This is a genomic window from Streptococcus sp. HMSC074B11, from assembly GCF_001808705.1.
Taxonomy (GTDB): domain Bacteria; phylum Bacillota; class Bacilli; order Lactobacillales; family Streptococcaceae; genus Streptococcus.
The window spans coordinates 491-55529 of record NZ_KV794251.1 but is presented as its reverse complement, the minus strand read 5'-3'; the positions used below and the strand labels follow the sequence as shown (position 1 = coordinate 55529).

The following is a 55039-nucleotide window of genomic DNA, read 5'->3' as shown; positions in this document are numbered from 1 at the left end:
ACGTTATCCCCAACTGAGTTACGTCCGTAAGAACCACATCCGAGTGTCAATGATGGCAAGAAGGCATTATAAACATCCCCGATACCACCGAAAGTAGAAGGTGAGTTACAGATAACACGAATAGCTTTAACAGCTTTACCAAATTCTTTAGTCAATTCTTCATCAGCAGTATGGATGGCAGCTGAGTGTCCAAGACCGTTAAATTCAACCATTTGACGAGCTTTTGAAATGCCGTCTTCGCGGCTTTCAGATTTCAAAACTGCGATAACCGGTGATAATTTTTCACGAGTCAATGGCTCGTTTTCACCAACTTCTTTACATTCTGCAGCAAGAATGTTTGTTCCTTCTGGAACAGTAAATCCTGCTTGTTCTGCAATCCAAGTTGCTGGTTTACCAACGATGTCAGCGTTCAATTTTGCACCAGCACAGTTTTTGCTATTTGCTTTCACGCCGAAGCAGAACTCTTCAAGAAGAGCTTTTTCTTTTTTGTTTACAAAGTAAGTGTGATAAGATTTGAACTCTGCTACAAATTCATCGTAAATTTCTTTATCAATGATAACCGCTTGTTCAGATGCACAGACCATACCATTGTCAAATGATTTAGACATTACGATATCGTGAGCAGCTTGGCGGATGTTAGCTGATTTTTCAACATAAGCTGGAACGTTTCCGGCACCTACCCCAAGAGCTGGTTTACCACATGAGTATGCCGCTTTAACCATGGCATTACCACCTGTTGCAAGGATTGTTGCAATACCTTCGTGGTTCATCAATGCACTAGTTGCTTCCATAGATGGTTCAGTAATCCACTGTACACAGTTTTCAGGAGCACCTGCTTTAATCGCAGCATCACGAACGATTTGAGCTGCGTGAGCTGATGATTCTTGAGCTGATGGATGGAATGCAAAGACAATAGGATTACGAGTCTTCAATGAAATCAACGCTTTAAAGATTGCTGTTGAAGTTGGGTTAGTTGTTGGAGTGATACCACAAACAACACCAACTGGTTCAGCGATAAGAGTCAATCCTGTTACATCATCTTCTTCGATAACACCAACTGTTTTAGTGTGGCGCATGTTATTTACCACGTGCTCACAAGCAAATAGGTTCTTAGTTGCTTTATCTTCAAATACTCCACGTCTTGTTTCTTCAAAGGCATGTAAAGCCAAGTCTCCGTGAGCATCAAGTGCAGCAACTGAAGCTTTTGCTACGATATAATCGACTTGATCTTGGTCAAGTTTACGCATTTCTTCAAGGGCAACTAAAGCTTTTTGCACCAAACCATCGACATGCTTTTCAGCAGCGAGTTTCTTTTCTTCTGGTGTTACAGTTTTTTTATCAGCCATATTTTCCTCCATAGCTTTCAAGGATTGTAAGTCCTTTGTTAATTTTTTCACAAGATTATTATAACTCTTTTTTAAACATTTGTAAACAGTTTCATGAGCATTTCACAAACTTTTTTTGTTTGTTTGTGAAAATGATGTCAAACACCCTTTTGCAGATACTTTTGAGCTACTAGTTTGTGAATGTTTTTAAAAAAGTTTTATTTTTCACAAACTTAGTTGTAAAGAGGGGTTGGAAATGTCTTTTGTTTCCATGTAAGCGCTTTCTATAGTTCTGGAAGAATACCTCCTTCTAGGAGGAGGTTATTGTGCTTGTTGAAATAAACCTTGTTTGAAATCCCCTTCATAGACGACTTCTTGTTCGGTAGTCAGTTTTCCTTTTCCTTCAGCTTGGCCATTTACAAAGTCTCCCTCATATACCCAACCTGCTTTAGCTTGGTAGGTACCTTTACCATTGAAGGCACCATTGCTAAATTCTCCAGTATAGGTATCACCGTTTGAGAAGGTAACAGTGCCCTGACCATTCATCTTACCACGAACTAGGCTCCCGTCATAAATAATAGCATCGTTATCAAGCTTAAGAACGCCCTGTTTTGGAAGATTGGTCAGAAATACGAGACCTGCACAGATAACAATGACGATCACTGTCGCAATTTCTAAACGGGGACGTGTTAAATAGACACTATATTTTTCATAGAGTTTTTTTAAATTTTCCATGTTCACTCTCATTTTCTAAGCGACTTAACCAAGTCTGGCAACCAGTTAAAACTCGGTCATAAGTTTCTTCAAAATCACCTGTATACCAGGAATCTGGAACGCTTTCAGATGCAAAAGGCTGTATCTTATATTGTTGATCCTGTGGACACACCTGATGCAAATCAGCGAGATTAGACTCATCCATCCCAATGATATAGTCAAAATACTCAAAATCTTTTTTAGAAATTTGTTGGGAAGTTTTCGAAGTATCATAAGGAACGCCATGACTTCGAAAGATGCCTTGCGTCCCTTTGTGGATTGGATTACCGTGTTCCCAGGAAGAAGTCGCTCGACTTTGAATCTCATATTTATCGGTCAGGGATTTCATTACAAATTCCGCCATAGGACTACGACAAATATTGCCAAGACAGACAAAGACAACTTTTTTCATCATTGTTCCTCTCATTTATAGAAAAACGGGAATGCATTCCACCCCGTTTTATTCTTCAATAGCACTGCCTTCTTCGATAACTGCGCCTTCAGGTGTGACAGCTTCTTTGACTGGCAAAACTGTTCTAATTGCACCTAATTCGAAAGTCAAGTATACTCCGTCTACATCAAGTACAATCGTTTTGTTTTCAGTATCAACTTCATCGACTGTACCGTAGAGACCACCGATAGTGATTACTTCGTAGCCTTTTTGAAGTTTGTTAAGGCTCTCCATACGTTTTTCAGCTTGTTTCTTTTGAGAACGTTGCATGAAGAACATCAAGCCAAACATCAAAACAAGCATAATCAAGAATGTTAAATTCCCACCCATTATTTTTTCTCCTTTGTAATTCAGATAAAACTACTATATCAAATTTCACTTGTTTTTACAAGATTGCACCTTGATTTTAGGTCAATAAAAAACCAGAGCAAATGCCCTGATTTTTCTTATTTCAAGTTGTTTACAAGTTCTACTAAGTTTTCAACTGTAAATCCATATTCTGCTAAAACTTTTGGTGCTGGGGCAGACGCTCCAAAGGTATCAATACCGAGAACCGCTCCATCAAGACCAACGTATTTGTACCAGTTTTGAGTTGCTCCCATTTCAACTGCTACACGGCGACGAACTGCATTTGGTAAAATCTCTTCTTTATATGCTGCATCTTGTGCATCAAATACATCTGTAGATGGCATGCTAACTACGCGAACTTTTCCACCTTGACTTGCCAATTCTTTAGCAGCTGCAACAGCCAGATTAACCTCTGAACCAGTCGCAATCAAAATTGTATCAAAGTCTGCTGCATTTTCATAGACAACATAAGCACCTTTCGCAACCTTGTCAAAGTCTGTTCCTTCCTCAACAGTCAAGTTTTGACGAGTCAAGACAAGAACAGTCGGTGTTTTCTCGCTCTTCACTGCTTGATACCAAGCCGCTTGAGTTTCACGCGCATCTGCTGGGCGGAAAACATTAAGGTTTGGAATCGCACGAAGACCTGCCAAGTGCTCAATCGGTTCATGAGTTGGTCCATCTTCACCAACTGCGATTGAATCGTGAGTGAAGACATAAGTCACTGGAAGACCTTGTAAGGCTGACAAACGAACTGCTGCTTTAAGGTAGTCTGAGAATACGAAGAAAGTTCCACCATAAACTCGAAGTCCACCGTGAAGAGCCATTCCGTTCAAGACAGTACCCATTGCAAATTCACGAACACCAAACTGAATGTTACGATTTAAGCGATTTGCATCATCTTGAAGTCCGTCAGTTTTGATGTAAGTCATGTTTGAATGAGCAAGGTCAGCTGATCCACCAAGGAAGGTTGGCAATTTAGCAGCTACAACATTCAAAGCATCCTGGCTTGAGTTACGAGTTGCTTGAGAGAAGCCATTTTCTAAAGCTGGGAAGTCTTCTGGAGTCAATTCAACTGGATCACGACCTTCGATGATTGCTTCCACTTCTGCAGCAAGTTCTGGATGAGCTTCTTTATAATCTGCAACAAGTTTTGTCCATGCTTCGTATGCTGATGCACCACGGTCTGCAACATTTTCTTTGAAATCAGCATAAACTTCTGCTGGAATTTCAAACGGTTCGTAGTCCCAACCCAGTGCTTGGCGAGTTGCAGCAGTTTCGTCTGCACCAAGAGGAGCACCGTGTACAGCGTTAGTCCCTTGTTTGTTTGGAGAACCATAACCAATAACAGTTTTCACTTCGATCAAAGATGGTTTGCCTGAAGCCTTAGCTTCTTCAATAGCAGCATGAATAGCTTCTAAGTCTGTTCCATCTTCTACCAAGGCTGTATGCCAACCGTAGGCATTGTAACGATCGCGAACACTTTCTGTGAATGAATCTTTTGTCTCACCATCCAAGTTGATATCATTTGAATCATAAAGAACAACCAACTTGTCAAGCTTTTGCAAGCCTGCATAAGAAGCGGCTTCGCTTGAAACACCTTCCATCAAGTCACCATCACCACAGATAACGTAAGTATAGTGGTCAAAGATGTTATAACCTTCACGGTTATACTTAGCTGCAAGGAAACGTTCTGCTTGTGCAAAACCTGTCGCAGTCGCAATCCCTTGTCCTAGAGGGCCTGTTGTTGCATCAACCCCTGCTGTATGACCGAATTCTGGGTGACCTGGAGTTTTAGAGCCCCATTGACGGAAGTTCTTCACTTCATCCATGCTCACATCTTCAAATCCTGAAAGGTGAAGAAGGGCATAAAGAAGCATTGATCCGTGACCAGCTGAAAGAATGAAACGGTCCCGGTTAATCCAGTTTGGTTGGGCTGGATTGATACGAAGTTCTTTAGTGAATAGGCTGTATGCCATCGGTGCAGCTCCCATAACCACCCCTGGGTGACCTGAGTTCGCTTTATTGATAGCGTCAATACCTAGAAAACGAATCGCATTAACAGATAGATTTGACATAGAATTTCCTTTCTCTTTGAGGTGATAGGTCTATCACGCATCTTATTTTACTATTATATGAAAATTATCCGTATCGTGCAACATACGGATAACCTCCAGAAAAAATTTTTATATTAAAGCAAGGCTTTGAATTGGATATTTGAGTCTTGTTCGAAGCAGTCATCAAAACCACGTGGGTGATGATATTCTATTAAGTGTTGGTCTTGAGGATAAGTGTATTTACCACCAACTTCCCAGATAAATGGATGGAAATCGTATTGCAAGCGATCTTTTCTCATTTTCCAAAGTTCTAGGATTTCATTCGTAGAAGCCATGAAGTTAGACCAGATATCATAGTGAACTGGGATAATGACTTTAGCACGTAGATTTTCTGCCATGCGAAGAAGGTCGATAGATGTCATTTTATCTTGGATACCTACTGGGTTTTCACCATAGTTATTCAAAGCAACATCAATTTTGAAGTCTTTACCATGTTTCGCAAAGTAGTTTGAGAAGTGAGAATCCGCACCATGATAAATGGTTCCACCTGGTGTTTCAAAGACATAGTTAACAGCCTTTTGAGCCATTTCTTCATCTGTAACAGCTAAGCCAGCAAGTTCACCACCTGTCTCATCAGCACCGTTCACTGGTAGAGTTACCAAACAAGTACGGTCAAATGATTCTACTGCATGAATCTTCATGTCTTTTAGTTCGATAGTATCACCTGGTTTGACAACGATGATACGTTCTTTCGGAACACCCCAGCCTTCCCAGATTCGTCCACAATGGTAAGGTCCGATAAACTTAACATGCTCTAACTTAGGATTGTTGAGAATTGCTGCAGCTGTATATGGGTCGATATGGTCACTATGGAAGTGTGAAACCAAGTAGTAGTCGAGTTCATTGATAGCAAATGGATCGATAACCATTGGCTGAACACGCAAGTTTGGTTGCAACTTACGAACACCTGCCATATTTGCCATTTGGTGTCCACGAACCATATCTTTCACTTTTTTAGTTGATTTTCCACGGTTTGACCAAAGGTCCATGACAACGTTAGCACCACCTGGTGTTTTAATCCAAGTACCACAGTTGCCTAGCCACCACATGGCAAAGTTGCCTTCAGGAACGACTTCTTCTTCGATTTCTTCGTTCAACCAGGTTCCCCACTCTGGGAAAGTAGCTAAAATCCATGATTCTCTTGTAATTTCTTTTACGTTTGGCATTTGAAATCCTCCATATTTTGTTCAAGTATTCATTTCATACTTAGTATAACACCGACCGATATATTAAAAAAGACCAAGAAAAACACAGGCTTGTGTTCATCATTGGACTGTGATGTTTATGATTCATCTAAAAAAGCTTGGATGACTAATTCTTGGTTGATTAAAAGTTGAATTTCTTCTTGTAATTTTGCTGCAGCGTGTTTATCAGATATATAGGTAGCAATAATTGTTGAGAGATTATCCTTGAAGGTTCGACCATCTTTTCGAAGAACCTTATTTTTCATAAAGTCTGTTATGCGTAAAATATCTTCTGCCTCAAGTATAGGGTTTACCTTTAGCACTGGGAAGCGACTCTCAAGTTCATCGTTTGTTGTAAGTAGCAAATCAACCTGAGTAATATCCTCCACGCTTTTGAACTGCTCAGTGGTAAAGACTGCCCCTATCTGTTCATTTGGAAGATAGAAGCGGCATTGTTTAAGTAAGAGTTTAGAAACGCCCACTCCTTCATCACACACAATATAAATCTTCTTGGTATTGTTTTGAATCGATGGAGTATACTTTAAAAATCCTCCAACGTGAATGGTCAGATAGGCAATCTCATCATCCGTCAATCGAATCTGCCAGGCTTCTTCTAGCACTTCAGCACATTTTTTTGTAATTACGAAAAGCTCACTATACTTGGAACGAATCTGCCGAGTTAAAGGATTTTTTGAGAAGATCCCATAATTTTTTCTAAATAGTAGAGCCTTACAATGAATCACGAGATTCCTCAACAAGTCTTCTTTCTGTTCAATCTCCATTCTGGTTTGGGATTCAAAATACCAAATAAACTCTTCTAAAGCCATTCTCAAATGCTGAAAATCTTTACTTTCTGCATGGATGTCTCGATCTTTTCGATAGGATAACAAAAGAATAGCTAACAGAGATCTATCTAATTCCGAAAACGAGATGCTAAATGTTTCAAACAAGCGCTCTCCTAGTTTTTTTGATACCTGATATTCAATTCTCTTTCGAATCAGTGAAAATTCTTGCTCAATTTCTTTATGCTTATCCTGATTATGAGTAACGGTATCACATCCAAGTAGAAGATAAGGGAGAACCTGTAGCATAAAAGTGACTTCGTGATGGTTTATTTTTTTCCCCAAATCCTGCTCAACCAATGGAACCTGTTTTTCGAGGAATTGATTGACCTCATCAGAAAGAAGCATCTCACCTTCTAATCGCTCCTTGATTTTCTCCTCTAAAATAGCTACAAAGGCTGGATTTTCTTCCATAAAGACATGATAGAGAAGGGATTGAAGATACTGGATTTTATTAAGAGGGTGCGCATTTAGATAATAGCCTCGAGATTTGCTAACTTGAAGCGTTACTTGATACTGCTCCAAGGTTAGTTGGTAACGAATGCTATTTAAGTCATTAAGGACTGTATTTCGAGAGACTTCTGTTAATTCCATGAGTTTTTCAAGCGTGATTCTCTCTTTGGAAATACCAATCAGAAGGAGCATCAGCTGCATCCGCTCATTGGCGCTCATGATGTAATCATAAGAATCAACTTCGTCTAATAATTGACGACAAGCTTCTCTTTGTTCCTCGGTTAAGTGAATACCAATCCGAGGCAGACTGATGATATGCAAATTCTCATCATCCAAAGCATCATTGATTTTATCAATGTGATAGTAGATTTTTCTTCGAGATTGAGCTAGATCTTTTGAAATCGTCATAATCGTTTTGGACGTTTCTTGATCCATCAAATATTGAAGCAAGTCACAGCTCGCCTTATCTAAAACCATAATTCATACTCCTCTATTTGTCAATCGCTTCCAAAACAACTTTATAATGGTATCACATTCGTACAGACTTTGCAATTATGTGCTGTAAACTCTTAACAGTGGATACTTACAACTACAAAAGCGAGGCTTGGATCGTAAGGTCCTAGCCTCTTTTCAATTCAATTTCTTATTTCTTTTGACCGTAATAAGCATTTGGTCCATGTTTACGTTGGTAGTGCTTTTCTAGGATGTACTGGGGAGCAGGTTCAACTCTTGGATTGATTTGCTCTGTGAAACGATTCATCTTAGACACTTCCTCTAGTACAACAGAGTGATAGACAGCATTCTCTGGATTTTTGCCCCAGGTAAATGGACCGTGATTACGTACGACAATCCCTGGTACTTCAACAGGATTTAGACCACGACGTTCAAACTCTTCTACGATAACTAGGCCAGTATCTTTTTCATAAGCTACTTCTACTTCATCCTTGGTCAAACTACGGGCGCAAGGAATTGAACCGTAGAAATAATCCGCATGAGTTGTTCCATAGAAAGGAATATCACGACCTGCCTGAGCCCAACCAACAGCTTCTGTCGAATGGGTATGGACCACACTAGCAATCTCTGGCCAAGCCTTATATAACTGCACATGAGTTGGAAGGTCCGAAGATGGTCTTAAATCTCCTTCTAGAACCTTGCCATCCAGGTCAGTTACCACCATGTTTTCAGGGGTCAATTCGTCATAGTCTACACCTGATGGTTTGATAACAATGACACCGAGTTCGCGATTGACTTCCGATACATTGCCCCAGGTAAATTTAACAAGTCCATGTTTTGGCAATGATTGATTGGCATCACAGACTCGTTTACGCATAGCATTGATTACTTGATTCATCTTACATCAAACCTGCTTTCTTAATGAGTGGGTAGAGAAAGGCTTGGGCCTCTTGAATGGCTGCGCGTGTTTCTTCTACAGTTTCACAATTTTCAGACCACATTTCGATTAGGAAAGGACCATTATAATTGGTTTGCTTTAAAATATCGAAAGCTTCTTCCCATTTGACACAACCTTGCCCAAAAGGTACATCTCGGAATTGGCCCTTTGAACTTTCTGTCACTGCATAAGTATCCTTGAGATGGAGAGCTGCAATAGCATGATGGCCGAGATAAAACTCACTGTAGATATCATTATGCCATGCAGACACATTCCCAATATCTGGATAGACAAAGAGGTAGGGAGAGTCAATCTCTTTCTCTACAGCCAAGTATTTTTCGATGCTATTGATGAAAGGATCATCCATAATTTCGATGGCAAGTACCACCTGAGCTTCTTCTGCCCAGTCACAAGCTTTTCTCAAATTTTTGATAAAACGTTGGCGTGTCTGGGATGACTTTTCCTCATAGTAAACGTCGTAACCAGCTAATTGAATCGTACGAACTCCCAAATCCTGAGCTAATTCGATACATTTTTTCATGAGTTCCAGAGATTTTTCCTCTAGAACTGGATCATTTGATCCCAATGGGTAGCGACGATGACCTGAAAAACAGATAGAAGGAATACGAACTCCAGTTTCATAGATCGCTTTGACAACTTCCAAGCGCTCTTCCTTGCTCCAGTCAAGTCTTGCTAAACGCTCGTCACGTTCATCAATAGACATCTCGACAAAATCAAAGCCTAACTCCTTAGCAAAATTTAAACGTTCTATCCAAGTAAAGTGGGTCGGGGTTGCCTTTTCATAAATTCCAATTGGACGTGCCATGGTTTACCCCCAAATCCGTTTGATTTCATCCTTGAAGGCACGCGCTGCTCCTGCTGGATCCGCAGCCTCCGTAATTCCACGACCTGCGATAAAGGTAAAGACATCAACGCCTTCAAAGAGTTTGAGAGTATCTACATCTAGACCACCTGTTACAGAAACTCGGAAGCCCATGTCAATGAGTTTTTTAACCTTATTGAGGTCTTTTTCACCCCAAGTTTCACCAGCAAGAAGGGCATCACGAGATTGGTGATAGATAGCTTGTGAGATACCTGCATCTAGCCAAAGCTGAGCTTGTTCAAAAGTCCAATCACCATAAAGCTCGATCTGGATTTCGCCTCGGTCCCCACGTTCAGCCTTGATAGCCTTTAGAGCTGCTTCCATAGTAGGGATGGTTGCACAACAGATACAAGTCATCCAATCTGCTCCACGAACGGCATTATTTTTGGCAACTGTTCCACCAGCATCAGCACATTTTGTATCTGCCACAATAATCTTATCTGGGAAAAGGCTACGTAAGACTTCAACCAGTTCACTTCCAACTTGAAGCAAACAAACAGTTCCAGCTTCGATAATATCTACTTCGTGACCAACAGAGACAGCTGCTTTAATCGCTCCTTGCAAGTCTGAATGGTCTAATGCAACTTGTAAATTAGGTATTCTTTTTGTCATTTCTTTATTCCTCTTTCTAACTTTCCAAATCCAATCCTTCAAGATAAGGGCTATCCTTAGATTCTTCGATCATCGCCAAGACATCTTCTTTAGTCTGGCAAGCCTGTAAACGTGCAATAGAATCTTCTAATTCAAATAAGGCTATGATTTGTGGAATGGCTACACTTGTGTGAATTTTTGAGCTTGTTGCTGCTAGTGCCAACAAAACAGAGACCTCTTTCCCATCTGAAAATACAACAGGATTTTGCAAGGTAATCAATGAAAAGGCATCTCTTTGCACTCCAGCTTCAGGTCTAGCATGGGGCATAGCCATACCTGGCATCAAGATATAGTAAGGACCATACTCTTCAGTCGATTCGATGATAGCATCGTAATACTCTGGCAAAATCGCCCCACTTTCAATCAAGGGATCTACTGCTACCCTGACTGCTTCCTTCCAATCGTTAGCTTCTAGACCTAGTCGGATTGAGTCATTTTCAATTAAAGCTTGTTTTAAATTCATATCTGCCTCCTTTATTTAAAGAGGGAGAAGGACAGAAACGATGACTCTCAGTTTCTGTCCAGCCCCCTCCAACCTTTTACTGTAGTGCTTGACTGAGTTTTTCAGTGATTTCTTTATCATCCATCAAGTTGTCAAGCCCGATTAACTTCCCATTAGTCCGACCTTCCAATTCTTGGATCAAATGAAGAGAAGCGATTACGATGTCATAGCCTGCTGCTAAACCTTTTGCTTCACCAACACTGCATGAATTGACTGTAAAGTCTGTTTGATTAAGCTTACGGAGGGCATTTTCAACCTTCATCTTGATAACCATAGATGAACCCATTCCATTTCCGCACGCTGCTAATACTTTAACCATTTTATTTTCTCCTTTTCTAGATACTAAGCTTCTTCTTGAACTTCACCGTTGTAATATTTCTCTTTATCTTTTGCTTTGGCAAATTGAAGTTGAGGAATAACAAGCAAGAAGAGACACACAAGTACATAACCAACAATACCGAGGTATTTGAAGATATAGCCAAATCCAAGCCATGGGAATTCAAAGTCGATATTTCCATGGTAACCACCGTAAGATGCTAAGTCGAGAAGGGCTACACAGAGAGCTCCTAGAGCAACTTGTAGGACACCTGAAATGAAGGATAGGATAACGGCTGCTTTCCATCCGCCACGCTTATCAGCATAGACCGCGATGGCTGCATTATCAAAGAACACTGGTACAAATCCTGTAATAATAAGGATAGGGTTTTTAAAGACGATGAGCAAGACAATTGTAATCAATTGACCAATCAAACCAAAGGCAAATCCTGACAAGACCGCGTTTGGAGAACCAAATCCATAAGAAGCTGCAACGTCAACCGCTGGGAATGAACCAGGCAACAATTTGTTTGAAATACCTTGGAAGGCATTTGTCAACTCAGATACGAACATGCGGACACCTTGCATCAAAACGAACAAGTAAACAGAGAAGGTGAAAGCTGTTTGGATAATGTACATAAAGAAATCTTGTTTTGCAGGATTGAATAGAGTTCCTGAAGTGATGACTTCTTTATTAGACATAATGTCTGGACCCAAGATTAAAAGAATGGCTCCGAAGAATACGAGCATCAAGGTAGCAGATGCAACAACTGTATCGTGGAAGATAGAGAGGAATTTAGGCAATTTAAGATTGTCTAGACTTTCTTCTTTCTTACCAAAGCGTCCTGCTACTTTATCTACAAACCAGATTGCAAATTGTTGTTGGTGACCAATCGCAAATCCGCCACCACCAGTCAAGCGTTGAGTTGCCTCAACAGTCATATTTGAACTAACTGCCCAGTAAAGGCCACAGATGATACCGATTGCTGCTGTACCATAAGCATTGCGCAATTGTGGGACTAAGAATAGAACCATAAGAGATACAGTCGCAGCTTGTTGTACCATGATGTGACCAGTAATAAAGAGGGTTCTTACTTTCGTAATCTTGCGTAGAGCTACAAGCAAGATATTTACTCCAAAACCGATCAATAGAGCTGTAGTTGCAGTCCCAACGAAATCTGGAAACTCTGCTGCAATTTTGTTGTTTGCTGCAGCAAGTCCAAAGTAAGGGTCGATAACGGCCGCACCGATTTGGAATTTATAGTTAAGGGCTGCCAAGATTGGACGGAAGGTTGTAACCAAACCACCAGCACCCACGTTGAGCAACATATATCCTACTGTTGCTTTAACGAAACCTGAGAAAACGTCATGAGCAGGTTTTTTCAAAAGTGCGTATCCTATTAGCACCAATAAACCTACGAAAAATGCGGGATTCTGCAAAATATTGCTAGAAAACCAATTTAGAACACTTGAAATGACTTCCATAATTGTTCTCCTTCTGAATTGTTTTTGTAAGTTTATTATATAATTTGAAAACGGAAACAAAAAGACCAAGAATTACACAGCGGACTGTTCACTCTTGGACTGTATGATTTATGATATTTTAATGATTATCTTATTTTCTTGTAGCTAGATAAAATGGAAGAATTTTGTCATAAGATTTCAGTAGAGCTTTTACGATTTCTTCTTCAGATGAATTTTCTGTCACCGGAACATCTATCTTCACTAAAACTTTTCGGACTTCCTGATGGGATAGTTTTTCTCTTAAAACTTGGCGATTTTCCTCAGTAGCCTCCATCCTTTGACTTTCTCCCTCTGAGTATGCTAAATAATAAATCCCTTCTACCACTGGAACTTCTAGGGCCTTGGCCTGTTTATCTAAAGTTCGCTCATCCTTCTTACGTTCAATAAAACTCACTTCTAGTGAAATTCCAAAATCAGAAGGGCTTCCATACAAACGAAGGGCCAACATAGGTTCTGTCACTCTTCCCTCACGCTGCAAATAGGCCCAGAAATGGGGTCGCAAACGTTGGGCTTGATTCATCCACTGACTCGATCTTTGCAGTATCCATTCTGGATGCCTTGCTTGAAAAGCTTTAGCCAGTTCTGTAAAAGCCTTTCTAGCTTCCTGTCCCTTACTCCTCAAATATAGCATTTTCTCAGCATCTTGTCCTGCCTTCTCTGGTTTTTGATACTGTAAGCCAGAGTATGCAAGGTAGTCTCTCATTGTATTCAACATAGGCTCAATCTCCCTTAGCTAGCAAAAAATCAGGGATACCCTGATTTTGCTTTGACTATTCTGTATCCACGACAACGTAACGATTTGGCTCATCACCTTCTGAATAACTAGTGACACCTTCCATACGTGAGATGATACGATGGATAATTTTACGTTCGCTACTAGACATTGGATCAGTCACCTGGCTTCGTCCCTCTTCTAGGACACGTGTAGCTAACTTCTGTGCATAGCTCTGCAAGACTTCTGCACGGTGCTCTACATAGTCATTAACATTGATGGTAATATAGAAGGTTCTTGAATAGCGGTTATAAAGATAATTTTGTGCTAAGAGCTGAAGAGATTTCAAGACCTTCCCGTGGTAACCGATAATACGACCTGGTTCATTAGTATCAATTTGCATATTGATAGAACGGCGATTTGAAGTGCTTGAGATTGCTCCCTCAACATCCATATCATCAATAATACCTTGAACATAGTTGGTCACTTCTTCAACAACCTGGTCAATATCGTAGGTCGGCTCAATCTTCAAGCCTAGGTTTTCTAAATCATCATTCTGCTCGACTTCTTCCTGCTCTTTAGATTCTTCTGGCAGTAAATCTTTTAGAATGGCAATATGACCAGTCTCCTCTAAAATTGTACTAGCTTCTTTCTCATTTTTAAGAATTTCAGCCTTAACTTCTTCAGAGATCCCTTGTCCTTCTTCCTCGATTTTTTTGATTGCTTCAACAACATGGCCTAAGTCTACTGTTGCTTCACTAACAGTCTTAACGGGTTCGTTCTTAGCATTAACTTCCTTTGGAACTCCCTTAACTGCTTGCTGATTTGCCTTCACAACAGTTGTCTCACTAATTGCTTCGATATCAACTTGCGCTGGTTTCTTCCCAAAAAGGCCAAAGAAACCTTTTTTCTCCCTTGAGACAACCTTGATATGCGCCTTCATTCTAGGAATCCCCAATTCCTTCAATCCCGTTTGGATCGCTTCCTCAACAGTTGAACCTGTAAATAATACCATTACAAGATTCCTCCTTACTTTTTCTTTTTCTGTGCTTTCTTGAGAGCTTTTCTCTTCTTGATTTCTAAATCCTTCTTAGCCTGTACTCCTGCCTCACGCTCTGCAATAATCTTAAATGGATTGTTGAGCAGATAGGTTTGGAGCACCTGATAAGCATTGGATACCGCCCAGTATAAGGCGACCCCACTTGGTGAATACATGGCAAAGAAGAAAATCATGACTGGCATTGCATACATCATTCCTGTCATGGCGCCATTTTTCTCAACCATGGCCTTATTGGATAACCAGGTGCTAAGGAAAGTAAAGATAGCTGCCAAAATAGGCAAAACGAAAGTCGTATCAACACCACCAAGGTTAATCCATAAGAAATGACCCGTTTTTAGAAATTCTACCCTACTCAAAGCTTGGAACAAGGCCAACAAGACTGGCATTTGGATTAAGATTGGCCAAAGAGAAGCTGACTGTTTGACACCATGTTGCTTGAACAACTGACGCATTTCTTGGTCCAACTTGGTACGGCTCTCCATATCCCGTCCCGGATAACGTTCTCGCAACTCCTTAACCAGTGGTTGTACTTCTTGCATCTTTCTAGATGCCACCATTTGTATCTGAAAGACTGGTAGAAGAATCGTTCTAATCAGAAGGGTAAATAATATAATCCCCAGACCAATACTTGTATCAAATGATAAAAAGCGAATGATTTCAGCAAAAAAATAAACAAATTTACTCCAAAAATCTGTTGATTCAGCTGTAATCTCACTCGTCGTACCACTAGCCGTGCAGGCGCTCATCACAAATAAAGCAAGCACCATTAAGCTAGTCAACTGTAATTTCTTTTTCACTCCCATTTCCTTCCTGGTAAATCTTTGATAACTTTAATACGTGAAGTAGATTTTTTTCCATTTCCGCGTAGTCCAAGATTTCAACACCTTTTCGAGCAATCACAACAAAATCTACATTTTCAACCAACTGATTTTTATGTTCAATCAGAATATGTCGAATTCTTCTTTTGATCTGATTCCTCGTGACAGCGTTTCCTAATTTTTTACTGACAGATAGGCCAACTCGAAAATGCTGTACATTATTTTCTAATCGATAAATAACAAATTTACGATTAGCAAAACTCTCCCCTTTTTTAAATATTGCACTAAAATCTTTCTCTTTTTTTACACGAAAGCGTTTTTTCAAAATTCAACTCCATCTATTAAAACTACTACTATTATACCATAATTTTTCAAAAAGCCAATCATAGCAAGGTTTTAGCCCATTTTACAGAATAAAAAAACTAGTTTCATCCTTTAAATCATCTTATTTTTGAACAAATTTACAAATTTGAACATGCTACTTTCTTTATTTTCTCTTGATATAAAACAAAAGTCACTCCAAAGAGTGACTTTTGTAGGAGATTATTATGAAAAAGTTAGGATTTTAATTAAATAAAGTTAGGAGGTCTTTATTTAATAATAGTAGTATACAGGTCTATCCTTAAATCCAACTTAAACAGATTCCACTTCTTTTTAATTTTTAAAACTATGGATTGGAGCCGGGATTTGTCCTCCACGTGCAATAAAATCAACAGATGATGCACCGTTGACCTTCATGACTGGAGCTGTTCCTAAAAGGCCACCAAATTCAATCATATCGCCTTCTTTTCCTTTTGGAATAATACGTACAGCAGTTGTTTTCATGTTGATGACTCCGATAGCAGCTTCATCCGCAATCATTGCCGCAATCGTTTCTGCAGGTGTTTCCTCAGGAATGGCAATCATATCCAAACCAACTGAACAGATAGCTGTCATAGCTTCTAATTTTTCCAAATTAAGGGATCCGTTTTGCACTGCAGCAATCATCCCCTCGTCCTCAGAAACTGGAATAAAAGCACCTGACAAACCACCAACTTGGTTGCAAGCCATAACTCCGCCTTTTTTAACTTGATCGTTCAGGAGAGCCAATGCAGCAGTCGTTCCATGAGTCCCAACTGTCTCTAGCCCCATTTCTTCAAGAACACGAGCTACAGAATCACCCACTGCTGGAGTTGGAGCTAAACTCAAATCGACAATCCCAAAATCAACTCCGAGGCGCTCACTAGCCATTTGACCAACCAATTGACCAATACGGGTAATCTTGAAAGCTGTTTTTTTAACAGTTTCAGCAACAACATCAAAGCTCTGACCTCGAACTTTTTCCAAGGCACGTTTGACAACACCCGGTCCTGAAACACCTACATTGATGATGACATCTGCTTCACCTACACCATGAAAAGCGCCTGCCATAAAAGGATTGTCCTCTACCGCGTTGGCAAATACAACCAATTTAGCCGCCCCCATATCAGATAAAGAAGCTGTTTCCTTGATAATGCGTCCCATATCCGCTACTGCAGTCATATTGATGCCCGATTTGGTAGAACCGATATTTACTGATGAACAAACCTTATCCGTTTCTGCTAAGGCACGAGGAATAGAGTTGATGAGGATTTCATCACCTTTTTGATAACCCTTTTGTACCAAGGCTGAAAAACCACCAATGAAGTCAACGCCAATTTCTTTTGCAGCTTTATCCAGTGCTTTAGCTAAGACTACATAATCCGTCGCATCGGTAGCAGCACCAATCAAGGAAATTGGAGTAACTGATACCCGTTTATTTACAATGGGAATGCCCAACTCCGCAGCGATTTCATCCCCAACAGCCACTAAATTAGCTGCTTTTGTAGTAATCTTTTCATATATTTTATCCGCAGCACGATTGATATCTGGATCGATACAGTCCAAAAGGGAAATCCCCATGGTAATGGTTCTAATGTCAAAGTTTTGCTCCTCAATCATAGCGATTGTTTCGGTAACTTGTCTAATATCCATAAATACCTCCTAGATATTGTACATAGCATCAAAAATAGCCGCACTTTGAATATTGATTTTGACATTCAAAGTCTGACCAAAAACCTCAAATTCGTTTCTAAGATGAGTAAAATCTTGTTTTTCATCACTAGATACCACAGCCATCATTGTAAAGAATTCGTCCAAGACTGTTTGTGAGATATCATCAATATTTAAGCCTAATTCAGCAATTTTTGTCGCAACACCTGCAACAATTCCAGATTTATCTTTACCAACAACAGTAATAATAGCTTTCATGATTAAACTCCGTTTCTAACACAGAACAATATCCATTTCGGCCAAAAACAAAATAAAAAAGGGGGATAAAGTAACTAAACCACTTAATAGTGAACAATTATCCAAGTTGAAACCCTAAAAAATCTCTTAGTTGATCTTATACCAGACTAATATTTTTTTTACCAAGTCGCTAGTTTAGAACTTGAAACTGATAGTATATTGGCTCATAACCTCTTTATAGAATATTTTTGAAAAAATGAACATTGTTGATTTTCGTTTTCAATAGTATAGCATATTTCTTAATAAAATACTCAAAAACGCCTGCTTACGAAATTGTTCTTTAGTAAAAAACAATTTCGTAAACAAGCGTCTACCTTATCATCTTATGATGAGTGTTCCCGCTAGGACATAAGTCCTAGCGGTAGACCAGAGCTAGACTAAGAGCACAAGACCCCATCATCATAACACTCAACAAAATTGATGATTTTATACTAATTCGATGATCGCCATTGGCGCTGCATCACCACGACGTGGTTCAGTTTTAAGGATACGAGTGTATCCACCGTTACGCTCAGCATAACGAGGTGCGATTTCTGAGAACAATTTTTGAAGTGCTGTAGTAGAAGTGTACTTATCAGTTGCTTCATCATAGTTTTCAGATGCGATTTCATTACGTACAAAAGCAGCTGCTTGACGACGTGCATGCAAATCACCACGTTTACCTAGAGTAATCATTTTTTCAACAGTTTTACGGATTTCTTTAGCACGAGCTTCAGTTGTCACGATTGATTCGTTGATCAAAAGGTCAGTTGTCAAATCGCGAAGCATTGCTTTACGTTGTGAGCTAGTGCGTCCTAGTTTACGGTAAGCCATTTATTCCTCCTTTATTTATCTTTTAATCCAAGACCCAAATCAATGAGTTTGACTTTCACTTCTTCCAAACTCTTGCGTCCAAGATTTCTTACTTTCATCATCTCTGCTTCAGATTTTTCTGTCAAATCATGCACAGTATTGATACCGGCACGTTTCAAACAGTTGTATGAGCGCACAGACAAGTCAAGTTCCTCAATCGTACGTTCCAAGATACGGTCGTCCGATTCAGTATCAGCTTCTTTCATCACTTCTGCTGACTTAGCAATCTCTGTAAGATTTGTAAACAAATCAAGATGCTCTGTCAAGATACGTGCTGAAAGCCCTAAAGCATCTTCTGGAATAATTGTTCCATTAGTCAAGATTTCAAGGGTTAATTTGTCGAAACCATCATTGCTACCTACACGAGCAGGTTCAACTTGATAGTTGACTTTTGTAACTGGTGTATAAATAGAATCTACAGCAAGTGTTCCAACTGGTGCATTATCTTTTTTATTTTCATCAGCAGGTACATATCCACGACCACTGTTAACAGTCATTGTCGCTCTTAGAGAAGAACCTTCACCGATTGTAAAGAGATAATGATCTGGATTTACAATTTCAATGTCGCTATCTGTCAAGATATCTCCAGCTGTAATTTCAGCAGGACCTTGCACATCTAGTTCAATGATCTTTTCGTCTTTAACATAAGATTTTACTGCAATACCTTTGATGTTCAGAATGATTTGCATCACGTCTTCGCGAACACCTGGAACTGTATCAAATTCATGCAATACACCTTCGATATTGATAGATGTTACAGCAGCCCCTGGAAGAGAAGCTAGAAGTACACGACGAAGAGAGTTACCAAGTGTTGTACCATAACCACGTTCAAGCGGTTCGATTACAAACTTGCCATAATCTTTATTTTCATCAATTTTTGTTATATTTGGTTTTTCAAACTCGATCATTTAGTTACTCCCTCTTAAACGAAAAGCAGTGTAAGGTTATGATTATACACGGCGACGTTTTGGAGGACGAGCACCATTGTGTGGCACTGGAGTCACATCACGAATTGCTGTTACTTCAAGACCAGCGGCAGCAAGAGCACGAATAGCTGACTCACGACCAGAACCTGGACCTTTAACAGTAACTTCAACTGACTTAAGACCGTGTTCTTGTGCAGATTTAGCAGCAGCTTCTGAAGCCATTTGAGCAGCAAATGGTGTAGATTTACGAGAACCTTTGAAACCAAGAGCACCAGCTGATGACCAAGCAATTGCATTACCATGCACATCAGTAATCATAACAATAGTGTTATTAAATGTAGCGTGAATATGAGCAATACCAGATTCGATATTCTTTTTCACACGACGTTTACGTGTTGGTTTAGCCAAGACTTTTACCTCCTATATTATTTTTTCTTACCAGCAATCGCAACAGCTTTACCTTTACGAGTGCGAGCGTTGTTTTTAGTGTTTTGTCCACGGACAGGAAGTCCACGACGGTGACGGATACCACGGTATGAACCGATTTCCATCAAACGTTTGATGTTCAAGTTAACTTCACGACGAAGGTCACCTTCAACTTTAATTGCATCCACTTCACGACGGATAGCATCTTCTTGATCTGGTGTAAGATCGCGAACACGTACATCTTCTGAAATTCCAGCAGCTGCCAAGATTTTCTTAGATGTTGGAAGTCCGATACCGTACACATAAGTCAATGAAATTACTACGCGTTTGTCATTTGGAATGTCAACTCCAGCAATACGAGCCATGTTTTCTCCTTTCTATCTTATCCTTGACGTTGTTTGTGTTTTGGATTTGCTGGGCAAATTACCATAACACGACCATTACGACGAATAACTTTACAGTATTCGCAAATTGGTTTGACCGATGGTCTTACTTTCATTTCTTATCCCTCCAAGTTTTTCGATTATTTAAAGCGGTAAGTGATACGTCCACGTGTCAAGTCATATGGACTCATTTCGACAGTAACACGATCTCCCGCTAAAATACGAATATAGTTTTTACGAATTTTACCAGAAACTGTTGCTAAAATCTGATGTCCATTTTCAAGTTCAACCGTAAACATTGCATTCGGCATAGTATCAACTACTTTACCTTCAACTTCAATCACATCGTCTTTTGCCACGCAAAAGTACCTCCATAAATTTCGATTTGATGCCTCTAGACACAGAGACAACAATTATAAGTCAGACTAATTCAGTATAACATTTGTAGAGACATTTTGCAAGCATGAAAAACGCTTTTATTTCAAATTTGTCAATACTTTTTCGATATCTGCAAAAACATCATTGATATCTTGATTACCTTCGATATCATGTACCAAACCTTTAGCACGATAGTGGGCAATAATCGGTTCACCTTGGGCAATATTGACATCCAAACGACGTTTTACTGTTTCAGGTTTGTCATCTTCACGCTGATAGTAGTCTTCTTCTTTGTAATCAACTGGTGGGTTGAAAACTTTGTGGAAAGTTTCGCCAGTTTCACGGTGAATGATACGACCACTCAAACGTTCGAGTAGACATGATGGATCCACTTCAATATTGATTACACCCTCAAGTTCAAGACCAAGGTCTACCAAAATTTGATCCAAAGCGTGGGCTTGTTCAATGGTACGAGGGAAACCGTCTAAGAGGAATCCTTTTTCCTTAATGTCATCTTGAGCCAAACGTTCTTTAACGATTCCGTTTGTAACTTCATCTGGAACTAACTCGCCTTTGTCGATATAAGACTTAGCTAAGACACCCATTTCAGTTTGGTTAGCCATTGCCGCACGGAACATATCACCTGTTGAGATATGAGCAACATGGAATTGTTCAACAATTCTTGCTGCTTGTGTACCCTTACCTGCACCAGGTAAGCCCATAATCAAAAGATTCATGATTCAAACTCCTTTTTTATTTTTAAATAGAAGCAAAAATTCATTTCAACTCCTATTTAAAAACAAAATAGAAGAGAGGAGATAAAAATCTGACAAGGTCTTTGATTTTTAAACTCCACTCTCTGAGCAATAGTGAATTTTCTTTTCTATTACAATTATTCTGTTGTATTCATGAAACCAACATACTTACGTTTCAATAAATAACCTTCCAATTGTTTAATTCCTTCAATACCTGTTGAGATAATAATCAAAAGACTTGTTCCCCCAAAAGCAACTACTTCTGAAAGACCGAATAAATCCTTAGCTACAATAGGTAAAATAGAAATAACACCTAAGAAGAGGGAGCCGACTGTTGCGAGACGACGAAGAAGTTTTGACATATACTCTTCTGTCCCTTTACCAGGACGGACACCGTGGATATAAGCACCGCTCTTTTGCAAATTTTCTGCTGCCTTCTCTGGATTAATCTGTACAAATGTATAGAAGAATGTAAAGAGGATAATCAACAGAGCGTACAAAGCGATACCTGTAGGAGCTGTTGTAGATAGTAACTCCTGAGCACTACGTACCCAGGCCCAATCAAGACCAGATGCACTTACAAATTGTAAAATTGCCGCTGGTGCTGCTGTAATTGAGCTAGCAAAGATAACTGGAATAACTCCTGCAGGGTTAATCTTCAATGGAAGATAGGAACTTGACGGTGCTCCTTGTGCTACCTTAGTATACTGAATTGGTATCTTATATTCAGCTTGTTGAACATAAGTTGTAAAGTAAACAATCAATAAGACTGCTACGATTAAGATAGCAACAAAAATGAGGGATGAAGTCAAGCGGTCGCTTGGTACGTTGACAAAATAGTCAACATAGATACCCTTGATCATATCAGGAATTGAAGCAACAATCCCCGCAAAGATAATCATGGAAACACCATTCCCATAACCCTTATCAGTAATTTGCTCTCCCAACCAAGTTACAATCATACTACCCGCTGTTAGGATTGCTCCAATCACAAGGAAAACTTGTGGTGTTAGAGGAACAGTCAAAAGTTTGGCTCCAGATAAAGCATTAAAACCAGCTGTAATTCCGATAGATTGCACGAATGCAAGAACAAGGGCAATATATCGTGTTGCCTGGTTCAATTTTCTACGACCAACTTCCCCTTGTTTACCCCACTCTACAAACTTTGGTAATAAATCCATTTGTAAAAGTTGGACAACGATAGAAGCAGTAATGTATGGACTAACACCAAGTGCAAAAACTGAAAAGTTTTTCATGGCATTACCAGACACCAAACTTAACATATTTAGAAAAGATAGACCACTCAAAGCATTCAAGCTATTGGCATTCACCCATGGAACCGTAATGCTAGTCCCGATACGGAAGACAAAGACGATAAAAATTGTAAAAAGAATTTTTGATCGAACTTGCTTAACTTTGAAGGCTTCTCTCAATAATTTAAAAAACATAGGTCACCTCTCTTAGATGACTTCTACTGAACCACCTTTAGCAGTGATAGCTTCTTCAGCTGATTTAGAGAATTTAGCTGCTTTTACAGACAATTTCTTAGTCAACTCACCGTTACCAAGAATCTTGATGCCTGATTTTTCAGCTTTAACAATTCCTGATTCGATAAGAACAACTGGAGTTACTTCTGCACCATCTTCAAAGACGTTCAATTGGTCAAGGTTAACAATTGCATATTCTTTAGCGTTGATGTTAGTGAATCCACGTTTTGGAAGACGACGGAACAATGGAGTTTGTCCACCTTCAAAACCAAGACGTACTCCGCCACCGCTACGAGCTTTTTGACCTTTTTGACCACGACCAGATGTTTTACCGTTACCTGATGAAGTACCACGACCAACACGGTTACGAGTTTTACGAGAACCTTCTGCAGGTTTCAATTCATGAAGTTTCATTATATATTTTCTCCTCTTTTGTAAAATGCTAGCGCCAATAAGAGAGAAAAGGTTGTCTCTCCTATCAACTCGCCTATACCTTTGTCATCAGAGATGACTATATCTAGTTTTAGGGGATGGTATACTGCACATCCCCTAAAATTTCATTAGTTTACTTCTTCAACTGTTACCAAGTGAGATACTGCCGTGATCATACCACGAATTGCAGCGTTATCTTCTTTAATAACAGAGCTGTTCAATTTGCCAAGTCCAAGTGCTACAACAGTTTTACGTTGTGATGGAATGCGTCCGATTGGAGACTTAGTCAAAGTAATTTTAATTTGAGCCATTTTATCCCCTTTCTTATGCCAAATCAGAAACTGAAATACCACGAAGGGCAGCAACTTCTTCAGCGCGTTTCAATTGTTTCAAACCTTCAACAGTTGCGCGAACAATGTTGATTGGAGTATTTGAGCCAAGAGATTTAGATGTAACATCAGCTACACCTGCCAACTCGATAACGGCACGAACAGCACCACCAGCGGCAACCCCAGAACCTTCTACAGCTGGTTTCAACAATACTTTAGCTCCACCGAATTCTGAAATAACTTCGTGTGGGATTGTTGTTCCAACCATAGGAACTTCGATCAAGTTTTTCTTAGCATCTTCTACTGCTTTGCGGATTGCTTCTGGAACTTCTTGAGCTTTACCAGTACCAAATCCTACGCGACCATTGTGGTCACCAACGACTACAAGAGCTGCAAAACGAAGACGACGTCCACCTTTAACAACTTTAGTAACACGGTTAACAGCAACTACGCGTTCTTCTAATTCAACTGCATTGTCTTTAAATGCCATTTTCTAGTGTCCTCCTATTAGAATTTCAATCCGTTTTCACGAGCTGCATCAGCCAAAGCTTTCACACGTCCGTGATATAGATATCCACCGCGGTCGAACACCACTTCTGAAATACCTTTAGCGTTTGCACGTTCTGCAACGAGTTTACCGACAGCAACGGCTTGTTCAGTTTTTGTTCCTTTTGAAACTTCTTTGTCAAGAGTTGAAGCACTTGCGAGCGTTACACCCGCTACGTCATCAATAACTTGAGCGTAGATGCCTGTATTAGAACGGAATACGTTCAAACGTGGGCGATCAGCAGTTCCAGAGAGTTTTCCGCGAACGCGACGGTGGCGTTTTTGGCGGAGTTTGTTTTTATCTGGTTTAGAAATCACAGTTTTCACCTCTTTAGTTTTAAATCGTGTGCTATGCACAAAGTTGGAAATGATATTGGTGGCTGAAAATCAACCACTCAATATTATTTACCTGTTTTACCTTCTTTAAGACGAACGTATTCGCCAACGTAACGGATACCTTTACCTTTGTATGGTTCTGGTGAACGAAGGCTACGTACGTAAGCAGCTGTTTGACCAACTACTTCTTTTGAAATTCCGCTAACAACGATTGTTGTTGGGTTTGGAAGTTCAAAAGTAATTCCTTCTGGAGCTTCAACTTCGTCTGGATGTGATTTACCAACAGCCAAAACAAGTTTTGATCCTTGAAGTTGTGCACGGTAACCAACCCCACGCATTTCAAGTTGTTTCTTGAATCCTTCTGATACGCCAATAACCATGTTGTTCAAAAGAGCACGAGTAGTTCCGTGGATAGTTTTCATTTCTTTTGAATCGTTTGGACGGTGAAGAGTTACTTCAGTACCTTCCACACGAATCTCAATATCTTTTGAGAACTCACGAGTAAGTTCTCCTTTAGGTCCTTTTACAGTTACAACGTTGTCATTGTTAGTGATTTCAACACCAGCAGGCAACACGATAACTTTATTACCAATACGTGACATGTTTTTATTCTCCTGTTAAATTGTCAGGCCATGACGGCCAGTTTTCACGGGGGCTAAATCGATTTCTCGATTTAAAGGAACGTTTAGGTTTCAATTTGAAAGTGAATCTAGGCATCGTCTCGCAGGCATAACTTTGGGTTAGGCAAGAGACGATAACGAAGAGTCACAAAGAAATTGAGAGCTAAATATTACCAAACGTAAGCGATAACTTCCCCACCAACGTTCTTTTGGCGAGCTTCTTTATCAGTAAGCAAACCTTCTGAAGTTGAAAGGATAGCAATTCCAAGACCGTTAAGTACTTTTGGAAGATCTTCACGTTTTTTATAGACACGAAGTCCTGGTTTAGAAACACGTTTCAAGTTAGTGATAACTTTTTCACCGTTTGGTCCGTATTTAAGGAATACACGGATGATGCCTTGTTTGTCATCTTCGATGATTTCTACGTTCTTAACAAAACCTTCGCGTTTAAGGATTTCAGCAATCCCTTTTTTGATGTTTGATGCAGGTACTTCAAGTACTTCGTGTTTTGCTTGGTTAGCGTTACGAATACGAGTTAGGAAGTCTGCGATTGGGTCAGTCATAACCATTTTATTTTCTCCTCTTACTAGTAGTTTGCAAGTTGCACTTGCTAGTTAATGATTGAGCTGGGCTCAGATAGTATTGACACATTCAAACAAGATAATCTCATTTGAACAAGAGCTACAACCTGGGCAAAAAAGATAGATTTGTCTTGGAGCATCGCTCCTGCACCAAATCTCCTATTTTTGCTGGGGTTGTTACGCTCTTTGTATCATGATATTACCAAGATGCTTTTGTTACACCAGGAATTTGTCCTTTGTAAGCTAATTCACGGAAGCAAACACGGCAAAGTTTAAATTTGCGGTAAACTGAATGTGGACGACCACATTTTTCACAACGAGTATAAGCTTGAGTAGAGAACTTCGCTGGACGTTTGTTCTTAGCAATCATTGATTTTTTAGCCATTAGATTTACCTCCTATATTATTTTGCAAAAGGCATTCCAAGGCCTGTAAGCAATGCACGTGACTCTTCGTCAGTGTTAGCAGTAGTTACGATAACGATGTCAAGACCACGAGTTTTGTCAACGTCATCGAAGTTGATTTCTGGGAAGATCAATTGTTCTTTCACACCAAGTGTGTAGTTTCCGCGTCCATCAAATGATTTTGTTGGAACACCATGGAAGTCACGTACACGTGGAAGTGAAACTGAAACCAATTTATCCAAGAATTCGTACATACGTTCCCCACGAAGGGTAACTTTTGCACCGATCGCAACACCTTCACGAAGACGGAAGCCGGCGATAGATTTTTTAGCTTTAGTGATAAGTGGTTTTTGACCTGAGATAAGTGCTAATTCTTCAGCAGCTTTTTCAAGGCTTTTAGCGTTTGATACAGCTTCACCAACACCCATGTTCAAAACGATCTTATCTACTTTAGGAACAGCCATCACTGATGAGTAGTTGAATTGTTCTGTCAATGCAGGAACTACTTCATTAAGATATTTTTCTTTTAAACGATTTGCCATTATACTTCTCCTTTCCTTCGTGATTAATCAAGCACTTCGCCTGATTTTTTGTTGTAGCGAACTTTTTTACCGTCTACAAATTTGTAACCAACACGACCAGCTACACCGTTTTTGTCCAAAACTTGAACGTTTGATACGTGGATAGCTGCTTCCTTCTCGATGATACCACCTTGAGGAAGTTCGTTAGTTGGACGTTGGTGTTTCTTAACGATGTTAACACCTTCAACGATAACTTTGTTTACTTTTGGAAGGGCAGTAAGGACAACAGCTTCTGTTCCCTTATCTTTACCAGCGATTACGCGAACTTTGTCGCCTTTTTTTACAAACATTTTTTTCTCCTTTTATTCTTACGCCCAATGGGCACCCTGGCTAGGCCAGGGGACTGTGTTTGTTTGTTTTTGCTCTGTGAAAATTAAAGTACTTCTGGAGCAAGTGACACGATCTTCATGAAGCCACCTTCACGCAATTCACGTGCAACTGGGCCAAAGATACGTGTTCCGCGAGGAGTTTTATCTTCACGGATGATAACTGCTGCGTTTTCGTCAAATTTGATGTATGAACCATCAGCACGACGAGCACCTGATTTAGTACGAACGATAACTGCTTTTACAACGTCACCTTTTTTAACCGCACCACCAGGAGTAGCTTGTTTTACAGATGCCACAATAACATCACCGATGTTCGCAAATTTACGTTTAGAACCACCAAGAACTTTGATAGTCAAGATTTCGCGTGCACCGCTGTTGTCTGCGACTTTCAAACGAGTTTCTGTTTGAATCATTTCAGTTTTCTCCTTTCAGGTTTGATTAGATGATAACCGCTTCTTCAACGACTTCTACAAGACGGAAACGTTTTGTAGCTGAAAGCGGACGAGTTTCCATGATACGTACGATATCGCCTTCTTTGGCAACATTGTTTTCATCATGTGCTTTGTATTTTTTAGAGTAGTTAATACGTTTACCATAGACTGGGTGGTTACGTTTTGTTTCAACTACAACTGTGATTGTCTTGTCCATTTTGTCAGATACAACACGTCCAACAAGAACTTTACGATTATTGCGTTCCATTGAAATTTCTCCTTCCCTAGTCTATTATTTCGCTTCAGATTGAACTGTTTTGATACGAGCGATTTGTTTTTTAACTTCTTTCAAGCGAGCTGTTTGTTCTAATTGACCAGTAGCAGCTTGGAAACGAAGTTCAAACAATTCTTTTTTCAATTCGTTTTCGCGCTTCGCGAGTTCTTCTTGAGAAAGACCACGAAGTTCTTTAACAAATTCTTTTACTTCATTAAGTTTCATGCCTTCTCCTTATTCTGCTTCACGTTTTACGAATTTACATTTAACTGGCAATTTGTGGCTTGCAAGACGAAGCGCTTCGCGAGCGATCTCTTCAGATACACCTGCAACTTCAAACATTACTTTACCACGTTTAACTGGTGCTACCCAACCTTCAGGTGCCCCTTTACCAGATCCCATACGAACCCCGATAGCCTTAGCTGTGTATGATTTGTGTGGGAAGATTTTAATCCAAACTTTACCACCACGTTTCATGTAACGAGTCATGGCGATACGAGCAGCTTCGATTTGGCGGTTAGTGATCCAGTGGCTAGTTGTAGCTTGAAGACCGTATTCACCGAATGCTACTTCTTTTCCACCTTTAGCTTCACCGCGCATTTTACCACGGAATTCACGACGGTGTTTAACACGTTTAGGTACTAACATTGGTTATTTACCTCCTTTAGTGTTTTTACGAGCTGGAAGAACTTCACCACGGTAGATCCATACTTTAACACCAAGTTTACCGTATGTAGTGTCTGCTTCTTCCCAAGCATAATCGATATCTGCACGAAGTGTGTGAAGTGGAACAGTTCCTTCAGAGTATCCTTCAGCACGGGCGATATCTGCACCGTTCAAACGACCTGATACTTGAGTTTTGATTCCTTTAGCTCCAGCACGCATTGCACGTTGGATTGCTTGTTTTTGTGCACGACGGAAAGCAACACGTTGCTCCAATTGACGAGCAATTCCTTCACCAACAAGGTGAGCATCCAAATCAGGTTGTTTGATTTCGATGATGTTGATGTGTACTTGTTTTCCAGTCAATTTGTTAAGTTTAGCACGAAGTGCATCAACGTTAGCACCACCTTTACCGATAACCATACCTGGTTTAGCAGTGTGAAGTGAAACGTTAACTTTGTTTACTGCGCGTTCGATTTCAATAGTTGAAACAGCTGCGTCAGCAAGTTCTTTTTGAACGAATTTACGGATTGCAAGATCTTCATGAAGGTAATCCGCGTATTCTTTTTCAGCATACCATTTGGCATCCCAATCACGGATGATGCCGACACGCATACCAATTGGATGTACTTTTTGACCCACGATTTTACCTCCTTATTTTTCTGCAACAGCTACAGTGATGTGAGCTGTACGTTTGTTGATTGGTGAAGCTGAACCTTTCGCACGTGGACGGAAACGTTTCATAGTTGGTCCTTCGTTTGCGAATGCTTCAGATACTACCAAGTTAGCTTTATCCAAACCAAAGTTGTTTTCAGCGTTAGCTACAGCTGAGTTCAAAACTTTCAAGATGATTTCAGCAGCTTTGTTTGGAGTGAATGTCAAAATTGCGATTGCATCGGCTACGCTTTTACCACGGATGTTGTCAAGAACAAGACGTGATTTACGAGGTGAAACACGTACTGTGCGAGCCATTGCTTTAGCTGAAGTAATTTCTGCCATTTATGTTCTCCTTATTTTCTACGTGTCTTCTTGTCGTCTGCGGCGTGACCTTTGTAAGTACGAGTTGGTGCGAATTCACCAAGCTTGTGACCTACCATGTCTTCTTGGATGTAAACAGGTACGTGTTTACGTCCATCATAAACTGCGATAGTGTAACCAATGAAACTTGGGAAGATCGTTGAACGACGTGACCAAGTTTTGATAACTTTTTTCTTTTCGTCGTTAGCTTGAGCTTCAACTTTTTTCATCAAATGCTCATCGACGAAAGGTCCTTTTTTAAGACTGCGTCCCATTTTTATATTTTCTCCTTTAAATTTTGTACCACAGCGGCTTGCGCTCACAAGGAGCGCTACCGAGCTGGCGGAATTTCTAGTTGCTTAAGCGACTAGTTTTAAATTATTTCTCGTTGCGACGACGAACGATAAGTTTGTCAGATTTCGCTTTCTTGTTACGAGTTTTAAGACCAAGAGCAGGTTTGCCCCATGGAGTAGATGGTGCTTTACGACCAACTGGTGCTTTACCTTCACCACCACCGTGTGGGTGGTCGTTAGGGTTCATTACAGAACCACGAACTGTTGGACGGATACCTTTCCAACGGCTACGTCCTGCTTTACCAAGGTTTACAAGTCCATGTTGTTCGTTTCCGACAACACCAACTGTAGCACGACAAGTTCCAAGAATCATACGAACTTCGCCTGATTGAAGACGAACAAGAACGTATTTACCTTCTTGTCCCAATACTTGAGCAGAAGCTCCAGCAGCACGAACCAATTCACCACCACGACCTGGTTTCAACTCAATGTTGTGAACCAAAGTACCAACTGGGATGTTAGCAAGCGGAAGAGCGTTACCTACTTTGATATCAGCTTCAGGGCCTGAAACGATACGTTGACCAACTTCAAGACCTTTTGGAGCGATGATGTATGCTTTCACACCGTCAGTGTAGTGCACAAGAGCGATGTTTGCAGAACGGTTTGGATCGTACTCGATAGTTTTAACAACTGCTTCAACGTTATCTTTGTTACGTTTAAAGTCAACCAAGCGGTAGAAACGTTTGTGTCCACCACCTTGGTGACGAACAGTGATACGACCGTTGTTGTTACGACCAGCCTTGCTCTTCAAAGCAACAAGCAAAGTTTTTTCTGGTGTGCTTGTTGTGATTTCAGCGAAATCCAAAGAAGTCATATTACGGCGACCGTTTGTTGTTGGTTTATAAACACGAATTCCCACGATATTTCCTCCTTAGATTATTCAGCTTCAGCAGCGAACAACTCGATTGCTTTTGAATCAGCTGTAAGTGTGATGATAGCTTTTTTAGTTTTGTTAGTAAAACCAGTGTAACGTCCAACACGTTTAGCTTTAGGTTTTACGTTGATTGTGTTAACATTTGCAACTTTAACACCTTCGAAAGCAGCTTCAACAGCTTGCTTGATCAAAAGTTTGTGCGCACGTGTGTCAACTTCAAATACATATTTTCCTGCTTCAAGTTGAGCCATTGAGCTTTCAGTGATTACAGGTTTTTTGATAACATCATACAAATTCATTATGCAAGAACCTCCTCGATTTTAGAGATAGCTGCTTGAGTAACAAGAAGTTTGTCACTATTTGCGATGTCAAGAACACTTGCAGTTGTAGCAGTCGCAACTTTCACGTTTGGAAGGTTACGAGCTGAAAGAGCTGCGAATTCGTTTCCTTCTTCAAGAATAACAAGGACTTTAGAATCGATGCTCAAAGCTGCAAGAACTTTTGCAAATTCAGCAGTTTTTGGAGCTGTAAATTCAAGAGAATCAACGGCTACAAATTTGTTTTCAGCAACTTTTTCTGAGTAAACAGATTTTAGTGCAAGGCGACGAACTTTTTGAGGAAGTTTGTACGCATAGCTACGTGGAGTTGGTCCGAAGACGATTCCACCACCACGCCATTGTGGAGAGCGGATAGAACCTTGACGAGCACGTCCAGTTCCTTTTTGACGCCATGGTTTGCGTCCGCCACCTGAAACGGCTGAACGGTTTTTAACAGCGTGAGTTCCTTGACGAAGGCTAGCACGTTGGCTGATGATGACATCAAACACAACAGATTGGTTTGGTTCGATACCAAAGATTGCATCGTTAAGAACAACTTCGCCCGCTTGTTTACCAGTTTGGTCGAATAATGTTACATTTGCCATTTTGACTGTATTCCCCTTTCCTTATTATTTACCAGCTTTAACTGCTGATTTGATAGTGATAAGAGATTTCTTAGCACCTGGTACGTTACCCTTGATAAGGATAACGTTCTTTTCTGGAACAACTTGTACAACTTCAAGGTTTTGAATTGTTACACGGTCGCCACCCATACGTCCTGCAAGGTTTTTACCTTTGAATACGCGGTTAGGTGCAACAGGTCCCATAGAACCTGGACGACGGTGGTAGCGAGAACCGTGAGCCATAGGTCCACGTGATTGTCCGTGGCGTTTGATAACACCTTGGAAACCTTTACCCTTAGAAGTACCAGTTACGTCAACAACGTCTCCAGCTGCGAATGTTTCAACTGTGATTTCAGCACCAACTTCCAAGCCTTCAACGTTTTTGAATTCACGAATGAAGCGCTTAGGAGCCGTGTTAGCTTTTGCTACATGTCCTTTAGCAGGTTTGTTGCTCAATACTTCGCGTTTGTCATCGAAACCAACTTGGATAGCGTTGTATCCGTCTGTTTCAACAGTTTTAACTTGAAGAACAACGTTTGGAGTTGCTTCAATAACTGTTACAGGGATCAATTCGCCAGCTTCAGTGAAGATTTGAGTCATTCCCACTTTTTTCCCTAAGATTCCTTTTGTCATGAGAAAATAGTTCCTTTTCTATATTTTTTATTCAAAAAGTTTTTAACGAGCGTTTTTTATGCTCAAGTTATCAAGCTTTAGATTAAAGTTTGATTTCTACGTTTACACCACTTGGAAGATCCAATTTCATCAAAGCGTCAACTGTTTTTTGAGTTGGGTTAACGATATCGATCAAACGTTTGTGTGTACGCATTTCAAATTGTTCGCGAGAGTCTTTGTATTTGTGAGTCGCACGAATGATTGTGTAGAGGCTACGCTCAGTTGGAAGTGGGATTGGACCCGCAACTTGTGCACCTGTACGAGTAGCTGATTCTACGATTTTTGCAGCCGCTGTGTCAAGCGTACGGTGTTCGTAAGCTTTCAAACGGATACGGATTTTTTTGTTTGCCATCTTTTTCTCCTTTTCGTCTATTTAAGATAATAGGCTAGCTCCACAAGAAAACCGACGCGCGTTGCGTGGCAATGCAACCGAGCGTGTCGCAACCTCTTGCATCAAAGCTAAAGCTGTAATTTACAGCACCATAATAGAATAACACAAAGCCCCTGCGATTGCAAGGGATTTGACAGGTTTTTTTAAATTTTTTAGATGAAACTGTTTTCTTATTCCATTTTAATAAATTTGCATATTTAAGTGCTGAATTATCTGACTTTTCTTCTATATAATGTTAGTTTTAATTTGAAATGTATCATTCGATTGATTTATCAAGATATCTGCTTTTGACTCGGTTTCTTTATAGTATTGCAGATACTGCTCTCGTCTCATCTGCTGACTAGCCAATATAAAGGATGCATCGCCATTTCTCACAGCCGTATCTCGAGATAGACGCCTCTTTAATTCTGTCTCTTCATCCGTGTAGAAACAGATGGTTTTGTCAAAGAGTTCCTTGGGTAGAAAACCCACAGACATCCCTTCGACTATCAGAATCGGTTTTGCTCCCGATAAGACCTCACTAGCCTTCCAAGGTTCTTCGATTGTCAAGACATCCATATCCGCTTGCAAGGCCAGAATATCTCTCTGCAAACTTGCCAGTTCATGTGCTACCGGTAAACATGCTGTCACCTTTTGGTCTGGTGTCTCTTTAGGTACCACTAATTGTCGTCCTGAAGTAATATAGGGATCTGTCTCTAGTAAATTTACCTTTTGGGAATCAAGTTCTTGGTACAATTCTTGAGCAAAAGTTGATTTTCCTGAAGCTCCATGGCCGTAGATACCCAGTGTTTTTACTTTTCCAGTTTCTATCTCTGAGACCAGTTGTTCTATTAAGTCTTTTTCTTCATTCTCTCTTCACCTGTTCATAGCTTTCTTTTCCATCGTTAAGCTTGTCCCAAATGACTACCTTTCCACTTTGGAGAGACTTTTGCACATCGATAATCCGTTGGTTGGAAGAGCCACGGAACTGAAGCATGAGATTACGCTTACTTTTATCATAGCGACCATCTACCAGGATATCAATCAGGGATAAAAGTTCTAGTTTATCAGGCGTCTCCAACATCATTTCTTCCCAGGTGTATCCTGTCCAAGACCAGATGTCTTTTTCTGGCAATTCTTTCCGGATGCGTTTTACAAGGGGCAAAAGAATACCTGTATTGAGGAAAGGCTCTCCTCCTAATAAAGTCAATCCTTGAACATAGGGTTGGGCCAGATCTGTCATGATTTGTTCTTCTAACTCTGGCGTATATGGGATACCAGCATTGAAAGACCAGGTCGCAACATTATAACAGCCCTCACAGTGAAACATACAACCTGCTACATAGAGAGAATTGCGCACTCCCTCTCCATCGACAAAGTTAAAAGCCTTGTAGTCAATGATGCGCCCTTGACTGAGTTCTTCACTCTTCCACTCGCCAGGCTTTGGTGTATTCCATGTCATCCTTCTACTCCAACTCTATCCAATAGCGCTCCGTTCCATTACGAACATCCTCATAGACACCACCGTTAGCTAAAATAACAGCTCGGCTGGCAGGATTTTCCGTGCTGCAAGTCACAAGCGCTCGTTTGATATTCTTTTCCTTAGCAATTTGTAGACCTTGTCGGAGGGACTCTTTGGCGTAGCCCTTGCCTCTTTCAGACGGTCGGATGGAATAGCCAATATGGCCAGCATGATTCAGCAAGCCCTCATTTAGTCTCAATCGCAGATTCAAAAATCCTAGAGCACGACCTACATCATCAAATGATACAAATTGAATAGAAGGAACACGATTTTCCGGCAATCCTATTCCCATTTCTTTATTATTGTTAGTTTCCAACCACTTTTCGTAGTCAAAGTTCTCAGTATCCCAAAAGCCGCCATCGTGGGCTGATTGGCTTTTTTCAAACTCTGCCAGCATCTCTAAAACTGTTTCTTTATCTGCCAATGTCGGTCTGCGTAGTATCATCTTTACCTCCAACTAAGAGAAAAGCGAGAGCGGACTCTCACTTTTTCTTATTCTTATTTAAAAATTGCTCTTTTAGGCTAGCCACTCGGTCTTTTTTATTGACTCCACCCTTTGAATGTTTCTCGTGGAACCGTTGAACCAAGGCCTTGCCCTTATCGTCTAATTGATATTTTCCCATTCTATTTCTTTCTAACTTCTTACTTCATGTCCTGCTGTTTTGATAGTAGAACCGTTCATGTGTTTGACACGCGCAGCAATTTCCTTATGACGTCCATTAACCATCGGACGAGCTTGTGGATTTCCAAGATAACCACAGGTCCGTTTAACAACATCTACTGTTTTAGGATCATTATTCCCACAGTTAGGACAAGCAAATCCTCTCTCTGTCGGCTCAAAATCTCCTTCAAAATCACACTTGTAACAGCGGTCAATTGGAGTATTGGTTCCGAGATAACCTACACGGTCATAAGCATAATCCCAAACAGCTTCCAAGGCCTTTGGATTTTGTTGAAGAACTGGATACTCACAGTAGTGGATGAAGCCACCTGATGCACCCGCTTCTGGATAAACTTTTTCAAAATCTAGTTTTTCAAAAGGAGTTGGATTTTTACGCACATCATAATGGAAGGAATTTGTGTAGTATTCTTTATCAGTAATGTCTGGAATAGAGCCAAATTTCTCTGTATCCAAACGACAGAAGCGGTCTGTCAGACTTTCAGACGGTGTTGAATAAATAGAGAAGTGATACCCATATTGGTCTGACCACTCTTCCACTCGATGTTTCATATCTCGAATGATATCAAGGGTGAATTCTTTAGCTTCTGGATTGGTTTCCCAATTGTTGCCAAAGAATACTGTCGCTACTTCATAAAGTCCAATGTAACCAAGCGAAACAGTAGCACGACGGTTATTAAAGAGCTCGTCAACACTTTCTTCTTTACCAAGACGACGTCCGAAGGCACCATATTGATAAAGAATTGGTGCATTAGCTGGAGTGGCTTCCTTGGTTCTTTCTACACGATAAACTAGAGCATCTTCAGCAATATTCATGCGCTCGTTGAAAATTTCCCAGAACTTATTCATGTCGCCTTCGGATTCGAGAGCAATACGAGGCAGATTGACCGTCACGACCCCTAGGTTCATACGGCCAGAGTTAACTTCAACTCCATTTTCATCCTTCCATCCTTGAAGGAATGAACGACATCCCATCGGAACCTTGAAGGAACCTGTCAATTCGATAATCTTATCGTAAGACAAGACATCTGGGTACATCCGTTTAGTTGCGCATTCGAGCGCCAACTGCTTGATGTCGTAGTTAGGTGAACCTTCCTCCAGATTAAGTCCTCTTTTAAGAGCGAAGATCAATTTAGGGAAGATAGCTGTACGGTGTTCTGATCCCAACCCCTTGATTCGAATGTTCAAGATAGCCTTTTGAATTTCGCGTTCAAAACGATTGGTTCCTAGACCAAAACCAAGAGAAGTAAAGGGCGTTTGCCCATTTGAAGTGAAGAGAGTATTGATTTCATACTCTAGAGATTGCATAGCATCATAGATATCTTTTTGGGTTTTCTTCCAGGCGTACTCCTCACGCTTGTCAGGTAGTACCCATTCCTCTGCATCTTTGAGGTGTTTTTGGTAATTTTTTTCTGCATAAGGAGCCAAGACTTCATCGATACGGTCTGCTGAACAGCCTCCATACTGACTTGATGCAACGTTAGCGATGATTTGTGAAATCTGCGCTGTCGCAGTTTGGATAGACTTGGGACTCTCTACCTCAGCATTCCCAATCTTAAAACCATTTTCCAACATGCCCTTGAAATCAATCAAACAGCAGTTGGTCATAGGCGTGTAGGGGCTGTAATCCAAATCGTGATAGTGGATATCCCCTTTTTGGTGGGCATTAGCCACGTGCTTAGGAAGCATTTGAAGACCGATTGATTTCCCAACAATCCCCGCCGTCAAATCACGCTGGGTATTAAAAACATCACTATCTTTATTAGCATTCTCATTGACAACTGCCTGATCTTTGTTGAGAAGTTTATGGATACTGAAGTTGATATCTGTTGCTTTTGAGCGCTCAAAATCCCTTTGAGTTCGATAAGTGATATATTCCTCTGCCAAGGCATATTCTTTAGCTTCCAATAACTCATGTTCTACGATGTTTTGGATTTCATAAATTTTTACACCTTGAGGAAAGCGACTATGAATCTCTTCTACAATACGTTCAATTAGAGTATTAAGACGCTTTTCTACCAAGGGGGTTACATCCATGACTTTTTCTGCAGCCTTGTGTAAGGCTTTATCAATCTTATCTACATCAAAAATGACGCGTCTACCGTCGCGCTTTTCAACGAATAAGGTTGGATCAGGGCTTATTTTCTCTTCTAATACAATCATATCCAGGCTCTTTTCTAAAACTATTATCTAAAAAGTATTATATCACTAAAAAAATAAAAATCAATATCTAGTATTAAAATTCCTATTTTCATAAAATTTACACTAGATATTGATTATTTTATTTTAATTTGTAAAGTTTAAAGTCTTTGAATTCACTTTGAACTGGTTGGTAGCTTTCTGCTAGAAGCTGTTCCACTTCCGTCCAGAGAGCTGTTTTGGTATTGACCACAATCACTTTAGGCTGATTATCACGTAAATCATTGACAAGTTTGCTACGATTTGCATCAAGGCCAGTATATAATTTTGGTGATAGCAACTGACTAGCTGCTAAACGTTCACTAGTCTTATAACCATTAGTAAGATCATCCCATATATAAATACGATCGGTTGCCTGTGTTTGTCCTTTAACCGTAGTTTCCATACGAGCACGTTCTTGATATTGTTCTGAGTGAAGAACATAACGGGCTACCAGAGGAGTCAAAAATAGGTAGGCCAAAGCTAAAACTGGCAAATAGACATTACCCTGAAGAAATACTGCCCATATTGAGGGTACTTCTCGATGTTTTCTACGACGATTAGCTCCTTCTAATTTCCCAGTTCGAATATGAGTCAATAAAAGAATGGACAAGAAAGGAAGAAACTCAGCTAGACGACTTCCATGGATCGGTTCGGTAGAGAAAATTTCTAAACAAACTAACAATAGGATCGCTACTGAAGTAAAAATAGATAAGACGTATTGCTTGGTTGGTTTAGACTGGAAGAGTCCTGTAAATACGAGCCTTAAACCTCCAAGACCAATTGTTAACAATCCATAAAAAAGGAGGTTGTCCAGTAAGGCTGGATTGGACATAAATTTCAAACTATCTACTGGGTAGAGGATCTGACTGATAGCATTCCCAAAACTCCCATTATAAGCCGTATAGTAACCAATTGGATAAAAGAAGAACGAGAATCCAAGACCAGCTGCAAAGAATTGATAGAGCCCATGAACCAAGCGACCACGCCCAATATTAAAGGCTAACAAAGCAAAGAATAAGACTAGAGCATATAAAGTTGTGACGAGAGGGGCGAAGAAAAATGCTAGAGCCAGGCTAATCCCAATACGCACGAAACCTTTGTCATGATTATACTCTACCAAATACCTAGTTACTAAACTGAGAGCGTAAAACAGGAATGGAAGGGCCAAAATAGTGGCATAGCCACCGCCAAAGCTAAGTCCTCCAGCAAGAAGATAAAAGATGGTCAACACTTGTTGCGACTGCTTGTTCTCCTCCGTCAAGGTATAAGTTGAACGGAAAAGAAAAATCCCAGCACCCACTAGAGCAAGCCAAGTAAAGACTGCAAACAAAATACTACCCTTGCTTAGATACTGTAAAAAGTAATAGAGAAGACCACTTGTTCCAAAATAGTCTGTGTAGATATCTCCCCCCTGGTGCATAGCCCATCCGATATAAAAATCTTGTGCCTGCTCTGGGCTAGTTAGTCCTAGCAAGAAAGGAAGAACTACAGATACAAGTACAACTAGAGTGCTCCAGATTAGGATCTTAAATAATGGTAATGGAGCAAATGAACTTGGTTCATCCTCGAAGCGCTCCTCTTTCCCAACTAAATCATCCTGAATTCCCGTCCAAGATGGAGTTGGTTCCTCTTCTAATCTGCCATATACGTTCATTCATTCTCTCCTATGTTTTAATTTGTTCTAGTATATCAAAAAGTCTAAAGCTTGTCAGCCTGTGGTGGCCATTTGTCTAACTTTTGACAGAGACTAGCGAAGCGTTCAATTTCATAAAAACGATGATAGGAAGCATTTTTATAGTGGTCTAAAAAATTTTTTTCTTCTACCGTCAGCATGGTCATTCCTCCTTTTCTCTTTATTCGAAAATGGAGGACGATTATATCAAAAAAGCTGAATTCCCAAAAGAGAATTCAGCACTTTATCTTTAGTCAGCCTTTTTTTCTAAATTTTTTGAAATGCTTCGATTTTTACCTTCCAGATACACCATAAGAATGGAGATATCTGCTGGGTTAACCCCAGAAATACGGCTAGCTTGACCGATGGTTTCTGGATTGATGAGTTTGAACTTCTGGCGAGCCTCAGTCGCAATGGAATCAATATCATCCCAATCGATGTTGGCTGGAATACGTTTTTCTTCCATGCGTTTCATCTTGGCAACCTGATCCATGGCTTTTGAGATGTAGCCTTCGTACTTGATTTCTGTTTCAATCAATTCGATAATCTTGTCATCCAAGTCCTCTGCAGCTGGCCCGATGAAGGCCACCACATCTTGGTAAGAAACTTCTGGACGGCGAAGGAATTCCTTGGCTGTAACTGCATCTGTCAATGGTTTGAAGCCCATTGCTTCAACCTTAGCATTGGTTTCCTTGACTGGCTTGAGTTTGATACTATCCAAACGCTTCATCTCATTGTCAAATTGATTTTTCTTGATTTCAAAACGAGCCCAGCGTTCATCATCCACAAGCCCAATCTCGCGTCCCATCTCTGTCAAGCGCATATCAGCATTGTCATGGCGGAGAATGAGACGGTATTCAGCACGACTGGTCAAGAGACGGTAAGGTTCAATGGTTCCCTTGGTCACCAAGTCATCAATCATCACCCCGATATAACCGTCACTGCGCTTCAAAATCAACTCAGGTTTCCCTTGGATTTTCAGAGCCGCATTGATACCTGCGATAATCCCTTGGCCTGCTGCCTCTTCGTAACCAGATGTACCATTTGTCTGGCCAGCTGTGAAAAGGCCTGAAATTTTCTTGGTTTCCAGAGTTGCACGCAACTGATGAGGCAAGACCATATCATACTCAATAGCATAACCTGTACGCATCATTTCTGCATTTTCCAAACCCTTGATAGAATGAACCAAGTCACGTTGCACATCCTCAGGAAGGCTGGTTGAGAGACCTTGGACATATACTTCTTCTGTATTGCGTCCTTCTGGCTCTAGGAAGAGTTGGTGGCGTTCCTTGTCTGCAAAGCGTACAATCTTGTCCTCAATCGATGGACAGTAACGAGGCCCCACTCCCTTGACCACACCTGTAAACATAGGAGCACGGTGGAGATTGTTTTGGATAATCTCATGGCTGGTACCATTGGTGTAAGTCAACCAACATGGCACTTGGTCTTTGACATAATCTTCATCACGCGAAGTGTAGGAGAAGTGATTTGGTGTTTCGTCTCCTGGCTGAATCTCTGTCACATCGTAGTTGATAGAAGAAGCCTTGACACGTGGAGGGGTTCCTGTCTTGAAACGACCGATTTCAAGTCCAAGTTCTTTGAGATTGTCAGCTAGGTTAATCGAAGCTAGGCTGTGGTTAGGACCTGACGAGTACTTGAGGTCTCCGATGATGATTTCCCCACGGAGGGCAGTTCCTGTCGTCACGATAACAGCCTTAGCAGCATATTCTTGATGGGTCGCTGTACGAACACCGACAACCTTGCCATCTTCCACCAAAATCTCATCAATCATGGTTTGACGTAGGGTCAGATTTTCTTGGTTTTCAACTGTTTTGCGCATTTCCTTAGAGTAGAGCTCCTTATCAGCCTGCGCACGAAGGGCACGAACAGCTGGTCCCTTCCCTGTGTTGAGCATCTTCATCTGGATGTAAGTCTTATCAATGGTCTTGGCCATTTCCCCACCAAGGGCATCTACCTCACGCACAACAATCCCCTTGGCAGAACCACCGATAGAGGGATTACATGGCATGAAAGCCAACATTTCAATGTTAATAGTCGCAAGTAAGACCTTGCAACCCATACGGCTAGCTGCTAGGGAAGCTTCCACCCCGGCATGCCCAGCACCAATTACAATAATATCGTATTCTTCTGTAAAATTATAAGTCATTTCTTAACCTTTCAAAAATTTCTCGCAAATAAGGAACTATCTTCTCCTCCTCTAGAGCTTGATCCATAGTAACCCATTTAAAGTGCGTATGCTCTTCAGGATCTAATCTGATAATCGGCTTCTCCCCAACCCACTCTTCTTTATAAACTAAGCGAGTAAAGACAGTATCCTTAGAGGTATCCAGTTGACTATCTTCGTGAAGAAGTTTGAGCGAACTGCTGTCTAGCCTAACTCCCGCTTCTTCAATACATTCTCTAAGAGCTCCATCTCGCGGAAGTTCACCCTTTTCAACCCCACCACCAGGAATATCCCAGTAAGTCGGATAAACGTTGGGTTGTCCTCTTTTAATTTCCGAACGCTGAATGAGTAAATAATCACCACCACTATGAACAAGTACATGGGCAATAAGCTTAACCATCATTTTCTCTCCTATTCGTTAAGATGGATGTGTCGTAATTGTCCGTCCCAATTTGGCAGGGCTGTTTTCAAAAAGGCTGGAACTAGTTGGAAATCCTCAAGTTTATCCAAATCAATCCACTCACAGGGTTGCCTTTTCTCATCTTCCTGCATGGTCAATGGGGCATCTTCAAGCAAATCCACTAGATAATGAAACTCGATATTGTGATAATAGACACCGTCTTGTTCAAAACGATTTTCAACTACAAAACCTAGTTGCCCAGCTTGAGCTTTGACACCCAGTTCTTCCCTCACTTCACGGACTACCGCATCTTCCGTGCTTTCATTGACTTGAATCGCACCGCCGATAGTGTAATACTTGCCCTTATCTTTGGTGACTAGAAGTTTGCCATTTTGGAGAATCAAGGCTGTCGCCCGAACTCCAAAAACCGTATTTTCTACTTTTGTCCGAAAGTCTTGTTGAATCATCTTTTTTCCTTTCCTCTAAACGACACAAAAACAGTCAAAACTCCAAAGAAGTGCAGGACAAAAAAGCCTGCAACATCCATGAGCTTTGACCATCATGACTATTGTTAAAGTTATTTTATCAAATCAAATCGTTTTGTCAATGCAAATCACTGTTTGAGCAAGGTCTGCACACTGACGATAATCATCTGTATTCCTATCGAGAATAGTAAAAGTCCCATCATTTTCGTTATAATTTTCATCAAATTTTCTCCCAAGAAGCCTGCAATTTGTTTTGCACTTCTTAACAGGAGATAAGTGATGACACATAGTAGAGCAAAAGCAACTACGGTTATCAGTTGATTCTGCAAACCTCCATTAGCCAGACTTAAAGCAGTTGTAATTGTACCTGGTCCCGCAAAAAGTGGCATTGCAAGAGGAGAAATAGCAATAGACATTGGATCTGAATTTACTGCTTGCTGCTCCATTCCTTTATAGCTAGGTGAATGATTACCATTAATCATATGATAACCGATAACGGCCACTAATATTCCACCAGCAATTCTGAAAGAAACAATTGTAATTCCAAATACTTTAAAAATGAAATCTCCTGAAAAGATAAAAACAGTTACAATAACAAAAGCAATCAAAAGACTCCTAAAAGCAATTTTTCGTGAAATTTTTTGACTATCATCTGCTACTAAAGCCATGTAAGCAGGAAGATTTGAAATTGGGTTCATTATAGCGAAAAATGCCATAAATGCATAAAAAAATTGAGAACTCATCGTTTTTACTTAACTCCAGTTAGACATACTGACAAACCTTGCCATCGCGGTAGGCATTATCAATCAAACCACCACCGAGACATTCTTCACCATCGTAAAAGACAACTGCCTGTCCTGGTGTAATGGCGCGTTGCGGTTCTGCGAAAATGACCTCTGCCTTGTCTCCTTTGACATGTACAGTCACCTTCGAGTCCGGCTGACGGTAGCGGAATTTAGCCGTACATTCGAGCGTAAATTCCTCTGGCATGTCACGAGTAAAGTGGACTTGACTCGCCTCTAGGCTAGTTGACATGAGCGAATCATGGTAGAATCCTTGGCCGACATAGAGGATATTCTTGCTCAGGTCTTTTCCAACAACAAACCAAGGGGCATTGTCACCGCCGTGTTGTCCACCAATACCTAGGCCACCACGCTGACCAATCGTATAATACATCAGACCAGCATGTTCGCCCATATCACGTCCATCCACAGTCATCATGCGACCAGGCTGAGCTGGTAGGTAGTTGCTGAGAAATTCTTTAAAGTTCTTTTCTCCGATAAAGCAAATCCCTGTCGAGTCTTTCTTCTTAGCAGTCGCAAGTCCTGCTTCTTCAGCTATTTTTCGTACTTCAGGTTTTTCCAAATGCCCCAGTGGGAACATGGTTTTTTGAAGTTGTTCTTGCGAAAGTTGGCTGAGGAAATAGGTCTGGTCCTTGCCATTGTCCACGCCACGAAGCATATGAACGATGCCATCCTCATCACTCGCTACACGGGCATAGTGACCAGTCGCTACATAGTCTGCACCCAAGGTCATGGCATAGTCCAAAAAGGCCTTGAACTTGATTTCCTTGTTGCACATAACGTCTGGATTCGGCGTGCGCCCTGCACGGTATTCCGCTAGGAAATACTCAAAAACGCGGTCCCAATACTCTTTCTCAAAGTTGACAGAGTAGTAAGGAATGCCAATCTGGTCTGCTACCGCAGCCACATCCTTGTAATCTTCGGTCGCCGTACAGACGCCGTTTTCATCTGTGTCATCCCAGTTCTTCATGAAGATACCGATCACATCGTAGCCCTGCTCCTTGAGCAAGAGAGCCGTCACCGACGAATCGACACCACCACTCATCCCCACGACAACACGTGTTTTAGAGTTATCACTCATGGTAAGTCTCCCATCTATTCGTTTATTTATACCCCTCAAAATTCTATTTACTATGACTTTCAATAGAATTTCTTTGAGTATAGTCATTTCGTTTGCTTTTAGTAGTAAAATGGTCTGGGAGACCATTTTAGCCTATCATCTTAAAATGAAAATATGATAGGCAACGAGTCGCAGGCATAACTTGAGTTCGCTCAATCAGTCTGGGAGACTGATTGAGGTTATAAATCAGACAAGCTCAGCTTGCATCTCATTTCGAGTTAACGACGTAATAAAAGATAAACGAAATGACTAGTTCACGATTGAAGGTCGTGTGTGCTTACGATTGAAGGTCGTTTGAGCAGTTTTCATTATAACATGCTTGGTTAGAGAAGACAAGAAAGAGGCTGATAATCTACCAACCTCTGGTTTTATTGATAAAAACTTTAGTCATCATCGTCTCTATAAAAATATTTTCTATACACTCTTGATAATACCAAAATTAATGCCCATATCGTACTAAGAGCTATAATAATAGAATTTATTAGATTTATTTTAGTATGTCCAATCACTAGTCCAATAATTGGACTAGTAGACATGCTTAGATATAATAAAAATAACAAAAAATGACCTTCACCAATTCCTGCAAAAAAATGTTTCATTTTAAATATCCCAATTTTACCTTTCGTCTTAATAATCCACTAGCAAATCTATTGACTTCTCTTTTTTTGAAAAATCTTGATAGCAAATTTACTCCACTTAAAGCCACTAAAATTTCAATCGTCATAATTTCTCCAAGAGAAAAATGCAAACTGACAAAGTTCCTGCTAAAATACTATCCTCCCATCAAATAGAGTGTCAACAAAAATAAAACAACCGAAATTGGCAGAAAAGCAGCACGATTTGTTTTACAAAAAATGGCATAACAAAGACTACCTATCGAAAACGTCATAATAACTTCAATAGTTACCTTTAGAGCAGGGTAATATATATTTTTAATAAAAAGAATTAAAAGGATAAAAAATACCAATGAACAAAGAACGGATTTGATATAAAATTTTAAATGAGTCATAATTTATTTTTTAGATTCTACCTACTATAGATAAAATCACCTTTCTTATTTTCTTCTCATGATATCCACTTTAATTTCTATATTCTTATGATACAATATGTTTAATAGAATTCTATTTATTGTTAACTTTTTTCACAAAAAGGAGGAAATCATGCGCTATGATTTCGGGAAAGTGTATAAAGAAATACGTGAGTCAAAAGGATTGACACAAGAAGAGGTCTGTGGAAATGTCCTTTCAAGAACCAGCCTTTCCAAGTTTGAAAGTGGCAAGGCAACTCCCAAATATGAAAACATGGAGTTTCTTCTCCGTCAAATCAATATGAGTTTTGAAGAGTTTGAATACATCTGCCATCTCTATAAACCGAGCCAGCGAACAGAAATCATGCAAACCTATCTCAATACGAGTTCCATCTTTGGTACCAGTAGTCTAGTCAATTTATTTGAAACATGCCAAGACTATCTTAAGATCCGTCACGATCTACCTATAGAGGAAATCAGAGATATGTTGGAAGTTGTCATTTATATCCGTCAACACGGAACAGGACAACTTTCAATCCAAGTGGAACAAACGGTCAAAAAGCTTTGGGAAAAAATTGAAGAACAAGATACATGGTATGAAAGTGACCTAAAAATCCTCAATACCATACTTTTTAGCTTTCCCATCGAACACCTCCATCTGATCACTGAACAAATCTTGCAACGCTTGGAAGAATATAAAAACTATCGACATTTATATGAATTACGAATGGCAATCCTACTCAATCTGTCCACCATTTACTTGTACAATCAAGATAAAAATACCTGTCAACAAATCTGCTACACCTTACTAGAGGATGCTAAGAAAAAGAAAAGATACGATATTTTGGCTATTGCCTATGTTCGAATAGGTATTTGTACTAGTAATGATCATCTGCTTCAAAAGGGCTTCTCCCTTCTGGAGTTAACTGATGAAACCTCCATGCTATCTCACCTCAAAAAGGAAGTAGAGACCTGTTATCAAGCAAAGGAAATATAAAAAAGCCGAGGAAATCCCTCGACTTTTGCATCTTATTCTGCTAGTTAGTTCTTAGTACCAACCGTTGTTAAGCCAGAAGTTCTTAGCAGCTGTCCATGAACCGTAACGTCCTGCAACGTAAGCATCTGCTACACGTTCTTGGTTTTCTGCTGAGTAGTCACCGTTCAAGTATGAATCTGTCAATTGGTAACGTCCGATGTAACGTCCGTTTGTAGCTGTGTAGCTACCGCCTGATTCTTTTTGAGCGATCCATTCTTTAGCTTCTGCTTCAGATCCGCTGACGGTTGAAGTTGATGCTGAAGTTTCTTCTGCTACAGTTACGCTTGCTGCTGGCGCTTCATAAGTTGTTGTTTCAGTAGCTGCAGGTGCTGCTACTGGAGCTTCTGCTGTCGCAGCTGAAGTAGTTGAAGTTGCTGGTGCTTCACCATCAATAACCAATACTTGGTCTACATAGATCAAATGAATATCTTTAATCTTATTTTTTTCTGCCAATTTTTCAACAGTTGTATTGTATTTTTCAGCGATTCCTGATAGAGTGTCACCTGATTTTACTGTGTAAGTTGTTGTTTCTTGTGCAAAAGCAAGTGATGGTGCAAGAAAAGCAAGCGCTGCTGCTACTCCTACAAGTCCTGTTTTAATTTTGTTAGTTGTTGATTTCATATTAAAAGATTCTCCTTCTTTCTTATATTTCCATCATACCCTACTATTATTACTGTTTCTTGACGGTTTTATGTAGAAATGTTACAAGACTATGTTTTATTTCACTTAAATAGCCTCTTTTTGTTACAAAAGGCTTGATTTTAGAGGCTTTATGGGGATTTTAGATATTTTATCATGGAATTGAGCGCTTGCATCTAATCTTTGATATAATAGAGGTAAGAATCTTTTTAAGGGGAAACAGATGCAATCACTTCGTTTTCAATCTGTCTTTGATATCATTGGACCAGTCATGATTGGTCCATCTAGTAGTCACACGGCAGGAGCTGTTCGTATCGGTAAAATCGTCTCTTCTATCTTTGACGATACTCCAACCGAGGTTGAGTTCCAGCTTTTTAATTCTTTTGCAAAAACCTATCGCGGGCATGGAACCGATTTAGCCCTTGTCGCTGGAATCCTGGGAATGGACACAGATGATCCAGAAATTCCAAATAGTTTAGAAATTGCTCACAAGCGTGGCATCAAAATTGTCTGGACTATCCAGAAAGACAGTAACGCCCCTCACCCAAACACTACGAAAATAACGGTTAAGAATGAGCACAAGACCATCAGTGTAACAGGAATTTCAATCGGGGGTGGTAATATCCAAGTGACAGAGCTCAATGGTTTTGCGGTATCCCTCAACATGAACACTCCTACCATCATCATCGTTCATCAGGATGTTCCAGGTATGATTGCTCACGTAACAGAGGCCCTCTCTCGCTTTGACATCAATATCGCTCAGATGAATGTAACCCGAGAAAAGGCTGGCGAAAAAGCCATTATGATTATCGAAGTTGATAGTCGCAACTGTGATGAATCTATCGAAGAAATTCGTAAAATTCCTCATCTGCACAATGTCAATTTCTTTCAATAGGAGAAAATATGTTTTACTCTATCAAAGAATTAGTCCAACAAGCTGAACTTGATTTTCAAGGCAATGTTGCTGAACTCATGATTACGACCGAGTTTGAGCTAACCGGTCGTGAACGTGAAGAAGTTCTCCTTCTCATGGAGCGCAACCTTGAAGTCATGAAGGCTTCTGTAGAACTCGGACTTAGCGAGAAGAAATCTCGTAGCGGTTTGACAGGTGGAGATGCTGCCAAGCTTGACCACTACATCAAAAAAGGAAAGACCCTATCAGACTTCACTGTCTTGTCTGCCGCCCGTAACGCCATTGCCGTTAATGAGCACAATGCTAAGATGGGTCTTGTTTGTGCGACACCGACCGCAGGTAGCGCAGGTTGTCTTCCCGCAGTTCTCACATCTGCTATTCAAAAACTCAATCTAACTCATGAACAACAACTAGACTTCTTATTCGCTGCAGGTGCTTTTGGACTCGTGATTGCTAACAACGCTTCTATCTCGGGAGCCGAAGGTGGCTGCCAGGCCGAAGTCGGTTCAGCTTCAGCCATGAGTGCCGCTGCCCTAACTCTAGCTGCAGGCGGAACGCCTTATCAAGCGAGCCAGGCTATCGCCTTCGTTATCAAAAATATGCTCGGCCTAATCTGTGACCCCGTTGCAGGTTTGGTTGAAGTTCCTTGTGTCAAGCGGAATGCCATGGGAGCAAGCTTCGCCTTCATCGCAGCCGATATGGCTCTGGCTGGTATTGAATCCAAAATTCCAGTTGATGAGGTCATTGACGCCATGTATCAAGTAGGATCTAGCCTCCCAACTGCCTTTCGTGAAACTGCTGAAGGGGGGCTCGCTGCCACACCTACAGGTCGTCGCCTTCAAAAAGAAATCTTCGGCGAATAATTTCATCATTATGAGGAGAATCAATGTCATCTATATCTGCTATCTTTTTTGACTTAGATGGAACGCTAGTTGATAGTTCTATCGGTATCCATAATGGTTTCACCTATACCTTTGACCAACTTGGAGTTTCTAGCCCTGGTGCCAAAATCATTCGAGGTTTTATGGGGCCCCCACTAGAAACCAGCTTTGCTAGTTGTTTGCCGACTGAGCAGATAGAGGAAGCCATCCAGCTCTATCGCTCTTATTATAAGGAAAAAGGTGTGTACGAAGCCCAACTCTTTCCACATATCAAAGATTTACTCGTAGAACTAGCTGAGCATTATCCTCTTTATATCACTACTACGAAGAATACACCAACCGCCGTTGACATGACTAGCAATTTTGGGATTGACCACTTTTTTGATGGCATTTATGGTTCAAGCCCTCAGGCCCTACACAAGGCTGATGTCATTCGTCAAGCTCTGGAAACTCATCATCTAGCTCCCGAAACAGTCGTTATTATCGGAGATACCAAGTTTGATATGATTGGTGCCCAAGAAACTGGCATTAAAAAACTAGCAGTAACCTGGGGATTTGGTGAGGAGAGAGACCTCATGGGCTATAATCCTGACTGGATTGCTCACCAGCCAACAGACATTTTACAGCATCTACAATTAAAACGTTAAACAAAAGACTCCCAGCCTAAAAGTTAGGTTTGGGAGCTTTTTGTCTGATCATAATGAGGAGAATGACATTCCCCGTACTCGTCCAATTATTCAAAAGGGGAAACTTCTTCGCTTTCAACTTCTTTAGATCTATTGATTGTTACTATTTCTACTTCCTTACTTGGCATGGCTAGCAGAACTAATAGAGCAAAACGTCCGACCATTGGAACAAAGTGAAGGAAGATAAAGGCCCAGTGGAAACCTCCATCACGCAAACGTCGAATCTTTAACGCTAAAGTAGGCAACAAAAGAAGTAGAGCCAAAATGGCATAAATACTGACAACCAATATAACTAAAGTAAAGTTCAGAGAAGGACCTTGGTTTATCTCTTTATTGAAGATAAGGATATACAGGGGCAGGAACAAGATATGATTCATCAGCCAAACCCACCAATATTCTGGACGTGTTGAGCGTCCTACAAAATCTACATAACCTATTAAAAAATTTATATAAGCCCTAAACAAGATATTTCTCCTTTTTAACAACTGTATACTATAAAGTAGACTCATTGTTATAAAACACTCCCAAATCTATTTTTAGATATGGGAGTGTCAGATATTTGCTTAACAATATAAAGAAAACTCTAAAACAGTTTCACTTGTAAAAAAACATAAACTTCTTAGTTTTTGTCTGATTCTTCGAATGGTGAAACTTCTACCACTTCTTCAGTTTCATTGATGGTTACTACTTCTACTTGTTTCGTTGGCATAGCTAACAAAACTAAAAGAGCAAGAGCTCCAACCATCGGAATAAAAATGATAAAGATTAGAGCCCAGTGGAAACCAGCATCACGTAGTCGACGAACTGTCAATGCAAGTCCAGGTAAGAAAAGTGCTATACCGAAGATCATATAAATAATAGCAATTCCACCCAAGGCCATAAGAGCCGCCTCATTTCTTGGATTTGCGAGTGCCTTAAAATATACTGAGTAAAAAGGGACAAGGAGAATCATATTTCCTAGCCAAATCCACCAATACTCTGAGCGTGTTGAACGGCCTGTAAAATCTACATAACCTTTAAAGAAATTCTTATATGCGTTAATCATAAGTTACTCCCTATTTTTTTAATTCATACGAAATGAAAATGAAAGAGCAAATTAGAAAGTTCGTTATAAACCATATCTAAGTACAGTAAAGCGACACAGACCTTATTTACTTTGATTTTCAAATAGTATAAATTTAGTTTACCATAAATGTTCAACAATGACAAGTTCGTATAAAAATTGGTAAAGGACCATTCGTTATCATAAAAGGTATGATTCCACTCGCTTCTAACATGAAGCTAGGAATCATACCTTTTTCTTTTTTAATGAGTGTGAGTTGTTTCATTTGCAAAACCGATAATGGCTTGCTTCAACTCTGAACCTTGCAAGATACGGAATTCTTCAATCTTTTGATCTATAACTTCAAGTGGCATGACATTAACTTTACCAACAAAAATCTTATCCATGACTTGATTATCAACCAATTCAGTAGATACCAACAACTCCTCATAGAGTTTCTCACCTGGACGGATTCCCACTTCTACAATTGGAATTTCATTTTCAGTACGCCCACTGAGAAGAACCATTTTCTTGGCCAAATCATAAATCTTAACTGGTTTGCCCATATCAAGGATAAAAACTTCTCCATCTTTAGCATAAGCTCCTGCATGGATCACCAAACGGCTAGCTTCTGGAATGGTCATAAAGTAACGAGTCATACGGAAGTCTGTCACAGTCACTGGACCACCCTCTGCAATCTGACGCTCAAATACTGGAATCACACTACCACGGCTACCGAGAACATTCCCAAAACGAACCGCACAATAGGTAGACTGGCTACGTTGGTTAAATCCTGTAACAATCAACTCTGCCACACGTTTGGTAGCTCCCATAACATTTGGTGGATTGACAGCCTTATCTGTCGAAATCATGACCATCTTCGGTACCTTAGCGGCGTCAACTGCCTTGGCGACATTATAAGTTCCGAGGATATTATTCTTAAAGGCTTCTTTGGGATTACGTTCCATCATTGGCACGTGCTTATGGGCAGCAGCGTGGTAAACAATGGCTGGTTGGTACTGCTCAAATACTTGAAGCAAGCGATCGTAGTCTTGGATGTCTGCAATCACAGGAACATAGTCAATTCCTTGGAAGCTACGAATCAATTCATGATAGATCAGATAAATGGAGTTTTCCCCATGACCCAAGAGAACCACGCGCTCTGGATTAAAGCGACTAACCTGACGGCAAATCTCAGACCCGATAGAACCTCCTGCACCTGTTACTAAGATGGTTTTTCCAGTAATTTCTGAGCCTAGGCGTGACTCATCTAGTTGAATTTCTTTACGTCCCAAAAGGTCCGTAATATCGATTTTTTGGAAACCACCTACCTGAGGATGCAATCCTTGTACAACCGACTCAATCTTGGGCATCTTATAACACTTCAAGCCAAGTTGGTTACACATTTTTAGGATACGCTCATACTCGGATGGATCAAGAGAAGGAATCGCAACGATAACTTTTTCAATCTGATGACGTTTTGAGAGTTCTGGTAACTGTTCATAAGATCCTAAGACTGGGATTCCTCCTAGTTTTTGGCCTTTTTTCTTTTCATCATTGTCCAAAATACCCACTAACTCAAGATCACTCGTAGGATGCTGGTAGCTGTTCATAAAGAGAGCTCCACCGTCTCCCGCACCAATCAAGAAGGTACGACGATGTTCCCCTTCTCCATCACTCTTTTTACGTCTAGAATAGATCAACTGCCAAGTAATACGAGGGAAGAGAATCAAGAAGGTTGTCAATAAGATAAAGAGGACAATAAAGCGCACAGAGAAAAGTGGCAAGAAGGCATAACAAAGAAGATAAGACAAGACACTGCTGATACTTACTCCGATGAATATCTTCATAAAGTCTGTGATTTTGCTATAGCGACTAATACTAGCATTGAGACCCCAGAATCCAATCATGATTTGATAGAAAAGGAAGGTCAAGCTTGTATAGATGACATAGTCCACAGGAGCTGGATTGATCAATCCATAAAACAAGATATAAGAAACAATGATTGAGGAAATCATGCTGGCAGCATCAAAAATCCCCCAAAAGACTTGTTTTTGTTGTTTATTTAACACTTCAACCAGATCAATTACATAATCTGTCATTTTTTTATTCATGTGAATGGTATCCTCCTACACAGAGAAAATGTTTAATTAAGCATGCTTAAAAAATCTTAATTTAAATACTGAATTTCGTTTTTATAACTTTTTCTCCATTTAAAACCTTTGATTAATCCAACTATTGTACCTATACCGTAAGCAAAATGGATAGAAAACAACATAAAAGGCATTAACAGTAATACTTCATTTTTATGTTTCAATAGGGAAAGTATAGTCAATAATATAACAAATAGGCCATAAATCGCTAATAGAAACATTAAAAACAAGGGAGAAAAAGGTAGTAACATAGCACTTACAAAAATGCTTAACACAAACGCAAAGGGAACATAATGAAAAATAGATAGACATTTTGGTTTAACATGAGTTGTCAATCCAATCCATAGACCATTTGAATACTTTTGGTGGAGCATCTTTTTAAATGTTGGTCGAATATATTGATAAGATAAAACGTTAGGACTAAATCTTATCTTATATCCGTGATTTCTGATACGATAATGAAGTTCATTGTCTTCTGTTCTTCCAAGTTGTTCATCGACTAGACCAGCTTTCTCAAAAACTTCTCGACGGTACATGCCATGAAAAATAGAAGAAACATATCTGTCTTGAGAGCTATTTCGATAATCTGCGATGCTACTTCCAAACATATTTTCTTCAACGATATGTAAAGCTTCTGACCATTTCCCTTCGCCTTCAACAAGCGTTGGTCTAGGCCCCCCACAGACATATTCCCCCTGATTGATGATCTCAACATTATTCTTCACAAAATCCTCTGTGACTTTGGAATGCGCATCAATCTTCAAAATAAGGTCTCCATTAGAGTTCTTAATCCCTAAATTAAAACCACTTGCTTGATTCTTTTTAGGGTTATCATACAATCTAATTGACCTAAATTCGGTATCCTCAGAGATAAATCGCTGAATAATATCCGTTGTCTTATCAGTAGACATTGCATTAATAAATAAAATTTCAATATTTTCTTTATTGTATGTCTGTTTTTTTAAATCTTCAATTAAGTCCGGTAAGTACTTCTCTTCATTATAAGCACTAATCACAATAGAGACGATTAAATTATCGATTTGTTGAATCACTTACAGTCTCCTAAATATTTTCTTTCACTATTTTATCACAAATTCCCAGACTTTCCTATTTTTATTTGAATCCCAGAAAAAAACTAGTAAACAACTCGTCCTACTTTACTTTTATTTAGTTTAAGTAAAACACCGATCTCCCTGCTCTAGCTTGACATCTCTTAGAAAAAAACTTAAAATAGGCTGTTATCAAAATCATCTTAGAGAGGTTCACATGAAAAAACGATCACTCTTTTTTATTCTAGGAATTATCTTAATCGGAGCGGTCTTAAGAGCTCCTTTTACGGCCTTACCGACTATTTTAGGAGATATTGCTCAAGGTTTAGGAGTTGAGGTCAGCTCACTTGGAGTTTTGACCAGCCTTCCTCTCTTAATGTTTGCTCTTTTCTCCTCTTTTGCGACGCGTTTGGCTCAAAAGATTGGACTCGAGCACCTTTTTACCTACAGCCTCCTCGTCTTGACAATTGGCTCAGTGATTCGTATCTTCAATCTCCCATTGCTTTATCTGGGAACCCTACTCATCGGAGCAAGCGTCGCTATTTTTAACGTACTTCTTCCTAGCGCCATTCAGGCCAACTATCCACAAAAGATTAGTCTCCTTACGACGGTTTATGTGACTTCCATGGGAATCGCAACAGCTCTTGCTTCTTATCTCTCTGTTCCCATTACTCAGGCGACATCTTGGAAAGGCTTGATCCTCTGCCTATCCTTTGTCTGCCTACTCACTTTAGCTGTCTGGTTCCCCAATCATCGTCACAATCATTTTCTAGAAGGACATGAGAAAAAACAAAAGAAAGAGAACATTCTAAAAGACAAGAAAGTTTGGGCTATTATTGTCTTCGGTGGACTCCAATCCCTACTCTTTTATACCAGTATGACCTGGTTACCAACCATGGCCATCAGCGCTGGACTATCTCATACGGATGCCGGACTTCTGGCTTCTATCTTTTCACTGATTAGTATCCCCTTCTCGATGACAATCCCAAGTTTAACAACTCGTTTGTCCAATGGTCACCGTCAAATCATGCTGACAGTCATCTCTCTGGCTGGATTGCTTGGAATTGCTATGCTCCTATACCCGAGCAAGAATTTCCTTTACTGGTTAGTAGCGCATCTCTTGATTGGTACTGCTTGTAGCGCTCTTTTCCCTTATCTCATGGTTTGCTTCTCTATTAAAACCAGCTCTCCTGAAAAAACGGCCCAATTATCTGGTCTTGCCCAGACCGGTGGTTACATCCTAGCAGCCTTTGGACCAACTCTGTTTGGCTATAGTTTTGACATGTTTCATTCTTGGATCCCAGCTGTTTTGGCTCTCCTCATCATTGATGTCATCATGACAATCTCCCTCTTTATGGTGGATCGAGCGGATAAAATCCTTTAAAAGGTTGAAATTCAACTCAACGAGAAATACTTTTCAAGCCAGACGGATGTCTGGCTTTTTTGGGGATTCGAGATATAAAATCATCATAGATATGCTAGTAGAATAATCTTGTTTTTGATATAATAAAATATGTAAAAACTAATAGTGAAACGAAAAGGCAGATTAGTTTTAACTAGCAATAATTACTATTTCAAAGTGAGGGCATAGTATGGATGAACAGAAATACAATTTGGAACAAAGTTTAGAAGAGTTAGGTAAGCTCCTTGACTTATCGGTCAAGGAAACAGATAAGGCTATATGTGAAGCTCTAGCAGAAAAAGCAAGAATAATTTATGAACAATACTCTGAATCAGAAGACACTGCTTTACTTTATGCTATGCTTCTTTTCAATTTGTTGGTTGAACAAGTGAATGTTGAGGAGCGAATAAACACTGCAAAAAACATCAAAGAAATTTTCGAGTGTTTCAACCAGTCTGAAGACATTGCTTTACAATATGCTATGGCTTTAGTCAATTTATCAGCTAAACAAGATAATGTTGAGGATTTACTGAAGACTAGCAAAGCAGTCAAACAAATTTTTGATAGCTTCAAG

At 40.1% G+C, this 55039-nt stretch carries 72 protein-coding genes and 1 pseudogene (1 of these 73 only partly in view); 6 read left to right on the top strand and 67 right to left on the bottom strand.

The features are described from left to right. From adhE to HMPREF2619_RS11570, 62 genes are all read right to left on the bottom strand, one after another. A protein-coding gene (gene adhE / locus HMPREF2619_RS02980) for a bifunctional acetaldehyde-CoA/alcohol dehydrogenase (protein WP_070458901.1) crosses the window boundary here: on the bottom strand, positions 1–1346 show its 5' portion. It extends 1306 nt beyond the left edge of the window; 1346 of the gene's 2652 nt are visible here — the first part of the coding sequence; the start codon lies at positions 1344–1346; its stop codon lies beyond the left edge, outside the window. Between the two features lie 300 nt (positions 1347–1646). Continuing rightward, positions 1647–2060 carry an MORN repeat-containing protein gene (locus HMPREF2619_RS02975; protein ID WP_070458899.1) on the bottom strand — a complete coding sequence of 138 codons (414 nt, stop codon included), beginning with the start codon at positions 2058–2060 and terminating at the stop codon, positions 1647–1649. Beyond that, positions 2035–2490 (bottom strand): low molecular weight protein-tyrosine-phosphatase, encoded by a 456-nt coding sequence (locus HMPREF2619_RS02970; RefSeq protein ID WP_070458908.1) that lies wholly within the window; start codon positions 2488–2490, stop codon positions 2035–2037. The genes HMPREF2619_RS02975 and HMPREF2619_RS02970 overlap by 26 nt, the downstream gene beginning before the upstream one ends. 48 nt (positions 2491–2538) lie before the next feature. Next, positions 2539–2859, bottom strand: a complete 321-nt coding sequence (gene yajC / locus HMPREF2619_RS02965; protein WP_000509386.1) for a preprotein translocase subunit YajC — start codon at positions 2857–2859, stop codon at positions 2539–2541. 116 nt (positions 2860–2975) lie between these two features. Continuing rightward, on the bottom strand, positions 2976–4952 hold the full coding sequence (tkt, locus tag HMPREF2619_RS02960) for a transketolase (RefSeq protein WP_070458897.1): 1977 nt from the start codon (positions 4950–4952) through the stop codon (positions 2976–2978). A 113-nt stretch (positions 4953–5065) separates the two neighbouring features. Then, a complete protein-coding gene (gene ulaG / locus HMPREF2619_RS02955; RefSeq protein ID WP_006153413.1) occupies positions 5066–6157 on the bottom strand; it encodes an L-ascorbate 6-phosphate lactonase in 1092 nt (363 codons plus the stop codon). Between the two features lie 116 nt (positions 6158–6273). After that, positions 6274–7947 (bottom strand): BglG family transcription antiterminator, encoded by a 1674-nt coding sequence (locus HMPREF2619_RS02950; RefSeq protein ID WP_070458895.1) that lies wholly within the window; start codon positions 7945–7947, stop codon positions 6274–6276. A gap of 166 nt (positions 7948–8113) precedes the next feature. Further along, positions 8114–8821 carry an L-ribulose-5-phosphate 4-epimerase gene (locus HMPREF2619_RS02945; protein WP_006153388.1) on the bottom strand — a complete coding sequence of 236 codons (708 nt, stop codon included), beginning with the start codon at positions 8819–8821 and terminating at the stop codon, positions 8114–8116. Between the two features lies 1 nt (position 8822). Beyond that, positions 8823–9686: an L-ribulose-5-phosphate 3-epimerase gene (locus HMPREF2619_RS02940; protein ID WP_070458893.1), complete on the bottom strand. Its 864-nt coding sequence runs from the start codon at positions 9684–9686 to the stop codon at positions 8823–8825. Between the two features lie 3 nt (positions 9687–9689). Next, the gene (locus tag HMPREF2619_RS02935; protein WP_061863926.1) at positions 9690–10355 is read right to left on the bottom strand and encodes a 3-keto-L-gulonate-6-phosphate decarboxylase UlaD; all 666 of its coding nucleotides are present in this window, start codon (positions 10353–10355) and stop codon (positions 9690–9692) included. Positions 10356–10371: 16 nt separating this feature from the next. Then, positions 10372–10857, bottom strand: a complete 486-nt coding sequence (locus HMPREF2619_RS02930; protein WP_070458891.1) for a PTS sugar transporter subunit IIA — start codon at positions 10855–10857, stop codon at positions 10372–10374. A gap of 76 nt (positions 10858–10933) precedes the next feature. Beyond that, on the bottom strand, positions 10934–11215 hold the full coding sequence (locus tag HMPREF2619_RS02925) for a PTS sugar transporter subunit IIB (protein ID WP_000241466.1): 282 nt from the start codon (positions 11213–11215) through the stop codon (positions 10934–10936). Positions 11216–11238: 23 nt separating this feature from the next. Next, entirely contained in the window at positions 11239–12696 is a 1458-nt protein-coding gene (locus HMPREF2619_RS02920; RefSeq protein ID WP_070458889.1) for a PTS ascorbate transporter subunit IIC, read from the bottom strand. A gap of 130 nt (positions 12697–12826) precedes the next feature. Beyond that, positions 12827–13450 (bottom strand): ribonuclease P, encoded by a 624-nt coding sequence (locus HMPREF2619_RS02915; RefSeq protein WP_070458887.1) that lies wholly within the window; start codon positions 13448–13450, stop codon positions 12827–12829. A 55-nt stretch (positions 13451–13505) separates the two neighbouring features. Further along, positions 13506–14462, bottom strand: a complete 957-nt coding sequence (gene jag / locus HMPREF2619_RS02910; protein WP_049504883.1) for an RNA-binding cell elongation regulator Jag/EloR — start codon at positions 14460–14462, stop codon at positions 13506–13508. Between the two features lie 14 nt (positions 14463–14476). After that, complete coding sequence (locus tag HMPREF2619_RS02905) at positions 14477–15304, bottom strand: YidC/Oxa1 family membrane protein insertase (protein ID WP_186821479.1); 828 nt, start codon at positions 15302–15304, stop codon at positions 14477–14479. Next, positions 15279–15650, bottom strand: coding sequence for a ribonuclease P protein component (rnpA, locus tag HMPREF2619_RS02900; RefSeq protein ID WP_070458883.1), 372 nt, complete (start codon positions 15648–15650; stop codon positions 15279–15281). Before rnpA ends, HMPREF2619_RS02905 begins: the two co-directional genes overlap by 26 nt. Positions 15651–15979: 329 nt before the next feature. Then, the gene (locus tag HMPREF2619_RS02895; RefSeq protein ID WP_070458880.1) at positions 15980–17317 is read right to left on the bottom strand and encodes a PFL family protein; all 1338 of its coding nucleotides are present in this window, start codon (positions 17315–17317) and stop codon (positions 15980–15982) included. Between the two features lie 9 nt (positions 17318–17326). Beyond that, positions 17327–17593 (bottom strand): ACT domain-containing protein, encoded by a 267-nt coding sequence (locus tag HMPREF2619_RS02890; protein WP_000644115.1) that lies wholly within the window; start codon positions 17591–17593, stop codon positions 17327–17329. 465 nt (positions 17594–18058) lie between these two features. Continuing rightward, entirely contained in the window at positions 18059–18445 is a 387-nt protein-coding gene (rplQ, locus tag HMPREF2619_RS02885; protein ID WP_000331493.1) for a 50S ribosomal protein L17, read from the bottom strand. An 11-nt stretch (positions 18446–18456) separates the two neighbouring features. Further along, positions 18457–19392: a DNA-directed RNA polymerase subunit alpha gene (locus tag HMPREF2619_RS02880; protein ID WP_070458878.1), complete on the bottom strand. Its 936-nt coding sequence runs from the start codon at positions 19390–19392 to the stop codon at positions 18457–18459. A gap of 42 nt (positions 19393–19434) precedes the next feature. Then, entirely contained in the window at positions 19435–19818 is a 384-nt protein-coding gene (gene rpsK / locus HMPREF2619_RS02875; RefSeq protein WP_001118385.1) for a 30S ribosomal protein S11, read from the bottom strand. A gap of 17 nt (positions 19819–19835) precedes the next feature. Continuing rightward, positions 19836–20201 (bottom strand): 30S ribosomal protein S13, encoded by a 366-nt coding sequence (rpsM, locus tag HMPREF2619_RS02870; RefSeq protein ID WP_000090783.1) that lies wholly within the window; start codon positions 20199–20201, stop codon positions 19836–19838. 17 nt (positions 20202–20218) lie between these two features. Then, entirely contained in the window at positions 20219–20335 is a 117-nt protein-coding gene (gene rpmJ / locus HMPREF2619_RS02865) for a 50S ribosomal protein L36 (RefSeq protein WP_001808836.1), read from the bottom strand. A gap of 24 nt (positions 20336–20359) precedes the next feature. Next, a complete protein-coding gene (infA, locus tag HMPREF2619_RS02860; protein ID WP_001029883.1) occupies positions 20360–20578 on the bottom strand; it encodes a translation initiation factor IF-1 in 219 nt (72 codons plus the stop codon). A 117-nt stretch (positions 20579–20695) separates the two neighbouring features. After that, positions 20696–21334: an adenylate kinase gene (locus tag HMPREF2619_RS02855; RefSeq protein ID WP_070458876.1), complete on the bottom strand. Its 639-nt coding sequence runs from the start codon at positions 21332–21334 to the stop codon at positions 20696–20698. A 155-nt stretch (positions 21335–21489) separates the two neighbouring features. Then, a complete protein-coding gene (gene secY / locus HMPREF2619_RS02850; protein WP_049526520.1) occupies positions 21490–22800 on the bottom strand; it encodes a preprotein translocase subunit SecY in 1311 nt (436 codons plus the stop codon). A 12-nt stretch (positions 22801–22812) separates the two neighbouring features. Next, positions 22813–23253: a 50S ribosomal protein L15 gene (gene rplO / locus HMPREF2619_RS02845; protein ID WP_000766079.1), complete on the bottom strand. Its 441-nt coding sequence runs from the start codon at positions 23251–23253 to the stop codon at positions 22813–22815. Positions 23254–23399: 146 nt separating this feature from the next. Then, complete coding sequence (gene rpmD / locus HMPREF2619_RS02840) at positions 23400–23582, bottom strand: 50S ribosomal protein L30 (protein ID WP_000057241.1); 183 nt, start codon at positions 23580–23582, stop codon at positions 23400–23402. Between the two features lie 13 nt (positions 23583–23595). Beyond that, on the bottom strand, positions 23596–24090 hold the full coding sequence (gene rpsE / locus HMPREF2619_RS02835; RefSeq protein WP_000874203.1) for a 30S ribosomal protein S5: 495 nt from the start codon (positions 24088–24090) through the stop codon (positions 23596–23598). 17 nt (positions 24091–24107) lie between these two features. Further along, a complete protein-coding gene (rplR, locus tag HMPREF2619_RS02830; protein WP_000624044.1) occupies positions 24108–24464 on the bottom strand; it encodes a 50S ribosomal protein L18 in 357 nt (118 codons plus the stop codon). Between the two features lie 83 nt (positions 24465–24547). After that, positions 24548–25084: a 50S ribosomal protein L6 gene (gene rplF / locus HMPREF2619_RS02825; RefSeq protein ID WP_000086625.1), complete on the bottom strand. Its 537-nt coding sequence runs from the start codon at positions 25082–25084 to the stop codon at positions 24548–24550. Between the two features lie 188 nt (positions 25085–25272). Next, entirely contained in the window at positions 25273–25671 is a 399-nt protein-coding gene (rpsH, locus tag HMPREF2619_RS02820) for a 30S ribosomal protein S8 (protein ID WP_000245504.1), read from the bottom strand. A 211-nt stretch (positions 25672–25882) separates the two neighbouring features. Continuing rightward, a complete protein-coding gene (locus HMPREF2619_RS02815; RefSeq protein ID WP_001085697.1) occupies positions 25883–26068 on the bottom strand; it encodes a type Z 30S ribosomal protein S14 in 186 nt (61 codons plus the stop codon). A 17-nt stretch (positions 26069–26085) separates the two neighbouring features. Then, on the bottom strand, positions 26086–26628 hold the full coding sequence (gene rplE, locus HMPREF2619_RS02810; RefSeq protein ID WP_000013542.1) for a 50S ribosomal protein L5: 543 nt from the start codon (positions 26626–26628) through the stop codon (positions 26086–26088). A gap of 23 nt (positions 26629–26651) precedes the next feature. After that, positions 26652–26957 (bottom strand): 50S ribosomal protein L24, encoded by a 306-nt coding sequence (rplX, locus tag HMPREF2619_RS02805; RefSeq protein WP_000497691.1) that lies wholly within the window; start codon positions 26955–26957, stop codon positions 26652–26654. Between the two features lie 83 nt (positions 26958–27040). Continuing rightward, the gene (gene rplN / locus HMPREF2619_RS02800) at positions 27041–27409 is read right to left on the bottom strand and encodes a 50S ribosomal protein L14 (protein ID WP_000616548.1); all 369 of its coding nucleotides are present in this window, start codon (positions 27407–27409) and stop codon (positions 27041–27043) included. 25 nt (positions 27410–27434) lie between these two features. Continuing rightward, positions 27435–27695 (bottom strand): 30S ribosomal protein S17, encoded by a 261-nt coding sequence (rpsQ, locus tag HMPREF2619_RS02795; protein ID WP_000440801.1) that lies wholly within the window; start codon positions 27693–27695, stop codon positions 27435–27437. 24 nt (positions 27696–27719) lie between these two features. Further along, a complete protein-coding gene (gene rpmC, locus HMPREF2619_RS02790; protein ID WP_000772918.1) occupies positions 27720–27926 on the bottom strand; it encodes a 50S ribosomal protein L29 in 207 nt (68 codons plus the stop codon). Between the two features lie 9 nt (positions 27927–27935). Further along, positions 27936–28349, bottom strand: coding sequence for a 50S ribosomal protein L16 (gene rplP / locus HMPREF2619_RS02785; RefSeq protein ID WP_000960948.1), 414 nt, complete (start codon positions 28347–28349; stop codon positions 27936–27938). 3 nt (positions 28350–28352) lie between these two features. Then, positions 28353–29006 carry a 30S ribosomal protein S3 gene (gene rpsC, locus HMPREF2619_RS02780; protein ID WP_000529936.1) on the bottom strand — a complete coding sequence of 218 codons (654 nt, stop codon included), beginning with the start codon at positions 29004–29006 and terminating at the stop codon, positions 28353–28355. Between the two features lie 12 nt (positions 29007–29018). After that, the gene (rplV, locus tag HMPREF2619_RS02775) at positions 29019–29363 is read right to left on the bottom strand and encodes a 50S ribosomal protein L22 (RefSeq protein WP_000818137.1); all 345 of its coding nucleotides are present in this window, start codon (positions 29361–29363) and stop codon (positions 29019–29021) included. An 11-nt stretch (positions 29364–29374) separates the two neighbouring features. Further along, complete coding sequence (rpsS, locus tag HMPREF2619_RS02770) at positions 29375–29656, bottom strand: 30S ribosomal protein S19 (protein ID WP_000533766.1); 282 nt, start codon at positions 29654–29656, stop codon at positions 29375–29377. A 103-nt stretch (positions 29657–29759) separates the two neighbouring features. Beyond that, positions 29760–30593, bottom strand: coding sequence for a 50S ribosomal protein L2 (rplB, locus tag HMPREF2619_RS02765; protein WP_061863915.1), 834 nt, complete (start codon positions 30591–30593; stop codon positions 29760–29762). A gap of 17 nt (positions 30594–30610) precedes the next feature. After that, positions 30611–30907, bottom strand: a complete 297-nt coding sequence (locus tag HMPREF2619_RS02760; protein WP_001055347.1) for a 50S ribosomal protein L23 — start codon at positions 30905–30907, stop codon at positions 30611–30613. Continuing rightward, complete coding sequence (gene rplD, locus HMPREF2619_RS02755; protein WP_000024549.1) at positions 30907–31530, bottom strand: 50S ribosomal protein L4; 624 nt, start codon at positions 31528–31530, stop codon at positions 30907–30909. Before rplD ends, HMPREF2619_RS02760 begins: the two co-directional genes overlap by 1 nt. Before the next feature lie 24 nt (positions 31531–31554). Beyond that, a complete protein-coding gene (gene rplC, locus HMPREF2619_RS02750; RefSeq protein WP_000160197.1) occupies positions 31555–32181 on the bottom strand; it encodes a 50S ribosomal protein L3 in 627 nt (208 codons plus the stop codon). A gap of 82 nt (positions 32182–32263) precedes the next feature. Continuing rightward, positions 32264–32572 carry a 30S ribosomal protein S10 gene (gene rpsJ / locus HMPREF2619_RS02745; RefSeq protein ID WP_001284513.1) on the bottom strand — a complete coding sequence of 103 codons (309 nt, stop codon included), beginning with the start codon at positions 32570–32572 and terminating at the stop codon, positions 32264–32266. A 264-nt stretch (positions 32573–32836) separates the two neighbouring features. Then, complete coding sequence (locus HMPREF2619_RS02740) at positions 32837–33442, bottom strand: uridine kinase family protein (RefSeq protein WP_070458875.1); 606 nt, start codon at positions 33440–33442, stop codon at positions 32837–32839. 13 nt (positions 33443–33455) lie between these two features. Continuing rightward, positions 33456–34052, bottom strand: a complete 597-nt coding sequence (nrdG, locus tag HMPREF2619_RS02735) for an anaerobic ribonucleoside-triphosphate reductase activating protein (RefSeq protein ID WP_070458873.1) — start codon at positions 34050–34052, stop codon at positions 33456–33458. A gap of 4 nt (positions 34053–34056) precedes the next feature. Beyond that, positions 34057–34557, bottom strand: coding sequence for a GNAT family N-acetyltransferase (locus HMPREF2619_RS02730; protein WP_070458871.1), 501 nt, complete (start codon positions 34555–34557; stop codon positions 34057–34059). Between the two features lie 37 nt (positions 34558–34594). Beyond that, complete coding sequence (locus HMPREF2619_RS02725; RefSeq protein WP_070458869.1) at positions 34595–34735, bottom strand: hypothetical protein; 141 nt, start codon at positions 34733–34735, stop codon at positions 34595–34597. 11 nt (positions 34736–34746) lie between these two features. Beyond that, the gene (nrdD, locus tag HMPREF2619_RS02720; protein WP_070458867.1) at positions 34747–36954 is read right to left on the bottom strand and encodes an anaerobic ribonucleoside-triphosphate reductase; all 2208 of its coding nucleotides are present in this window, start codon (positions 36952–36954) and stop codon (positions 34747–34749) included. Positions 36955–37072: 118 nt separating this feature from the next. After that, a complete protein-coding gene (locus HMPREF2619_RS02715) occupies positions 37073–38626 on the bottom strand; it encodes a damage-inducible protein CinA (protein WP_070458865.1) in 1554 nt (517 codons plus the stop codon). A 44-nt stretch (positions 38627–38670) separates the two neighbouring features. After that, entirely contained in the window at positions 38671–38805 is a 135-nt protein-coding gene (locus HMPREF2619_RS11580; protein ID WP_261673714.1) for a hypothetical protein, read from the bottom strand. 89 nt (positions 38806–38894) lie between these two features. Beyond that, positions 38895–40811 carry a tRNA uridine-5-carboxymethylaminomethyl(34) synthesis enzyme MnmG gene (mnmG, locus tag HMPREF2619_RS02710; RefSeq protein ID WP_070458863.1) on the bottom strand — a complete coding sequence of 639 codons (1917 nt, stop codon included), beginning with the start codon at positions 40809–40811 and terminating at the stop codon, positions 38895–38897. Continuing rightward, a complete protein-coding gene (locus HMPREF2619_RS02705; protein WP_070458861.1) occupies positions 40801–41232 on the bottom strand; it encodes an NUDIX hydrolase in 432 nt (143 codons plus the stop codon). The genes mnmG and HMPREF2619_RS02705 overlap by 11 nt, the downstream gene beginning before the upstream one ends. An 8-nt stretch (positions 41233–41240) precedes the next feature. Beyond that, a complete protein-coding gene (locus HMPREF2619_RS02700) occupies positions 41241–41696 on the bottom strand; it encodes an NUDIX hydrolase (RefSeq protein WP_070458859.1) in 456 nt (151 codons plus the stop codon). A gap of 146 nt (positions 41697–41842) precedes the next feature. Continuing rightward, on the bottom strand, positions 41843–42457 hold the full coding sequence (locus HMPREF2619_RS02695; RefSeq protein ID WP_002894248.1) for a MarC family protein: 615 nt from the start codon (positions 42455–42457) through the stop codon (positions 41843–41845). A 19-nt stretch (positions 42458–42476) separates the two neighbouring features. Next, on the bottom strand, positions 42477–43598 hold the full coding sequence (mnmA, locus tag HMPREF2619_RS02690) for a tRNA 2-thiouridine(34) synthase MnmA (protein WP_070458857.1): 1122 nt from the start codon (positions 43596–43598) through the stop codon (positions 42477–42479). Positions 43599–44020: 422 nt separating this feature from the next. Next, a complete protein-coding gene (locus HMPREF2619_RS11575) occupies positions 44021–44236 on the bottom strand; it encodes a hypothetical protein (protein ID WP_070458855.1) in 216 nt (71 codons plus the stop codon). Continuing rightward, entirely contained in the window at positions 44233–44361 is a 129-nt protein-coding gene (locus HMPREF2619_RS11570; protein WP_261673713.1) for a hypothetical protein, read from the bottom strand. Before HMPREF2619_RS11570 ends, HMPREF2619_RS11575 begins: the two co-directional genes overlap by 4 nt. 436 nt (positions 44362–44797) lie before the next feature. Here HMPREF2619_RS11570 and HMPREF2619_RS02680 point away from each other — a divergent pair, with 436 nt between their 5' ends. Next, a complete protein-coding gene (locus tag HMPREF2619_RS02680; protein ID WP_070458852.1) occupies positions 44798–45661 on the top strand; it encodes a helix-turn-helix domain-containing protein in 864 nt (287 codons plus the stop codon). Positions 45662–45712: 51 nt separating this feature from the next. Here the strand turns inward: HMPREF2619_RS02680 and HMPREF2619_RS02675 are convergent, their stop codons facing one another. Then, positions 45713–46321: an aggregation-promoting factor gene (locus HMPREF2619_RS02675; RefSeq protein ID WP_049504850.1), complete on the bottom strand. Its 609-nt coding sequence runs from the start codon at positions 46319–46321 to the stop codon at positions 45713–45715. A 241-nt stretch (positions 46322–46562) separates the two neighbouring features. On the opposite strand from HMPREF2619_RS02675, the gene sdaAB reads away from it, so the two are divergent. Genes sdaAB through HMPREF2619_RS02660 form a run of 3 tightly spaced genes read left to right on the top strand, consistent with a single transcriptional unit; the run spans position 46563 to position 48780 of the window. Then, the gene (sdaAB, locus tag HMPREF2619_RS02670; RefSeq protein WP_001191178.1) at positions 46563–47234 is read left to right on the top strand and encodes an L-serine ammonia-lyase, iron-sulfur-dependent subunit beta; all 672 of its coding nucleotides are present in this window, start codon (positions 46563–46565) and stop codon (positions 47232–47234) included. A gap of 8 nt (positions 47235–47242) precedes the next feature. Further along, positions 47243–48115, top strand: coding sequence for an L-serine ammonia-lyase, iron-sulfur-dependent, subunit alpha (gene sdaAA, locus HMPREF2619_RS02665; RefSeq protein WP_070458850.1), 873 nt, complete (start codon positions 47243–47245; stop codon positions 48113–48115). A 23-nt stretch (positions 48116–48138) separates the two neighbouring features. Continuing rightward, positions 48139–48780 (top strand): HAD hydrolase-like protein, encoded by a 642-nt coding sequence (locus tag HMPREF2619_RS02660; RefSeq protein ID WP_060956320.1) that lies wholly within the window; start codon positions 48139–48141, stop codon positions 48778–48780. Between the two features lie 86 nt (positions 48781–48866). Here the strand turns inward: HMPREF2619_RS02660 and HMPREF2619_RS02655 are convergent, their stop codons facing one another. From HMPREF2619_RS02655 to HMPREF2619_RS02640, 4 genes are all read right to left on the bottom strand, one after another. Further along, positions 48867–49283: a DUF805 domain-containing protein gene (locus tag HMPREF2619_RS02655; protein ID WP_070458848.1), complete on the bottom strand. Its 417-nt coding sequence runs from the start codon at positions 49281–49283 to the stop codon at positions 48867–48869. Between the two features lie 155 nt (positions 49284–49438). Then, positions 49439–49864 (bottom strand): DUF805 domain-containing protein, encoded by a 426-nt coding sequence (locus HMPREF2619_RS02650; RefSeq protein WP_000606342.1) that lies wholly within the window; start codon positions 49862–49864, stop codon positions 49439–49441. A gap of 260 nt (positions 49865–50124) precedes the next feature. After that, complete coding sequence (locus HMPREF2619_RS02645; RefSeq protein WP_070458846.1) at positions 50125–51975, bottom strand: nucleoside-diphosphate sugar epimerase/dehydratase; 1851 nt, start codon at positions 51973–51975, stop codon at positions 50125–50127. Between the two features lie 56 nt (positions 51976–52031). Further along, positions 52032–53066, bottom strand: a complete 1035-nt coding sequence (locus HMPREF2619_RS02640; protein WP_070458844.1) for a glycosyltransferase family 2 protein — start codon at positions 53064–53066, stop codon at positions 52032–52034. 214 nt (positions 53067–53280) lie between these two features. Between HMPREF2619_RS02640 and HMPREF2619_RS02635 the strand changes: the two genes are divergently transcribed. Both HMPREF2619_RS02635 and HMPREF2619_RS11120 read left to right on the top strand, forming a co-directional pair. After that, the gene (locus HMPREF2619_RS02635) at positions 53281–54447 is read left to right on the top strand and encodes a CynX/NimT family MFS transporter (protein WP_070458842.1); all 1167 of its coding nucleotides are present in this window, start codon (positions 53281–53283) and stop codon (positions 54445–54447) included. Between the two features lie 208 nt (positions 54448–54655). Beyond that, positions 54656–55039, top strand: a pseudogene (locus HMPREF2619_RS11120) (hypothetical protein); the annotation flags it as partial.

What these genes read in the sequence shown, in the direction of transcription:
- HMPREF2619_RS02975 (WP_070458899.1), bottom strand. Translation starts at nt 2,060, where the DNA reads ATGGAAAATTTAAAAAAACTCTATGAAAAATATAGTGTCTATTTAACA.
- HMPREF2619_RS02970 (WP_070458908.1), bottom strand. Translation starts at nt 2,490, where the DNA reads ATGAAAAAAGTTGTCTTTGTCTGTCTTGGCAATATTTGTCGTAGTCCT.
- yajC (WP_000509386.1), bottom strand. Translation starts at nt 2,859, where the DNA reads ATGGGTGGGAATTTAACATTCTTGATTATGCTTGTTTTGATGTTTGGC.
- tkt (WP_070458897.1), bottom strand. Translation starts at nt 4,952, where the DNA reads ATGTCAAATCTATCTGTTAATGCGATTCGTTTTCTAGGTATTGACGCT.
- ulaG (WP_006153413.1), bottom strand. Translation starts at nt 6,157, where the DNA reads ATGCCAAACGTAAAAGAAATTACAAGAGAATCATGGATTTTAGCTACT.
- HMPREF2619_RS02950 (WP_070458895.1), bottom strand. Translation starts at nt 7,947, where the DNA reads ATGGTTTTAGATAAGGCGAGCTGTGACTTGCTTCAATATTTGATGGAT.
- HMPREF2619_RS02945 (WP_006153388.1), bottom strand. Translation starts at nt 8,821, where the DNA reads ATGAATCAAGTAATCAATGCTATGCGTAAACGAGTCTGTGATGCCAAT.
- HMPREF2619_RS02940 (WP_070458893.1), bottom strand. Translation starts at nt 9,686, where the DNA reads ATGGCACGTCCAATTGGAATTTATGAAAAGGCAACCCCGACCCACTTT.
- HMPREF2619_RS02935 (WP_061863926.1), bottom strand. Translation starts at nt 10,355, where the DNA reads ATGACAAAAAGAATACCTAATTTACAAGTTGCATTAGACCATTCAGAC.
- HMPREF2619_RS02930 (WP_070458891.1), bottom strand. Translation starts at nt 10,857, where the DNA reads ATGAATTTAAAACAAGCTTTAATTGAAAATGACTCAATCCGACTAGGT.
- HMPREF2619_RS02925 (WP_000241466.1), bottom strand. Translation starts at nt 11,215, where the DNA reads ATGGTTAAAGTATTAGCAGCGTGCGGAAATGGAATGGGTTCATCTATG.
- HMPREF2619_RS02920 (WP_070458889.1), bottom strand. Translation starts at nt 12,696, where the DNA reads ATGGAAGTCATTTCAAGTGTTCTAAATTGGTTTTCTAGCAATATTTTG.
- HMPREF2619_RS02915 (WP_070458887.1), bottom strand. Translation starts at nt 13,450, where the DNA reads ATGTTGAATACAATGAGAGACTACCTTGCATACTCTGGCTTACAGTAT.
- jag (WP_049504883.1), bottom strand. Translation starts at nt 14,462, where the DNA reads ATGGTATTATTTACAGGTTCAACTGTTGAGGAAGCGATCCAAACGGGA.
- HMPREF2619_RS02895 (WP_070458880.1), bottom strand. Translation starts at nt 17,317, where the DNA reads ATGGATATTAGACAAGTTACCGAAACAATCGCTATGATTGAGGAGCAA.
- HMPREF2619_RS02890 (WP_000644115.1), bottom strand. Translation starts at nt 17,593, where the DNA reads ATGAAAGCTATTATTACTGTTGTTGGTAAAGATAAATCTGGAATTGTT.
- rplQ (WP_000331493.1), bottom strand. Translation starts at nt 18,445, where the DNA reads ATGGCTTACCGTAAACTAGGACGCACTAGCTCACAACGTAAAGCAATG.
- HMPREF2619_RS02880 (WP_070458878.1), bottom strand. Translation starts at nt 19,392, where the DNA reads ATGATCGAGTTTGAAAAACCAAATATAACAAAAATTGATGAAAATAAA.
- rpsM (WP_000090783.1), bottom strand. Translation starts at nt 20,201, where the DNA reads ATGGCTCGTATTGCTGGAGTTGACATTCCAAATGACAAACGCGTAGTA.
- rpmJ (WP_001808836.1), bottom strand. Translation starts at nt 20,335, where the DNA reads ATGAAAGTAAGACCATCGGTCAAACCAATTTGCGAATACTGTAAAGTT.
- HMPREF2619_RS02855 (WP_070458876.1), bottom strand. Translation starts at nt 21,334, where the DNA reads ATGAATCTTTTGATTATGGGCTTACCTGGTGCAGGTAAGGGTACACAA.
- secY (WP_049526520.1), bottom strand. Translation starts at nt 22,800, where the DNA reads ATGTTTTTTAAATTATTGAGAGAAGCCTTCAAAGTTAAGCAAGTTCGA.
- rplO (WP_000766079.1), bottom strand. Translation starts at nt 23,253, where the DNA reads ATGAAACTTCATGAATTGAAACCTGCAGAAGGTTCTCGTAAAACTCGT.
- rpmD (WP_000057241.1), bottom strand. Translation starts at nt 23,582, where the DNA reads ATGGCTCAAATTAAAATTACTTTGACTAAGTCTCCAATCGGACGCATT.
- rpsE (WP_000874203.1), bottom strand. Translation starts at nt 24,090, where the DNA reads ATGGCATTTAAAGACAATGCAGTTGAATTAGAAGAACGCGTAGTTGCT.
- rplF (WP_000086625.1), bottom strand. Translation starts at nt 25,084, where the DNA reads ATGTCACGTATTGGTAATAAAGTTATCGTGTTGCCTGCTGGTGTTGAA.
- rpsH (WP_000245504.1), bottom strand. Translation starts at nt 25,671, where the DNA reads ATGGTTATGACTGACCCAATCGCAGACTTCCTAACTCGTATTCGTAAC.
- HMPREF2619_RS02815 (WP_001085697.1), bottom strand. Translation starts at nt 26,068, where the DNA reads ATGGCTAAAAAATCAATGATTGCTAAGAACAAACGTCCAGCGAAGTTC.
- rplE (WP_000013542.1), bottom strand. Translation starts at nt 26,628, where the DNA reads ATGGCAAATCGTTTAAAAGAAAAATATCTTAATGAAGTAGTTCCTGCA.
- rplX (WP_000497691.1), bottom strand. Translation starts at nt 26,957, where the DNA reads ATGTTTGTAAAAAAAGGCGACAAAGTTCGCGTAATCGCTGGTAAAGAT.
- rplN (WP_000616548.1), bottom strand. Translation starts at nt 27,409, where the DNA reads ATGATTCAAACAGAAACTCGTTTGAAAGTCGCAGACAACAGCGGTGCA.
- rpsQ (WP_000440801.1), bottom strand. Translation starts at nt 27,695, where the DNA reads ATGGAACGCAATAATCGTAAAGTTCTTGTTGGACGTGTTGTATCTGAC.
- rpmC (WP_000772918.1), bottom strand. Translation starts at nt 27,926, where the DNA reads ATGAAACTTAATGAAGTAAAAGAATTTGTTAAAGAACTTCGTGGTCTT.
- rplP (WP_000960948.1), bottom strand. Translation starts at nt 28,349, where the DNA reads ATGTTAGTACCTAAACGTGTTAAACACCGTCGTGAATTCCGTGGTAAA.
- rplV (WP_000818137.1), bottom strand. Translation starts at nt 29,363, where the DNA reads ATGGCAGAAATTACTTCAGCTAAAGCAATGGCTCGCACAGTACGTGTT.
- rpsS (WP_000533766.1), bottom strand. Translation starts at nt 29,656, where the DNA reads ATGGGACGCAGTCTTAAAAAAGGACCTTTCGTCGATGAGCATTTGATG.
- HMPREF2619_RS02760 (WP_001055347.1), bottom strand. Translation starts at nt 30,907, where the DNA reads ATGAATTTGTATGATGTTATCAAAAAACCTGTAATCACTGAAAGCTCA.
- rplD (WP_000024549.1), bottom strand. Translation starts at nt 31,530, where the DNA reads ATGGCAAATGTAACATTATTCGACCAAACTGGTAAACAAGCGGGCGAA.
- rplC (WP_000160197.1), bottom strand. Translation starts at nt 32,181, where the DNA reads ATGACAAAAGGAATCTTAGGGAAAAAAGTGGGAATGACTCAAATCTTC.
- rpsJ (WP_001284513.1), bottom strand. Translation starts at nt 32,572, where the DNA reads ATGGCAAACAAAAAAATCCGTATCCGTTTGAAAGCTTACGAACACCGT.
- nrdG (WP_070458873.1), bottom strand. Translation starts at nt 34,052, where the DNA reads ATGACATGGAATACACCAAAGCCTGGCGAGTGGAAGAGTGAAGAACTC.
- HMPREF2619_RS02730 (WP_070458871.1), bottom strand. Translation starts at nt 34,557, where the DNA reads ATGATACTACGCAGACCGACATTGGCAGATAAAGAAACAGTTTTAGAG.
- HMPREF2619_RS02725 (WP_070458869.1), bottom strand. Translation starts at nt 34,735, where the DNA reads ATGGGAAAATATCAATTAGACGATAAGGGCAAGGCCTTGGTTCAACGG.
- nrdD (WP_070458867.1), bottom strand. Translation starts at nt 36,954, where the DNA reads ATGATTGTATTAGAAGAGAAAATAAGCCCTGATCCAACCTTATTCGTT.
- HMPREF2619_RS02715 (WP_070458865.1), bottom strand. Translation starts at nt 38,626, where the DNA reads ATGAACGTATATGGCAGATTAGAAGAGGAACCAACTCCATCTTGGACG.
- HMPREF2619_RS11580 (WP_261673714.1), bottom strand. Translation starts at nt 38,805, where the DNA reads ATGCTGACGGTAGAAGAAAAAAATTTTTTAGACCACTATAAAAATGCT.
- mnmG (WP_070458863.1), bottom strand. Translation starts at nt 40,811, where the DNA reads ATGACTTATAATTTTACAGAAGAATACGATATTATTGTAATTGGTGCT.
- HMPREF2619_RS02705 (WP_070458861.1), bottom strand. Translation starts at nt 41,232, where the DNA reads ATGATGGTTAAGCTTATTGCCCATGTACTTGTTCATAGTGGTGGTGAT.
- HMPREF2619_RS02700 (WP_070458859.1), bottom strand. Translation starts at nt 41,696, where the DNA reads ATGATTCAACAAGACTTTCGGACAAAAGTAGAAAATACGGTTTTTGGA.
- HMPREF2619_RS02695 (WP_002894248.1), bottom strand. Translation starts at nt 42,457, where the DNA reads ATGAGTTCTCAATTTTTTTATGCATTTATGGCATTTTTCGCTATAATG.
- mnmA (WP_070458857.1), bottom strand. Translation starts at nt 43,598, where the DNA reads ATGAGTGATAACTCTAAAACACGTGTTGTCGTGGGGATGAGTGGTGGT.
- HMPREF2619_RS11575 (WP_070458855.1), bottom strand. Translation starts at nt 44,236, where the DNA reads ATGAAACATTTTTTTGCAGGAATTGGTGAAGGTCATTTTTTGTTATTT.
- HMPREF2619_RS11570 (WP_261673713.1), bottom strand. Translation starts at nt 44,361, where the DNA reads ATGACGATTGAAATTTTAGTGGCTTTAAGTGGAGTAAATTTGCTATCA.
- HMPREF2619_RS02680 (WP_070458852.1), top strand. Translation starts at nt 44,798, where the DNA reads ATGCGCTATGATTTCGGGAAAGTGTATAAAGAAATACGTGAGTCAAAA.
- HMPREF2619_RS02675 (WP_049504850.1), bottom strand. Translation starts at nt 46,321, where the DNA reads ATGAAATCAACAACTAACAAAATTAAAACAGGACTTGTAGGAGTAGCA.
- sdaAB (WP_001191178.1), top strand. Translation starts at nt 46,563, where the DNA reads ATGCAATCACTTCGTTTTCAATCTGTCTTTGATATCATTGGACCAGTC.
- sdaAA (WP_070458850.1), top strand. Translation starts at nt 47,243, where the DNA reads ATGTTTTACTCTATCAAAGAATTAGTCCAACAAGCTGAACTTGATTTT.
- HMPREF2619_RS02660 (WP_060956320.1), top strand. Translation starts at nt 48,139, where the DNA reads ATGTCATCTATATCTGCTATCTTTTTTGACTTAGATGGAACGCTAGTT.
- HMPREF2619_RS02650 (WP_000606342.1), bottom strand. Translation starts at nt 49,864, where the DNA reads ATGATTAACGCATATAAGAATTTCTTTAAAGGTTATGTAGATTTTACA.
- HMPREF2619_RS02645 (WP_070458846.1), bottom strand. Translation starts at nt 51,975, where the DNA reads ATGAATAAAAAAATGACAGATTATGTAATTGATCTGGTTGAAGTGTTA.
- HMPREF2619_RS02635 (WP_070458842.1), top strand. Translation starts at nt 53,281, where the DNA reads ATGAAAAAACGATCACTCTTTTTTATTCTAGGAATTATCTTAATCGGA.